The organism is Paraburkholderia sp. EB58 (assembly GCF_050436665.1).
GTDB lineage: Bacteria > Pseudomonadota > Gammaproteobacteria > Burkholderiales > Burkholderiaceae > Paraburkholderia.
Window position 1 is genome coordinate 1 of sequence record NZ_JBNDMQ010000036.1, and the last position, 57273, is coordinate 57273.

Annotated in this window: 55 protein-coding genes and 7 pseudogenes (1 of these 62 only partly in view); 28 read left to right on the forward strand and 34 right to left on the reverse strand. The window is 59.1% G+C overall.

Going from position 1 to position 57273, the window contains the following annotated elements:
• Together P3T40_RS35600 and P3T40_RS35605 are read right to left on the reverse strand one after the other, a co-directional pair.
• The coding region (locus P3T40_RS35600) for a helix-turn-helix domain-containing protein (protein ID WP_429272471.1) at nt 1–110 on the reverse strand (110 nt) is incomplete at its 3' end.
• A gap of 191 nt (nt 111–301) precedes the next feature.
• Entirely contained in the window at nt 302–1606 is a 1305-nt protein-coding gene (locus tag P3T40_RS35605) for a LysR family transcriptional regulator (RefSeq protein WP_429272396.1), read from the reverse strand.
• 355 nt (nt 1607–1961) lie between these two features.
• Here P3T40_RS35605 and P3T40_RS35610 point away from each other — a divergent pair, with 355 nt between their 5' ends.
• Both P3T40_RS35610 and P3T40_RS35615 read left to right on the forward strand, forming a co-directional pair.
• Nucleotides 1962–2507, forward strand: a complete 546-nt coding sequence (locus P3T40_RS35610) for a hypothetical protein (protein ID WP_429272472.1) — start codon at nt 1962–1964, stop codon at nt 2505–2507.
• Nucleotides 2508–2558: 51 nt separating this feature from the next.
• On the forward strand, nt 2559–3680 hold the full coding sequence (locus P3T40_RS35615) for a porin (RefSeq protein WP_429272397.1): 1122 nt from the start codon (nt 2559–2561) through the stop codon (nt 3678–3680).
• Nucleotides 3681–3803: 123 nt separating this feature from the next.
• On the opposite strand, the gene P3T40_RS35620 is transcribed toward P3T40_RS35615, so the two are convergent.
• From P3T40_RS35620 to P3T40_RS35640, 5 genes are all read right to left on the reverse strand, one after another.
• Entirely contained in the window at nt 3804–4493 is a 690-nt protein-coding gene (locus tag P3T40_RS35620) for a substrate-binding domain-containing protein (protein ID WP_429272398.1), read from the reverse strand.
• Nucleotides 4494–4526: 33 nt separating this feature from the next.
• Complete coding sequence (ligK, locus tag P3T40_RS35625) at nt 4527–5210, reverse strand: 4-carboxy-4-hydroxy-2-oxoadipate aldolase/oxaloacetate decarboxylase (RefSeq protein WP_429272399.1); 684 nt, start codon at nt 5208–5210, stop codon at nt 4527–4529.
• Between the two features lie 2 nt (nt 5211–5212).
• Nucleotides 5213–6238, reverse strand: a complete 1026-nt coding sequence (locus tag P3T40_RS35630; protein WP_429272400.1) for an amidohydrolase family protein — start codon at nt 6236–6238, stop codon at nt 5213–5215.
• Between the two features lie 75 nt (nt 6239–6313).
• Entirely contained in the window at nt 6314–7663 is a 1350-nt protein-coding gene (locus tag P3T40_RS35635) for an MFS transporter (RefSeq protein WP_429272401.1), read from the reverse strand.
• 79 nt (nt 7664–7742) lie between these two features.
• On the reverse strand, nt 7743–9044 hold the full coding sequence (locus P3T40_RS35640; protein ID WP_429272402.1) for a gallate dioxygenase: 1302 nt from the start codon (nt 9042–9044) through the stop codon (nt 7743–7745).
• 685 nt (nt 9045–9729) lie between these two features.
• On the opposite strand from P3T40_RS35640, the gene P3T40_RS35645 reads away from it, so the two are divergent.
• Nucleotides 9730–9891, forward strand: coding sequence for a gamma-glutamylcyclotransferase (locus tag P3T40_RS35645; RefSeq protein WP_429272403.1), 162 nt, complete (start codon nt 9730–9732; stop codon nt 9889–9891).
• On the opposite strand, the gene P3T40_RS35650 is transcribed toward P3T40_RS35645, so the two are convergent.
• Genes P3T40_RS35650 through P3T40_RS35660 form a run of 3 tightly spaced genes read right to left on the reverse strand, consistent with a single transcriptional unit; the run spans nt 9846 to nt 10613 of the window.
• Nucleotides 9846–10112, reverse strand: coding sequence for a hypothetical protein (locus P3T40_RS35650; protein ID WP_429272477.1), 267 nt, complete (start codon nt 10110–10112; stop codon nt 9846–9848). The two genes, P3T40_RS35645 and P3T40_RS35650, sit on opposite strands and share 46 nt — an antisense overlap.
• Nucleotides 10105–10263, reverse strand: coding sequence for a hypothetical protein (locus P3T40_RS35655; protein ID WP_429272404.1), 159 nt, complete (start codon nt 10261–10263; stop codon nt 10105–10107). The genes P3T40_RS35650 and P3T40_RS35655 overlap by 8 nt, the downstream gene beginning before the upstream one ends.
• On the reverse strand, nt 10260–10613 hold the full coding sequence (locus tag P3T40_RS35660) for a hypothetical protein (RefSeq protein WP_429272405.1): 354 nt from the start codon (nt 10611–10613) through the stop codon (nt 10260–10262). Before P3T40_RS35660 ends, P3T40_RS35655 begins: the two co-directional genes overlap by 4 nt.
• Before the next feature lie 102 nt (nt 10614–10715).
• On the opposite strand from P3T40_RS35660, the gene P3T40_RS35665 reads away from it, so the two are divergent.
• Together P3T40_RS35665 and P3T40_RS35670 are read left to right on the forward strand one after the other, a co-directional pair.
• The gene (locus tag P3T40_RS35665; RefSeq protein WP_429272406.1) at nt 10716–11543 is read left to right on the forward strand and encodes a hypothetical protein; all 828 of its coding nucleotides are present in this window, start codon (nt 10716–10718) and stop codon (nt 11541–11543) included.
• A 1198-nt stretch (nt 11544–12741) separates the two neighbouring features.
• Nucleotides 12742–13929, forward strand: a pseudogene (locus tag P3T40_RS35670) (tyrosine-type recombinase/integrase).
• Nucleotides 13930–14098: 169 nt separating this feature from the next.
• On the opposite strand, the gene P3T40_RS35675 reads toward P3T40_RS35670, so the two are convergent.
• The 17 genes and pseudogenes from P3T40_RS35675 to P3T40_RS35755 all read right to left on the reverse strand — a co-directional run bounded on the left by P3T40_RS35675 (nt 14099) and on the right by P3T40_RS35755 (nt 25537).
• Nucleotides 14099–14371, reverse strand: coding sequence for a hypothetical protein (locus P3T40_RS35675; protein ID WP_429272478.1), 273 nt, complete (start codon nt 14369–14371; stop codon nt 14099–14101).
• Between the two features lie 19 nt (nt 14372–14390).
• A pseudogene (locus tag P3T40_RS35680) lies at nt 14391–14474 on the reverse strand (helix-turn-helix domain-containing protein); the annotation flags it as partial.
• Nucleotides 14475–14533: 59 nt separating this feature from the next.
• Nucleotides 14534–14791: pseudogene (locus tag P3T40_RS35685) on the reverse strand (hypothetical protein); the annotation flags it as partial.
• Nucleotides 14792–14795: 4 nt separating this feature from the next.
• Nucleotides 14796–14984, reverse strand: coding sequence for a hypothetical protein (locus tag P3T40_RS35690; protein WP_429272407.1), 189 nt, complete (start codon nt 14982–14984; stop codon nt 14796–14798).
• Nucleotides 14985–15096: 112 nt separating this feature from the next.
• Nucleotides 15097–15402: a DoxX family membrane protein gene (locus tag P3T40_RS35695; RefSeq protein WP_429272408.1), complete on the reverse strand. Its 306-nt coding sequence runs from the start codon at nt 15400–15402 to the stop codon at nt 15097–15099.
• A gap of 258 nt (nt 15403–15660) precedes the next feature.
• The gene (locus P3T40_RS35700) at nt 15661–16281 is read right to left on the reverse strand and encodes a LysR substrate-binding domain-containing protein (protein WP_429272409.1); all 621 of its coding nucleotides are present in this window, start codon (nt 16279–16281) and stop codon (nt 15661–15663) included.
• A 47-nt stretch (nt 16282–16328) separates the two neighbouring features.
• Nucleotides 16329–17267, reverse strand: a complete 939-nt coding sequence (locus P3T40_RS35705; protein WP_429272410.1) for a LysR substrate-binding domain-containing protein — start codon at nt 17265–17267, stop codon at nt 16329–16331.
• A gap of 424 nt (nt 17268–17691) precedes the next feature.
• Nucleotides 17692–17997: a carboxymuconolactone decarboxylase family protein gene (locus P3T40_RS35710; RefSeq protein ID WP_429272411.1), complete on the reverse strand. Its 306-nt coding sequence runs from the start codon at nt 17995–17997 to the stop codon at nt 17692–17694.
• A gap of 666 nt (nt 17998–18663) precedes the next feature.
• A complete protein-coding gene (locus P3T40_RS35715) occupies nt 18664–19098 on the reverse strand; it encodes a hypothetical protein (protein ID WP_429272412.1) in 435 nt (144 codons plus the stop codon).
• A gap of 767 nt (nt 19099–19865) precedes the next feature.
• Nucleotides 19866–20225, reverse strand: coding sequence for a hypothetical protein (locus tag P3T40_RS35720; RefSeq protein WP_429272413.1), 360 nt, complete (start codon nt 20223–20225; stop codon nt 19866–19868).
• A 23-nt stretch (nt 20226–20248) separates the two neighbouring features.
• Nucleotides 20249–20371 (reverse strand): hypothetical protein, encoded by a 123-nt coding sequence (locus tag P3T40_RS35725; RefSeq protein WP_429272414.1) that lies wholly within the window; start codon nt 20369–20371, stop codon nt 20249–20251.
• A gap of 14 nt (nt 20372–20385) precedes the next feature.
• A complete protein-coding gene (locus P3T40_RS35730; protein ID WP_429272415.1) occupies nt 20386–20703 on the reverse strand; it encodes a DUF1275 family protein in 318 nt (105 codons plus the stop codon).
• A gap of 264 nt (nt 20704–20967) precedes the next feature.
• Nucleotides 20968–21888, reverse strand: a complete 921-nt coding sequence (locus P3T40_RS35735; RefSeq protein WP_429272416.1) for a glyoxalase — start codon at nt 21886–21888, stop codon at nt 20968–20970.
• A gap of 55 nt (nt 21889–21943) precedes the next feature.
• Entirely contained in the window at nt 21944–22387 is a 444-nt protein-coding gene (locus P3T40_RS35740) for a DoxX family protein (RefSeq protein WP_429272417.1), read from the reverse strand.
• A gap of 1 nt (nt 22388) precedes the next feature.
• Nucleotides 22389–24281 (reverse strand): amidohydrolase, encoded by a 1893-nt coding sequence (locus P3T40_RS35745; RefSeq protein ID WP_429272418.1) that lies wholly within the window; start codon nt 24279–24281, stop codon nt 22389–22391.
• A complete protein-coding gene (locus P3T40_RS35750; RefSeq protein ID WP_429272419.1) occupies nt 24278–24565 on the reverse strand; it encodes a DUF1427 family protein in 288 nt (95 codons plus the stop codon). The genes P3T40_RS35745 and P3T40_RS35750 overlap by 4 nt, the downstream gene beginning before the upstream one ends.
• Nucleotides 24566–24883: 318 nt before the next feature.
• Nucleotides 24884–25537 carry a hydrolase gene (locus P3T40_RS35755; RefSeq protein ID WP_429272420.1) on the reverse strand — a complete coding sequence of 218 codons (654 nt, stop codon included), beginning with the start codon at nt 25535–25537 and terminating at the stop codon, nt 24884–24886.
• Nucleotides 25538–26478: 941 nt separating this feature from the next.
• Between P3T40_RS35755 and P3T40_RS35760 the strand changes: the two are divergent.
• From P3T40_RS35760 to P3T40_RS35815, 12 genes and pseudogenes are all read left to right on the forward strand, one after another.
• Nucleotides 26479–26628: pseudogene (locus P3T40_RS35760) on the forward strand (histidine kinase dimerization/phospho-acceptor domain-containing protein); the annotation flags it as partial.
• A 305-nt stretch (nt 26629–26933) separates the two neighbouring features.
• Nucleotides 26934–27269 (forward strand): ATP-binding protein, encoded by a 336-nt coding sequence (locus P3T40_RS35765; RefSeq protein WP_429272473.1) that lies wholly within the window; start codon nt 26934–26936, stop codon nt 27267–27269.
• A complete protein-coding gene (locus P3T40_RS35770) occupies nt 27266–28015 on the forward strand; it encodes an SDR family NAD(P)-dependent oxidoreductase (protein WP_429272421.1) in 750 nt (249 codons plus the stop codon). Before P3T40_RS35765 ends, P3T40_RS35770 begins: the two co-directional genes overlap by 4 nt.
• 1094 nt (nt 28016–29109) lie before the next feature.
• Complete coding sequence (locus P3T40_RS35775) at nt 29110–30027, forward strand: haloalkane dehalogenase (protein ID WP_429272422.1); 918 nt, start codon at nt 29110–29112, stop codon at nt 30025–30027.
• A 28-nt stretch (nt 30028–30055) separates the two neighbouring features.
• Entirely contained in the window at nt 30056–33073 is a 3018-nt protein-coding gene (locus P3T40_RS35780; RefSeq protein WP_429272423.1) for an FAD-binding and (Fe-S)-binding domain-containing protein, read from the forward strand.
• 46 nt (nt 33074–33119) lie between these two features.
• Nucleotides 33120–34061, forward strand: a complete 942-nt coding sequence (locus P3T40_RS35785; protein WP_429272474.1) for a dihydrodipicolinate synthase family protein — start codon at nt 33120–33122, stop codon at nt 34059–34061.
• A gap of 273 nt (nt 34062–34334) precedes the next feature.
• Nucleotides 34335–35474 carry an MFS transporter gene (locus tag P3T40_RS35790; RefSeq protein ID WP_429272475.1) on the forward strand — a complete coding sequence of 380 codons (1140 nt, stop codon included), beginning with the start codon at nt 34335–34337 and terminating at the stop codon, nt 35472–35474.
• A gap of 119 nt (nt 35475–35593) precedes the next feature.
• Entirely contained in the window at nt 35594–36838 is a 1245-nt protein-coding gene (locus tag P3T40_RS35795) for an FAD binding domain-containing protein (RefSeq protein ID WP_429272424.1), read from the forward strand.
• A 60-nt stretch (nt 36839–36898) separates the two neighbouring features.
• On the forward strand, nt 36899–38164 hold the full coding sequence (locus P3T40_RS35800; protein WP_429272425.1) for an LVIVD repeat-containing protein: 1266 nt from the start codon (nt 36899–36901) through the stop codon (nt 38162–38164).
• On the forward strand, nt 38155–39144 hold the full coding sequence (locus tag P3T40_RS35805; RefSeq protein ID WP_429272426.1) for a Gfo/Idh/MocA family protein: 990 nt from the start codon (nt 38155–38157) through the stop codon (nt 39142–39144). The genes P3T40_RS35800 and P3T40_RS35805 overlap by 10 nt, the downstream gene beginning before the upstream one ends.
• A gap of 61 nt (nt 39145–39205) precedes the next feature.
• Nucleotides 39206–40225: a porin gene (locus P3T40_RS35810; RefSeq protein ID WP_429272427.1), complete on the forward strand. Its 1020-nt coding sequence runs from the start codon at nt 39206–39208 to the stop codon at nt 40223–40225.
• A gap of 276 nt (nt 40226–40501) precedes the next feature.
• Nucleotides 40502–41185: a gamma-glutamylcyclotransferase gene (locus P3T40_RS35815; RefSeq protein WP_429272428.1), complete on the forward strand. Its 684-nt coding sequence runs from the start codon at nt 40502–40504 to the stop codon at nt 41183–41185.
• A 60-nt stretch (nt 41186–41245) separates the two neighbouring features.
• Here P3T40_RS35815 and P3T40_RS35820 read toward each other — a convergent pair whose 3' ends face one another.
• Nucleotides 41246–41509, reverse strand: a complete 264-nt coding sequence (locus P3T40_RS35820) for a hypothetical protein (RefSeq protein ID WP_429272479.1) — start codon at nt 41507–41509, stop codon at nt 41246–41248.
• On the opposite strand from P3T40_RS35820, the pseudogene P3T40_RS35825 reads away from it, so the two are divergent.
• Together P3T40_RS35825 and P3T40_RS35830 are read left to right on the forward strand one after the other, a co-directional pair.
• A pseudogene (locus P3T40_RS35825) lies at nt 41490–41925 on the forward strand (LLM class flavin-dependent oxidoreductase); the annotation flags it as partial. The gene P3T40_RS35820 and the pseudogene P3T40_RS35825 overlap by 20 nt on opposite strands.
• 120 nt (nt 41926–42045) lie before the next feature.
• Entirely contained in the window at nt 42046–43056 is a 1011-nt protein-coding gene (locus P3T40_RS35830) for a LysR family transcriptional regulator (RefSeq protein WP_429272429.1), read from the forward strand.
• A 130-nt stretch (nt 43057–43186) separates the two neighbouring features.
• On the opposite strand, the pseudogene gcvH reads toward P3T40_RS35830, so the two are convergent.
• Nucleotides 43187–43568 (reverse strand): annotated as a pseudogene (gene gcvH / locus P3T40_RS35835) (glycine cleavage system protein GcvH).
• Nucleotides 43569–43811: 243 nt separating this feature from the next.
• On the opposite strand from gcvH, the gene P3T40_RS35840 reads away from it, so the two are divergent.
• Nucleotides 43812–44402, forward strand: coding sequence for a substrate binding domain-containing protein (locus tag P3T40_RS35840; RefSeq protein WP_429272430.1), 591 nt, complete (start codon nt 43812–43814; stop codon nt 44400–44402).
• 187 nt (nt 44403–44589) lie between these two features.
• Here P3T40_RS35840 and P3T40_RS35845 read toward each other — a convergent pair whose 3' ends face one another.
• Nucleotides 44590–45405 (reverse strand): alpha/beta fold hydrolase, encoded by an 816-nt coding sequence (locus tag P3T40_RS35845; protein WP_429272431.1) that lies wholly within the window; start codon nt 45403–45405, stop codon nt 44590–44592.
• Nucleotides 45406–45532: 127 nt separating this feature from the next.
• Nucleotides 45533–46075, reverse strand: a complete 543-nt coding sequence (locus P3T40_RS35850) for a 2,4'-dihydroxyacetophenone dioxygenase family protein (RefSeq protein WP_429272432.1) — start codon at nt 46073–46075, stop codon at nt 45533–45535.
• A gap of 255 nt (nt 46076–46330) precedes the next feature.
• Here P3T40_RS35850 and P3T40_RS35855 point away from each other — a divergent pair, with 255 nt between their 5' ends.
• From P3T40_RS35855 to P3T40_RS35890, 8 genes and pseudogenes are all read left to right on the forward strand, one after another.
• Nucleotides 46331–46969, forward strand: coding sequence for a glutathione S-transferase family protein (locus P3T40_RS35855; protein WP_429272433.1), 639 nt, complete (start codon nt 46331–46333; stop codon nt 46967–46969).
• A 168-nt stretch (nt 46970–47137) separates the two neighbouring features.
• Nucleotides 47138–48103 carry a D-2-hydroxyacid dehydrogenase family protein gene (locus P3T40_RS35860; RefSeq protein WP_429272434.1) on the forward strand — a complete coding sequence of 322 codons (966 nt, stop codon included), beginning with the start codon at nt 47138–47140 and terminating at the stop codon, nt 48101–48103.
• Between the two features lie 297 nt (nt 48104–48400).
• Nucleotides 48401–49949, forward strand: a pseudogene (locus tag P3T40_RS35865) (FAD-dependent oxidoreductase); the annotation flags it as partial.
• A gap of 56 nt (nt 49950–50005) precedes the next feature.
• Nucleotides 50006–50923, forward strand: coding sequence for a LysR family transcriptional regulator (locus P3T40_RS35870; RefSeq protein ID WP_429272435.1), 918 nt, complete (start codon nt 50006–50008; stop codon nt 50921–50923).
• 523 nt (nt 50924–51446) lie between these two features.
• Complete coding sequence (locus P3T40_RS35875; RefSeq protein WP_429272476.1) at nt 51447–51686, forward strand: DUF3331 domain-containing protein; 240 nt, start codon at nt 51447–51449, stop codon at nt 51684–51686.
• Nucleotides 51687–51831: 145 nt separating this feature from the next.
• A complete protein-coding gene (locus P3T40_RS35880; protein ID WP_429272436.1) occupies nt 51832–52683 on the forward strand; it encodes a hypothetical protein in 852 nt (283 codons plus the stop codon).
• Between the two features lie 48 nt (nt 52684–52731).
• Nucleotides 52732–53400: a hypothetical protein gene (locus P3T40_RS35885; protein ID WP_429272437.1), complete on the forward strand. Its 669-nt coding sequence runs from the start codon at nt 52732–52734 to the stop codon at nt 53398–53400.
• A gap of 80 nt (nt 53401–53480) precedes the next feature.
• Nucleotides 53481–54014, forward strand: coding sequence for a hypothetical protein (locus P3T40_RS35890; protein ID WP_429272438.1), 534 nt, complete (start codon nt 53481–53483; stop codon nt 54012–54014).
• Nucleotides 54015–54050: 36 nt separating this feature from the next.
• On the opposite strand, the gene P3T40_RS35895 is transcribed toward P3T40_RS35890, so the two are convergent.
• From P3T40_RS35895 to P3T40_RS35905, 3 genes are all read right to left on the reverse strand, one after another.
• Entirely contained in the window at nt 54051–54965 is a 915-nt protein-coding gene (locus P3T40_RS35895) for a LysR substrate-binding domain-containing protein (RefSeq protein ID WP_429272439.1), read from the reverse strand.
• Between the two features lie 241 nt (nt 54966–55206).
• Nucleotides 55207–56322 carry an alkene reductase gene (locus tag P3T40_RS35900; protein ID WP_429272440.1) on the reverse strand — a complete coding sequence of 372 codons (1116 nt, stop codon included), beginning with the start codon at nt 56320–56322 and terminating at the stop codon, nt 55207–55209.
• 509 nt (nt 56323–56831) lie between these two features.
• A protein-coding gene (locus P3T40_RS35905) for a TauD/TfdA dioxygenase family protein (RefSeq protein ID WP_429272441.1) crosses the window boundary here: on the reverse strand, nt 56832–57273 show its 3' portion. 341 nt of this gene lie beyond the right edge of the window; the window shows 442 of its 783 coding nt (coding positions 342–783); its start codon lies off the right edge, out of view; it ends in the stop codon at nt 56832–56834.

The following is a 57273-nucleotide window of genomic DNA, read 5'->3' on the forward strand; positions in this document are numbered from 1 at the left end:
GGCCGTCCGAGTGTTCGGGCCATGGCCCGAACACTCGAACCCTGCTGCTTCATGCTTGCAATCGTCATGCGTTCTTCAGGCTGCAATTGTTGGTAGGTTCTTTTTTGCATGTGCGCACCTTACACGAGGAAGGTGTTGCACTTCAAATTTGATCGCGCCCCGGCTCTGATGGTCCACTTTTCGGTGATAAGCTGGGAAAATTAACGACGTGTTGACACGCATCACGGCCTCTGCGCGAGCGGGAACCCGCGCCGCACCACCTCCTCAATTACCGGCCTTTCTGCAGGTCGAAATCGAAGACCTAGCTAATTCGCTCGTCGCTGAAGTGGCGTAAGACACTTGGCCCCGCAAGCTCTGCTACCGCGAGGCGGATTGCATCGATTGACGCACGCGCCGCTGGAGAGGGCGTCCCTTCTGCTCGCGTCGTCAAACCGATGTCGCGCCCCGTGTTATGGAACCGAACATCCAGCACGACGAGTTGACCCGACTCGCACTCGTAATGCAATTGTTGCGCCGACACCGCAGCCACCATGTCGGTACGTAGCAGCAGTCCGCGAATCACCGCGAGATCCGCCGTTTCGACCGTTGGCATGGGCGACTTGAGTTTGGCCCGCCGAAACTGGGAATCGAAAAGAGCGCGTGCCGGTGCGTTGTTGCGCGGCAAAATCCACTGAGCGTGGCGCAGATCCGCGATTGTGAGCCCTCGCGCGTTGGCAAGCGGGTGGTCGCGGCGAGCTAGCGCGACCATGTCTTCGGTCATCAACCGCTCATTCTGCAGGCCGCTCCCGGGCTCGTTGTCACGCAAGGCCCCGAGGATGAAATCGATATCGCCGGCACGCAACCTCGCAACGAGCGTTTCGTAGGCACTCTCGTCAGTCACCACACGCACGCCGGGATGCCGCGTAGTGAGGCGCGCAATCGCGTTGGGAAGGATGAGCGTCCGGCCGAGCGGCAGCGCGCCCACCGTCACCGCGCCCTGGATATTGCCGTGCAGCTCGGCGATATCGTCCGGGACATGACGCAACTCGTTCAATGCTCGTCCTACATGCAGCAGGAAGGTTTCGCCCTCGGTGGTCAGCAGAATGCCGCGCGGGCTTCGATGGAACAGGCGCAAACCCGACCCGCTCTCAAGCACCCGGATCGCGCTGCTCACCGCTGGCTGGCTAATTCCGAACGCGTTTGCCGCGGTTGGCATGTGACGATGGCGCGCCAGCGCGACGAATATCTGCAGCCGCCGTGTGTTCAGGAGATAGGGCGGCAACGTACCTTCCGCAGGAGTACGACGGCGCGCCTGCCTCGCGGCGCTCCATAGAGCCAGCGCCTCGATCTCGGCAAAGATGCGTTCACAGCGTTTGAGTACCGCGCGCCCTGTTGGTGTGGGCAACATGCCGGACGGTTTGCGCTCGAACAGCAGTTCGCCGAGAGCCGTCTCGAGTTCCTTCACCGATCGCGTCACGGCGGACTGCGCACGAAAGAGCTCGGCAGCAGCACGTGTCGCACTACCGGTGTCAGCAACCAGCTTGAACGCACGCAGATGCGCCAGGTTGAGAAGTTCGTTATTGCTCACGGTGACCTGCCCTAGATTGCGAGTTCGTTCTTTTGCCATCTGATCTGTTTATGACCTGAAGATCGTACCGTCTTCGAGCCACGCATCCGCCGAAGCTTCGGCATGCCAACGGAACCTTACACCGTGCGGATTCCAGCAGGATACTCTGCCCGACAGCAAACGCAAAACCGCCTTGAATCGGCACCTTTTTGCGCATCGTGACTGGTTAACCCCAACTTTCGACTAGCTCCCTGTTTTCTATATCCTGGTTCCCGAACCGATCCGGTTCCTTGATCGTCCGGCGCCGGTGACGTATCGAATACAGCATGAGCCTTGCCAAAGACGTTAAGTCCGCGAAAAAGGCTTGGCCATGCGCGCGCTGCGTTTTTATATGAATGACTTGAGGAGACTAAACATGGGTGGCAACTTCAGCGTGAGCGGTAACGACGTCAACAACAGTTCCACGTCGGACGCTTCAGACAAGTCAGATCTAAAGGCAACGCTTCGCGCCGGCGCGGTTGGCGGTGTGACCGGCGCGGTATGTATCTGGATTTACGAGGCGTTGATCTGGGTTGGAGTGCAACACCTGATGCCGCTGGCGGGCATTCCGCGCAATGCCACCGGGCTGGTTTTCGGCAAAGCCTTTCAGGAGGCGCTCGGCATATGGGCCTATTTGCTGGGCACCGCCATTCACTTTATGTTCGCGATTGGCTGGGGGGTCCTGTTTGCGGCGATCTGGCCGTATTTCCGCCGGCGCGGGTATGAAGCGACTTTCATCGCCCTGTTTTACGCGATCATTGCCTGGGTCGCGATGCATGTGGCGATCATGATCGCCGGAGACAATCCCCCCAACTACTACGATCCCGCCGTGATCATTGGCGGCTTCATGTCCCACTTCTGCTTCACCATCCCTCTCGCCCTGACCGTGAAGAGAATGCTCGCATCGAAGCCAGGCGTGTGATCCAGCAAGGCTTGATCTGAAGCTTTAAATAAAAATAACATGAGGCATAAAATGAATCTAAAACGAATAGCAGTACTTATTGTTGTCGCATTGGAACTGAGGCTGGCCGGTCAAGCGCATGCACAGTCGTCCGTCACGTGGTACGGCATACTGGACGAATTCGTGGGCTACCAGTCGACGAAGGTCGCTGGCAAGAGTACGACTCTGGTTGCCCTCGGAAACAATGGGGAACTCACCAGCCGCTGGGGGATACGTGGGTCAGAAGACCTTGGCGGCGGATACCACGCGATCTTCGACCTGGAGAGCGGTTTCGATCCGGGTACGGGCGCCGTACAGAACGCCTACCGGTTCTTCGACAGGCAGGCGTGGGTCGGTGTCGCAGCGCCTCACGGTGAAGTGAGGCTCGGCCGTCAAAACACGCCCATGTTCGCCTGGAGCGGCAATCTGGACGCGTTCAGCGCCGCAACCTACGGCTCCGGCTATAACAACTTTGCCAACTGGCTGGGCCGCGTCGATAACGATATTGCGTACATCTCCCCTAAACTCTACGGCACCCAGGTCGAACTTCACTATTCGGTTGGAGGGCAAGTGGGGACCCAGGCTGGAAATGCGGTCTACCAGGCCGGTGTTCAGTCAAACATTGGACCGGCTTATCTCGCGTTGGCTTATCTGAACGCAGCCAACCCCACGAATAGCGCCCGTGTTCAGGAAATCATGGCGGGCGCCAATTACGACTATGGTTGGGGAAGGCTCTATTTCGGCTTCTTCAGGGCCAATGACATCATCTCCGCGACGACCGGAAACGCCCTGGCTAATCCCGCCGGGAAATACAATCCGGCGACGGGGGTGGTTGGCAACGTAGCAGGCAATTACCACAACACCTACTCATTCTCCGCTGATTACCGCTTCAGCCCGTTCCTGAGCGTGGGTGCAGGATACGCGTTCATCACCGATAGTTCGTCGCTGAACAACACGGCGCGCGAGTTCAGCGCCATTGTCAACTACGATCTCTCAAAGGCGACACGACTTTACGCCGTCGTGTCGAGGCTGAACAACTCCAACACGGCACAGTACAAGATGACGGGCGCCAGCATCACAACCGGCGCGTTCCTGACACCTGATACCGGCCAGAGCGAAGCTGGCACACAGATTGGCATTCGCCACCTGGTCTGAACAAACGTACGCGGCCCGGATAACGAAGATCGTTATCCGGGCGGCAAGATGCTTAGTGTGAGTGTACGACTGTTGCCGTGCAGACGAACTACGGCTTCGAAACTCTCGGCGCAAGGGTGCCGGTCACGCCGGCTCCATCCCATGATCGAACTTGGCACGCGCAGCTGTAGGCGAGGCCAGAAAGGCAAGCAACGCCTTCGCGGTTTCACGCCGCTCGGACACCGCACATACCGCAGCCGAGAAGATCGTAACGATCTGGATTTCAGCCGGCAAAGGACCAATGACATCGATGCCCGGCAAATGCATCAACTCGCTCAGCTGCTGAAACCCTAGCTCGACCTCGCCGCGCGCGATCAGCGTGCCAACCGGCACGCCGGCTGGCGCCTGCACGATGCGCGGCGCGATGGTTTCAGCGATCCTCCACCGCTCGAACAAGCGAATCAGGTGCGTACCGCTGGGCCCCGTCGAATAGCCGATGCTACGCGCAGCCAGGATGGCCTCGCGCAGCGCCGCTTCAGTGCCGATCTCCGGACGCGGCGCTCCGGCGGCGACCGCTATCGCCACCCCGGAACGCGCCAGGTCGACCCGGCTGCCCGGCACGATGCGGCCGTCTGCCATGAGCCCGTCAATCGCGTCGGATCCGAGCACGACGATATCGAAGCGCTCTCCTTCCTGCACGCGCCGAACCGCCGCGATACCGCCGACCGACTCGATGGTTACGTGCTGCCCCACACGCCGCTCGTATTCCTCGACCAACCTGGCTAGCAGCGTACGCGTTGCCATCGAAGAGATGCCGGTTACCGGTTGACTCATGGTTTCTTTCACGGCCATGGTGACTGCCCTTCTTCAATCGATATAGCGCAATCCAGCTTGCCGCAACGGTTCGCGCATGCTGTACATATCGAGGCCAAGCACGCCTGAAGCGAGCTTTGCCCGCTTCTCGCCCTCGAAAGCCTCGCGCGCAGAGGCCTTGTCCAGAACCTTCTGTGCTTGGGCAGCGGGCACTGCGACCACGCCGTCGTCGTCTGCTACGATGACGTCGCCCGGATTCACCAAGGCCCCGGCACAAACCACCGGGATGTTCACGGAACCTAGCGTCGCCTTGACTGTGCCTTTGGCGGAAACGGCTTTGCTCCACGCAGGAAACTTCATCTCTGTCAGCACCTGCACATCGCGCACACCGCCATCGATAATCAGCCCTCGAGCACCGCGGGCCTGGAAGCTCGTCGCGAGCAGGTCGCCGAAGTAGCCATCGGTGCAGTCCGTCGTCACGGCAGCCACGACGATGTCGCCTGGCCGGATCTGCTCCGCTGCAACATGCAGCATCCAGTTATCTCCCGGCTGCAGCAGGACCGTCACGACCGTGCCGCCAGTCCGCGCGCCGACATAGATCGGGCGCATATAGGGCTTCATCAGACCGGTACGGCCCATGGCCTCATGCACGGTCGCCGTTCCGAGCTCACCGAGCTTGGTGGCAACGTCGCCGTCCGCACGTTGAATGTTGCGATACACCACGCCTAGTTCATACATGATTAGCGCTCCTTTCTTTTAAGCGCTGCATCGAGCCGCGGATACACGCGCCGCGCGTTACCCTCGTAGATCTTGTACCGGTCATCGGCATCGATGTGCGCGGCCTCGACATAGCGCTTCGTGTCGTCGAAATAGTGACCCGTCTCCGGATCGATGCCACGCACGGCGCCGATCATTTCGCTGGCAAACAGGATGTTGTCTATGGGAATCACTCGGGTGAGCAGATCGATCCCCGGCTGATGGTAGACACAGGTGTCGAAGAAAACGTTGTTCAGCATATGATCCTTCAGCAACGGCTTCTTCATCTCCTGAGCGAGCCCGCGGAAACGGCCCCAATGATACGGCACTGCGCCGCCACCGTGAGGAATCACAAAGCGCAGCGTGGGGAAATCATGGAACAGGTCCGACGTGAGGCACTGCATGAAGGCAGTCGTATCAGCGTTCAGATAGTGCGCGCCGGTGGTATGGAAGCACGCGTTACAGCTGGTGCTCACATGGATCATGGCAGGGATGTCGTACTCCACCATCTTTTCGTAGATCGGATACCAGTATCGGTCCGACAGTGGCGGGCTGGCCCAGTGACCGCCCGACGGATCCGGATTGAGATTGATCGCAACGTTGCCGTACTGCTCGACGCACTTGACCAGTTCGGGGATGCACGTAGCGGTGTCCACACCGGGGCTTTGCGGCAACATGGCCGCCGGAATGAAATGATCTGGAAAAAGCTGGCTCACGCGATAACACAGCTCGTTGCAGATCGCCGCCCACGTACTGGAGACCCCGAAGTCACCGATGTGATGCGCCATGAAGCTCGCGCGCGGACTGAAGATGGTCAGGTCGAGACCACGCTCCCGCATTAGCCGCAACTGGTTGCCTTCAATCGATTCGCGCAACTCGTCGTCGCTGATCTGCAGTTCGGACACCTTCGGCATCTCGGACGGATTTTTGATGCCCGCCATCTGGCGGTTGCGCCATGCCTCCAACGCCTTCGGCGCGGTGGTGTAATGGCCATGAATGTCGATAATCATCGTCGCTCCAAAAAAATGGGTTCGATTCCTGGCGCAGGGCTACGCGTTCCGCGCGTGCCGTCCACGCCGAGCTTACTAATGTGCTGTCGTCGGCTGCGCAGCCACCTCGCCGACGCGCGTGCGCTGGGCCAGTAGGATGGCGATCGCCGCCAGCGTTGCAGGAATCGCCAGCATCGCCAGAATCGCGCCGAATTGCCATCCGAGCCCGAGCAGCGCTCCGCCGATCGCAGATCCAAAGATGCTGCCGAAGCGTCCCACGCCGAGCATCCAGCTGACGCCCGTTGCACGCGCAACCGTCGGATAGCGGCCGGGCGCAAACGCATTCAAGCCCGTCTGTGCGCCGCTCATGCAGAAGCCCGCGGCGAACACCAGCAAGGTGAGCGACGAAGACAACGCACCGATCCATCCGAGCGCCAGCACGCACAGCGCGCCACCCACGTAAGCAGCACTGATCACCGGTGCCGGCCGGACCTTATCCATGAACCAACCGACGAGAATCGCGCCAACCGTCCCGCCGATCTGGAACATGGCTGTCACGTTGGCTGCCGTGCTGACCGTTAGTCCGGCGTCCTTCATCAGCGTAGGCAGCCAGCCGGTCAGCAGATAGATGACGAGCAGGCCCATGAAATAGGTGACCCAGAGCGCCCCGGTCATGAGGCCATAGCCATGCGAGAACAGCACGCCGAGCGGCTTGCGCGTCGGCAACGGCGGTTCGTTGGAGACAAACGTCTCGTCACCGGCAAACCGCGCGCCGCATACCCGGCCGAGGACAGCGCCAATCCGCGCGGACGGTGCACCGCGCACCGCCAGCAGACGGGCCGATTCCGGCAGCAACCAGACTTGCAGTGGGATCAACACCAACGGCAGCGTGCCACCGAAAATCAGCACCGAGCGCCAGCCATGCTCAGGGATCAGCCAACCGGCGGCAAAACCGATCAGCGCCGAACCCAGGTTGAAACCGGTGAACATAATGGTGATCAGCAACGAGCGCTTGCGCTGAGGGGCGTACTCCGAGAGCAAGGTCGTCGTGTTAGGCATCGCGGCGCCGAGGCCGATGCCTGCCAGCAGTCGCAACAAGGCCATGGTCACCGGCGAGTGAGTGAACGCCGTCATGATCGTGAAAATGCCGAACAGGAAAATGGACGTAATCAATACCCACTTGCGCCCGATGCGATCCGACGCAGGCCCCGCGGCCAAGGCACCGATCACGAGGCCAATCGGCGCCGCGCTCATCACCAGACCGAATGCGGGACGCGAGATGCCCCAGTCGTGAATGATCGAGGGAGCAACAAAACCCATGATGGCCACGTCCATGCCGTCGGTCGTCACGACGAGAAAGCACAGCGCCACCAGTAGCCACTGGTACGGCGAGATTGCTCGCGCGTCGATAAAGACCTTGATATCAATCGTCTTTCCGTTTGCCATCTGTATGCTCCTGTCTCCATGTCCCGACTTATGGCGTGACCACCACCGTAGTTCAAAGGTCCGACGAACCGTCCGCCTCTCAGATCTTCTTTTTCTGTGCACTATCCCAATCAAGCTTTCCTGCCGTTTTGCCCGCCACCGAATACAGCGCGCCGGGCGCATTGCGGGTGCGCTGGAAGGCTTCCAGCGTTTCCCCGCGCATCGCGGCGTAGATGTGCAAATTCGATATTCCGGTCACCGCACCGAGCTTTTCCAGCATGAAGAAGATCACGCCGTAATGCAGCAGGCCACGCCAGTCGCGCCGACGAATGAGGTCACGCTCCTCCTCGCTCAAACCTGCGGTCTCGAAGCTCGCCTCGGGATCGCGCATGAAGGCTGCGCGATGCTCGGGTTCCACCATCCGGTGCAGAAAATCGTTGATCCGGTAAGCCCGTACCGCGGCTTCGATCGTGAACGGGTACGTGCCCTCAAGCCTTTCGATGCCGGCTGTTTGGCTCTCGATGTGGCGCCGGTGACGTTCCACGGACGCGGGGTTAGTATCGCTGTCTTCGCCTTCGTAGATGGCGGTCGCGATGCCTGCCATCGACGGCAGGTAGTAGCTGCGATGCTTGCAGGTGACATTGGCGGACAGCGCGCCGCGCATCGTGAGCCACATGACCACTTCCGCTCCTTCGAAACCACCCAGTTCCGCATATTCTGCAACGGTCATGTCAGCCAGTTGCTCCGGATCGTGCTCGAACAGATCGAGGAAGCGCTGGTCCCATTCGGTATTGTTGAACCCGGCGCGCTCGCCATGTACCTGATGCGACAGACCGCCGGTCGCGAGGATCGCGACTTTAATATCCTCAGGATAACTTTCGATTGCTCGCCTTAGCGCTTTGCCAAGTTTGTAGAAGCGGCGCGCGCTCGGAATGGGCATCTGCAAAACACCCATCTGCAGCGGCACCAGTTTCACGGGCCATTCAGGCTTGTGCGGGCAAAGCATGGACAAGGGCGAAAAGCAGCCGTGATCGAGTGCCTTGTTCTGGAAGAAGGACATGTCGAACTCATCGGCCATAAGCGAGCTGCCGATGTGCGCAGCCAACTCCGGATGCCCTTTGATAGCCGGCAGATCGCGCGCCCCGCCGCCCTCGTCCGCGACTTGCCACTCCGGCCCGACGCCGAGCGCGAATGCGGAATAGTGATCGAAGAAAAACGACGTGACATGGTCGTTGTAGATGGCCAGGATGACGTCGGGTTTTTTCTCGGCGAGCCAGTCTGCGACCGGTGCAAAATTTTCGAAGATCGGCGCCCAAACGGGGTCGTCCCGCTTGTTCTTGTCGAAAGCAAATCCGATGGTGGGCGTGTGCGAGGCGGCGATGCCTCCAATGATCCGTGCCATACCTGAACTCCTTCAAAAACTCATTTGAACCGGCACTCCAGCGTCTACGCCTGCGCTGGCACGAAGTGCGGACGGTAATAGCGATTCGCGCCACCACCTGATTGCCTGTAAGGTAACCAGGTGGTCCACGACTAAAAAGGGCGGGTTAACGAGATGTAATGACCAAAACGCAGGGGTTTTTGGCGCCCTATGGATCGGCGGGCGAACGGGCAAATTCGCTCGAGAGCCCATCCATCAAGGCGATGAAGGATCGTCTTGGAGTTCGGGAAAGACGCATGCACCGACTTGCGGCATTCGCCATACCGATAAACAGATTAGATGGCTTGATAATGAAGTCGCAATCGGACCCGTTGCGCGGGCGGATTGTCGCTTCCCTATCGCCAAAGCGTCTCCCAAACAGGCATTTATCCGAAAAGGCACTGCGATCATACTGTCGCCAGGCCTGAGGAGTTTGGCGCGATAGGCTTTTCTGCCCGGGTCGCCCCGGGCCAGGGCGTTTTAGAACCTTCACATGGCGACGGCAATGCTGACACGACGGGCGATCGACTCGGGCGAATACCTCAACCACTTTGAATCGCTGCCCAACCTTTGGACGAAGGACCGCATCGAGAGCTCACTCGCAGAGACCAAGAGGTCCCGGCCAACGTAAGCGGACGACTTCCGGACCTCCAGCTACGGCTCACTGATGTGGAATCCGATGGTGCATTTCGACCGAAAGCAGGTCGGCACCGTGCACGGCTGGCATCGCAGCTTCTGTCTTTACATGGATAGGCGCGACACGGGACGGGCTCCGATTCGCATTCAAAACGGGCGATCAGTGACCCATAGTCGCTTCACATCCATCTGACGCGCGAAAAACTCCAAGACCGGCAGTCCGAGCGTAACGGGCTCGGGAAACTTGAACAGATCCACCCAAACTGTTCCGCGAGCCGGGCCGTTCACGTTGCGATCGGCCGACTTCATGTGAATGATCCGCTCCCGCATCTGCTCGAGGCGATGGAAATCGTCCCAACACTTTTTTCCCTTCGGCGCCTGGATGTTCAGTGCAGCAGGCAGTATCTCACTCATCTTTTTTCGAAAGCGTTAGTCGACGCTCGACGTCAGCCTTAACCAACCGCTCTTCCGGATCCTTGTACATCTGCACGTGGACGTAGGTGTCCGGGATCGTCTCGTTCGCGAACGCTTCGACTGCCGTATACGCTCCAACCACGCTCGTCATGAAGCATTCGATATAGTGAAATGCATCTGCATCGACAAAGCAAACGTGACATGTTTGCGTAGCCCTTTCCGGATGCCGCTGCCATCCAGGACGGCGCGAGCCTCGACATAGTTCCGATGTGAAATGCTCAAGAACAAAGCCGTCGCGTTCGGAATGTTGAGCGTCAACTGACGTCCATCGTGCACCGGGAACTGTCCGGCCAGCTTTATCAGCGACCCTTTCGCATAGGTCACCTCCGGGCTCCACGGAGGCGTGAATTCCTCCGCAAGTTCTGCCGTTGTCTGAAGCCGCCAGTCCTTCCACAGGGCCAGGTCGATCAGAGCCCCGGACACTTCGTCACGATCAGTCATCGTCTCCCCGTTTCCGCGTTGATACCTTGCTTTCAATGGTGCTTCCGAACCATCATAATGCAACACGATTGAAAAAATGCGGTGTCACGCGAGGGGCGATCGATGGGACAGGCGGCCGAACGAAAAAAGCGCTTCTTTGAACAGCATCCCCGATGCTGCTTTTGCGGCGGCGAAGCAGCAGCAACCACGCAGGATCACTGGCCGCCTCGAAGCTTTTTTGTTGGTCGAATCTGGCCCGAGGATCACGTCTTCCCAGCCTGCGGGCCTTGCAATAGCGCGAGCCGAGTTCACGAGATGCTGTTTGCGATGATCTGCCGCGTCCGCTTCAGCCCCACGCAGGTGGGCGTTAGCGAGGAGGAAGCGCAGAGAGAATGGGAAAGGAATGCTCGAGGCGTTGCACAGGTTCTGCCCGAAAAATACCGTTCAATGCTGCTGTCCGTCACAGAGAAGAGGAGCAGAGCTCGTCCGCTCGGCTTACAGCCAGGCCTCGGCGAGACGTACCGTGATGTTCCCATCATGTCGATCGATCATCCCGAGTTTTATGAGGCCTCTAAGACCGTCGCGCGAAAACTTTTCTGCGCGCTCTACTATCTGCGGACGGGTCGCCCGTTAACGTCACGCGGCGGGATCGTCTTTTTGTGGACATCAAACGCGCATGGGATGGATCAACTTCTGAGCACCGAGAATCTGCGCCCAATACTCGCCCATTTCCCGCCTATTCAGCGCGGCCGCGGCATGCTGAACGACCAGTTTGCATGTGCCTACACCGTGATCGACGCTTATCCACCGTCGGCGCTCTTCGCCGTCCAGCTCAACGATGCCGTCGCAATGATCGGTGCGGTATTCGGCGATATTTCAAGAGTGGGCGTTTTCGACCAAATCCCCGACATCGAGAACCACCAAGTCTTTCCGTATCGTTGGGCAAAATAGCTGAGACTGCGCAATCAAGACGCATAAAACTGCGCGACAAAAACGCCCCATCCGGCATAGCCGGCGATCGTCAAACTTGGTGGGTTAAGTTCATACTCGCTGTCGGGACCGTTGAAGAGCCGCGGCCGGCTCGGCGCGGATGGATGTCCGCTGGATTTTAGAATCGGCCGCAGGGATCACGACGGGTCCGAAAAGCAGCTAAGGGTCGCGAGTGTTAGTTAGCTGATGCAGGAAGCTGCCATCCGGCTGCATCATGAATCAACGAATTCGCACTCCCGACTAACGCTGCATATGTACAGATGATCGAAGACTAGGAGCGGCCTCAGACCCGCCCGCACTGACGCGGTGTTTTTGCTAGATCAAACAATGCGTGGTCCATGCGCCGCCCGGTGTGATAACGTTTTCCTCGATCTTTGTGTGACATCCCTCGCAATCCGGATAGCATTGTCAAAGCTGGCATCCGTGGCAACATGCCTGTTCTCGACGCTCACGAGCCAGCGGTCACCGCTGCAGCACCAGCGAATTCTCTTCTCTTCAACGAGTGGAGCGAACCAACGCCAAATGGAGGCATCCTCAGCGTTTGCGGCCACGGCCGCCTAACTTGGCCCATGTCACTCAGGCGTCGAACAAACCTCAAGATGAAGGCGCGCTCGTCTTTGACAATCGGATGGCCGGTTACGGGACAGAGCCGCCCCCTGAATGTCCGACCGGCGATGCATGTGAGCGGTGAGTTCTAGTCGGTCTCTGTCCATTGACGATGAGCGGCACGCGATCCAGAAAAGGCTGATGTTCGACTGGAGCGAGGTTGAGATTAGCCTTCGTCGGTAGCGGTACCTTAGTCAGATTTTGCATCGTTTGGACAGATGTCAACACGACACCGCGCAAGACTAAAACAAAATACGGGTGATCGCGGTCAGTCGTTCAACCGACCTTGGCGTGACCTACCAATGTCGGCCCGTCGGAGCCGTTGAGACTGTGCCTTCGGAACATTCGCAGGACATGTTTTGCCCTCGCCGATCCGAAATCGGTCTCTATGTTGACTGCGCCATTCGGCGCACTTTCAAGTTTGATCGTGTTCCCTGGATTGGTCAGAATTTTTCAACATCATGGCCATAATGTTGAAAATAGTAGGCCGACACCCGTCTCCCGTTAAGTCTCACCTGCCCGATGCCTCCATCCCCCCGCTCCGACCACGGCCATCGCGCCGGCACCGCTCGATGCGCTGGCGATTCCTGCGACTCTGGACGGACGGGACGGCATGAACCGCACCACTGGCCGCCAGGCGCAGATCGCTGCAACGAATGATCTCAATGCCATCCGCGCGTGGCTCGCCCGCTTCACCGGTACGAAAACCACCTTCGAGAACTACCGCAAGGAAGCTGAACGGCCGCTGCTCTGGTCGATCGTCGAACTGGGTAAGCCGCTCTCCTCGCTCACCCACGAGGACCTGCTGGTCTACCAGCACTTCCTTGCCGATCCGCAGCCATCAGTCCTCTGGGTCGCAGGGGGCGGGCGGAAACATCCACGAACCGACGCCCGCTGGCGCCCGTTCTACGGCCCGCTGTCCCCCGCCAGCCAGCGTCAGGCGATGGTGATCCTGAACGTGATGTTCGCTTGGCTGGTGCAGGCCGGCTATCTCGCCGGTAACCCGCTGTCCCTGTCGCGCCAGCGCACACGCGAGGCGCCACCGCGAATTACCCGCTATCTCGAGCGGGAACTGTGGCAGGAGGTCAAGAGCTACATCGGATCGATGCCGCGCGAGACGGCGCGCGAACGCTTTCACTACAATCGTGTGCGCTGGCTCTTTACCCTGCTCTATCTCGACGGCTTGCGCATCAGTGAAGTCAGCGCCAACACGATGGGACAGTTCTTCAGCCGGCGCGACGCCGCCGGGCGCGATCGCTGGTGGCTCGAGGCAACCGGCAAGGGTGACCGTGAGCGACTGGTGCCGGCGACTGCCGAGATGATGGCGGAGCTCAGCCGCTACCGCCGCACGCATGAGCTATCTGCCCTGCCCGTCCCCGGCGAATCTACGCCCCTGGTGCTGCCCATCGGAGTGGCACGAAAGCCATTGACGCGCGCTGCGCTCCATAAGATTGTGAAGAAGGTTTTCGAGGGCGCTGCGAGCAGCTTGCGTGCGAGCGGCAATTCGAATGAAGAGCGGGTGAATCGCCTTGAGCAGGCATCTGCCCACTGGCTCCGGCATAGCGCGGGTTCCCACATGGCCGACCAGCAGGTGGATCTGCGGCTGGTCCGCGACAATCTGGGCCATGCCTCCCTCACGACGACGAGCCAGTAGCTGCACGTCGACGATGATCGCCTTCACCGCGAAACTGAGGAAAGGTATCGGATCAAATGGTACGTTGGCACCGCGTATGAGGACTAGACGGCGCGTAATCCGGAGGTTAGTCAAAGGTCGGGCCGGGCGCTTTGCCGCGATCAATCGCGTTGTCACGACGCCCGTCTGGCAGCCGGGCGAATTTCAAGTCATTCGTCAATTGCGAAGTCTGGGCAGCCACGACAGCTCACACCTGCACTGCGTGGCATGCACCTGCTCAATATCGGCGGCGTTGATCAGTCTCGTCTCGGCGGCTGCCCATCGCGTTCTTCGCAGACAGGGCCAACTTGCAAAGGTGACCGTGATCGTTTCCAACATTCGTCAGTTCGCGCAACGGATCAGGTGATGCTTCGCATCTTTCCGATTGACCGTTTGGAGTGACGCCGCGCTCTGCCTCGATATTCTCGAGTGCCTTTTGCGCCGCCAAAACGGTCTTGTAGACGGCGACGCAGCTCGCGGATAGCTGCTTGTTCCAGGTCAGCGACAACACGACTCAACGTCGACTTGCCTACGCGGATTTCCCTCGCGGCTTCGTTGAAGCTTCCGTGCGTGACTACGCACGCGAAGTACACAAACTGCTTTGCCTCGATCATGGTCGAGCGACCGCCCGTCTGTCGTGTTATGGTATCTCGCTTACTCCGGTCCCATGCAACGCGAACGCTTCGAAGTCGCGCACGATCGCGCCTACCAGTTCACGGTCGATCGCGTCCTCCTTGAAGGACAGCGTGACATTCAGGTAGCGCTCGGCGTCCGCGTCGATCGACTGGATAAGGTCCTTCGTCAGATCGAGATCCCCGGCCAAGATCGCGCGCTCGTCCATCTCGTCGCGTTCCATCTCGCGACCCTGCTTCTGGCCCTTCTACAGATATTCCTTGATCCCGTCGTGATCGCCGCGTACGCGTATGAGCATCGCCCTACCCCTGCGCCCCGCGCTCCGCCCGTTCGATTCGGAAAAGCAGAGAACTGTGCATGATCGACGGCACCAGATGGCCAACGGCATCGACGGACGCCCGAGCGCTGTCGCAGTCTGTCTGCGTCAGCGTGTGCGCACCGTCGTGGCCGCCATCGAAGTACAGCTTCGTCTCAAGTTCAATCACCGCCATGATAGCTTCCTGTTTCAGATCCATTCCCATCGATGTCAGTCGACCTTGTTCGGTGTTGCCATGAGGTACTGCCCGATCAGTTGCTTTTGCGTGAGCAACTGCGTGCGCCCAGTCAGACAAGCCAATTGGAAACCACGCAGAAGGAGCCGCCCAGTTCGACGATAATCGCCAGCGTCGCCCACAGCGCCTCTGGATGCAGACCGACATGCTCCTGCTCCAGAATGGCGTCATGGAAATGCACGAGCTTGTCGGTGCCCCGATCAGATACGCAGACGCGAGGACGAGCCGCGCCAGCGGCAGCACCCACGACCGTGCCAGCAACGCGGCCGTCCACTTTCGCATTCTCACGATATGCATGAAACAGACGGTGCATGAACGCATGCCGGCGGATGAACTCGACGGTGGTCCACCTATTCATCAAGACGCTCGTACGTTGAGGAGAAGTTTGGATGACATCATCGGTATTGGCCAATTCGAAATACTTGCAAGGCCGATTACTGGCGCTAATCGATCCGACACGTGAAGCGAACCGCGTACCTACCGCGAGATGTCCACGGCTGGACGTTCAGAGCCCGCCCGCGACACGCTTCTTCGGTAACCATTTCAACGAAATCGAAAATCAGCGAATCGCGCTCTTTCAATCGCAGGAACAATTGAACCGACATCGGCTCCATCATTATTGATGAACCGATATTTGATTGTCTGCGGTAATGATGTGAACAGGTTCATCGCACCGGTCACTACTCCCAGTCCCTGTTCGGTCAACGTAGTTCCGACCTGCGACCGCAAGATTTCGTAGACGAAATTTGGCCTGAGGCCGGCGCTTTGGAAATGCGCTACGATCGGGTTGTAGAGCGGAGCATTTGCCGCGCGCCGAGGTGATCAGACGCTCATGCACAAGGTCGACAAGGTTAAGGCAGTCGATATTCGCGAGTCGGTGGTCGCTGCGCACCGACAACGCACGGCTCGATTCGAGCGGTGACTCCATTAGAATCTCCACATCGTTGAGCAAGCTGCCTGCTGGCAAACCAAGACCCAGATCGATACTGTTTCTTTTTGGCGTGACGATTTGCTGCGCCGTGTTCGTCTCGTGGCGCTCAACCGTGATGTCCGGATATAGCGCCTGAAACCGAATCAACGCGAGCGGGATGAACGGCAGATTGGCATCTTCAATGCGGCCAACCGAGATCTTGAAACTCTCATAGCCTGCCCCGTCCCGAGCAATCCGTAGCGCCTGCTCTACTTGCTGGAAGTTGGCATCGACGCTGTCGTGTAGTGTCTCGCCTGCCTGACTCAACGTGACTCCACGCCGATCACGGTTGAGCGGGCGCACCTAAGCGCTGCCTATCGACCAGATGTGCAAGGCGCGGTAGCGCGGGTTTGCGCGCAACGCGCTTCTTCAGCCGCCAGATCGAGAAAGTCGAGTATCAGCGAATTGCGTTCGTTTGTGCGCGACAGCATCTGGACCGTTACGGGCTCGAGGCCGTTGATCTGCCGGTAGTGCAAAGTTTTTGGAAGCGACGAGAACAGGTATGTGGTGCCGATCATTGCGCCGAGCCCTTGTTCGATCAGCCTGACGCCAACTTGTACCTGCGTCGTTTCGTAGATGAAGTTCGGCGTGAAGCCAGCTTGCTTGCAGTGAGTAACGATCGAGTCATAAAGCGGCGGATTGACCGCACGTGCCGAGCCGATCAGTCGCTCCTGCGCAAGATCGCAAAGGTTCAGACAGTCGACGTTTGCCAGCCGGTGATCGCTGCGCATCAACAAGACCCAGTGTGCTTCGAGCAGCGGCTGAACCAGTACGTCGTCGTTGTCTGGCGCAGCGTCGACCAATGCGCCGAAACCGATATCGATATGTTTCTTGGTCAGCGCGGTGATCTGCTGCGCGGGGTTCATCTCGTGGCGCTCTATCGTGATGTCCGGATAGAGTGCCTGCAGCCGAATGAGCGCAGGCGGAATAAATGGCAGATTCGCGTACTCGACCAGACCGATCGAGATCCTGGATTCTCTACAGCCCGCGGCATCCTGCGCCTCACGCAACGCGCGCTCGACCTGAGCAAAGATGGCGTCGGCGCTGTTCCGGAGAGCCTCACCCGACGCGGTCAGCGTTACGCCGCGCCGGTCGCGGTTCAGTAACTGTGCGCCCACCAATTCTTCCAGTTTCGCAATCTGCTGGCTAAGCGCAGATTGCGTTATCGACGCGAGGTCGGCCGCCCGGCCGAAATGGAGTTCCCGCGCAAGAATCGAGAAGTAGCGCAGTTGACGCAATTCAATCGCTTTCATTTGGCTCTCGAGTCGAAGGTCCGTTGTCAGTCCGGCAGATCGCTGCCGTCCGGTGCTTGCGAGTATTGGCTAGGTCGCCACGCCGCCCCCGGCTACCGAACGTAGAAAACGAACGAGGCGCGCCTCTCGCACTCTCAGCCTCGGCGACACAGATTCAGTCGGGCCAAACTCTTGCAAAAAGCACAACCAGAAGCCCTCCACATGTTTTTCAGCCTGAAATCCGGCGTACGGTCTCCGGCCTTGATTTTGTGCCGCCCACCTGACCGCTCGCGATCGGTTCGGCACTCGCGCGCACCATGACCGGATGGATTGCCGGCGCTGCGTTGTCGGGGGATGCTTGCCCGCCTTGAAGTCGGCACTCAAGGCGTCGAGTGTCCCCGCGTCGACATGACACTTCTCCATCGGTTCCTGAGGGCTGGATGAATCACGCGGCAGAGGGCGTACCAGGCGCGTGCTCGGGCTTCGTCCACTCGTTGCCCTCCATGAAAGCGTCGTACGGCGTATGGACGATGTGATTCGTGTAGTTGCTCATGACCTTGGTTGCGACACCGAGAATCACTTCGAGCATGTTGTGGCTTGTATAGCCGGCCGCACGGAAGGCTTCCACTTCCGCGTCCGGAACGAATCCGCGTTCGCGCACGACAATCGTCGCGAAGCGATGCAACGCCTCCAGCTTCGCGTCCGACAACGCCCCGCCGGCGCGAAGCGCGGCGATCACTGCCGGGTCCATCTTGCTTCTTTGCGAGCGTGCTGTGGACCGCCATGCAGTAGTGGCAGTTGTTCTCAAAGTTCGACGTCAGATAGACGACCTGCTGCACGTGAGGCGTGAGTGTGCTTTTCGCAAAGAGATCCCATAGCGCCGTATAGCCGACGAGCAGTTCCGGTGATTCGGCCATGTGCGCGTGGAGGGTCGGTACAAAGCCGAAGGTACGCTTCACTTCTTCAAGGGTGGGCTTCGACGCTACCGGTGCGGTGGCGATCGTGTAGGCTTGGAAGGAATTCATGATCTGCTCCGTTGGTTGACGGTGAGCAGATGATGAAGCGCAAGGCGCTCGAGAAGAAGATGGGCGCTATCGATAACAGTCATTCCCCGCAGGAATGAACCGCGCTGTCAACGCCGCAGATATTCACCGTTCCCTTGATGCGACCGTTGCAGCAGCGCTTCGCGATGTCGGCTTAATCGTCCAGAGCAGCCGTTCGACGCAATCAGCCCGGTTCGACCGCTACGGGTTGCTGGATAGGGGTAGGAAACGGTGATCGCCGTCGCCTCCCTCTGAACCCGGTGCGCAGTTTGCTCGCAACAAAACAGGTCAAGCTTCGCGCGAGCGCCCTGAGACAAAACAATGAGGCTTAGCCCGGCAGAGCTCACAGTGGCTGTCGGCGGCCGAAGAATGAGCTACTGCTGACAGACGACTGCGGTCATGACCATCGGTATCACTTCCTTCACAGTCGCAGGACTTCCCATTTCCCGGATGCGCTCATTGACCGCATCCTGCCATGCCATCACGACTACACCGTATACCGGCTGTGGCGCTTCGCCTCTGCCCTTCTGGATGAACATGTTATCGTTTGGAGAGAATCCGAACACCGCCTGCACTCCAAAGCCGAGCGCAGTGAGATCGCGCTTTGATTGTGGCCGATACACGTTGACTGAGCTTTCCGACACCTCCGTGGGCTTCGATCCGATTTCCTTCGCTGCGACAAACTGCGCAATGAATTCGTGCGGACCCGAGTGACAGTCGAGGCTCGCGTCAAGCTCGTGCGCACAAACTAACCTGGACACGAGCGCGAGACCAATTGCTCCGAGTCGAATCATTCGAAAGGCGTTCATCTGTGCGTTCTCGCTGAACGGCGGCAGTGTGCGGTGACGCAAGCCAGATGTTTCGAACCTGGGTTCTCTTGATCGAGACGGTGGAGGGTGGTTGGGGACTCTCCGGGTACGTGAGCGGCGGGAACGCTCCGGGCACGTCCGAGTCCGGTTCTGCCGTAAGTGAGCTGGGCCTGTCGTTGGAAAAGCAAACTTCGTTTCATGACCACGTCCTCCATGCATCGAAATTTCGATACTCGAAGCGATCAAGCCGACTCGCGACAAATCGTTCGAACCCGACTTCAACATTGATCGTCACATGCGTTATCGATCTTTGGTTTTCAGATATCTTCACTTCAAACTCCTTCGAGATCTCGTTCGGTTACTGCACGAAAACAAATTCGCTGGCCAGGATTACCACCTCCGGATCACGAAGGATGGCGAAATGCTCGATACCAGCGACCCTCTCAAGTCTTGCGTGTCGAGCCAAGTCGACGTAGCCTGGTCTGCGCTCGAATGACGCGACCCTTCGCCGGCAAAAAAAACGGGGCACCACGGCCCCTGATGCTCAACCTGCCTTCAGTGCGCACCCGCGGCGGCGGCGCTTGAACCGCCAGCCTTGCCTTGCTTTGCTTGGTGATCCAGATGAGCGGGATAATGATGACCATGATGATTGCTGCTCCATAGAACACATCATTCAACCCAACATGGCTGCCTGCGTCTGTACCGTGTGATAAAACAACGCATACGATCCTCCTTTCCCCAGACCACGCTGTGAGTGGTAGATCCATCTACGAATCAAACATCGGGTTTGTCGGCCTGGACTGTTGCGTCAGGATCTCATGGTGGACAATCATTCGGTTATTCCATACAACGTTACCGAGCGACGTGCCGATACCGCTAAAGAACACTCGTCCTAACGTGGACAGGCGGCGGCTGGCACCTTTTCGGGCGGCTGGCCTGACAGGATGATCACCGCGAGCGGTGCAAAGAACAGCACCATCGGAATACCTTGCAGCAGGGTCTGCGCCGAGCGAGAGATAAGATTGTGGATCGCCGCCGAACGGGATGTACTTGAGGTCGTCGAAAGGCTTGCGCGGCACGCACGGATTGGCGAGCACCGACCAGTCTTCCTGCCAGCGGTCGAACATCACCTCGGATCGCGTTGCCGCACTCACGGTGCATGACGGGGCCCGGCTGCCGGGGCAGTATCGGCAAACGAACTGCTGCCCGCCGCGAGCGACAGCACGGCGGCGAACACCAACATACGCAGCGACAGGAACCAAACCTGATTCACTGGAGCTCCCGTCTTCACGGCCGTGCGGCCTCTGCTAAGTGCGACCGTACCGCGCACGCGAGCCATGCAAGTGCGGCGCCCGGCAGCAGCATCGCCCAGAATCCGTCTTGCCGGTACCCGGGCGCACTACCGGTCGCGCCCGCACCAAACGCGACGACAGCTGCCAGCATTTTCGCGAAACGCGTTCGCGCCACCTCACGAAATTCGTCGGACACAGGCGGCGACAGCATGTCGAAGACGTCGAGAATCACCTGAGTCACGTTGCCGGTCATCACCGTGTCCGGCACGCCAGGCCGCAGGATCATATGGCTGTGCGCATTCTGGACGCCCAACGCGGTTCCGCCGAGCTCAGTGTGTCGACATAACCGGCAATCGCGGCCAGAACAGTATCTTCGGATTTGATCAGAACCGCGCGGAAAATCCTAACATGGTCGCCTCGCTATCGTACCCGTCGCCTGCAATCCGTTTCCGGCGCCTCTGACGCTGGAATCATCCTGACCCGGAGGCGTCCCGGCGGCAACGTGGCGGGCAATCAAAGGAACCCGGCCGTCCCCGCCTTATTCCCGGGCGGGGACGGTCGGTACGTCGGGCCTGGCTCAGCGCGCGGCCGCATGAATCTCGGCGATGTAACCGCCCGGGAACTGCACGAGCGCGGCGTCGCGACCACCCGAGGTGAACGGCTGCACGAGTACGGTCGCGCCGGCCGCCTGCGCTTTCTTCAGCGTGTCGGCGAGATCCTTCACCTCGTAGCCGGTCAACTCGCGCCCGAACGGGTAAGGCAGATGGCCGTCGGTCACGAGCACGGCGATCTTGCCGAAGCCCGATTCGATCCGGACCCGACGATACGTGTCGGCCGGCCGGCCAATCTCGATGCCCGGCGCCTTGCGGTCATCGGACACGACCTTTCCGTGCGAGAACACGACGAAATCGTGGATGAGCGCGTTCGCGCGCTCCGGCGACACATACACGCGATTTTCCGGCACCGTCTCCAGCGGATCGTAGTGCGGCGCCTGCTTGTGCCAGTACAGTTGCATGTGCACACCACCCGGCCACGCGATCAGCGCATCACGCCCGATCGGATCCGGGAACGTGTCCACGTATACATCAGCACCATGCGCCTTCGCCGACTTCACCGCCGCATCCATGTCGGTCACGAGATAGCCAGTGCGCTCACTGCCGAACGGGTACGGAACCGGCGTCTTGAAGCCAAATACTGACAACGTGCCGGCCGGCGTGAACACGAGCTGCGACATCGTCTGGCTCGGCGTCGGCGTCACCTGGAAGACTCCCTGCTGCGACTTATGGCCGCCAAAGGTCGCGACGAAGCTGTCTGTGAACCTGTCGAAGTCCTCGGGCGCGACGTAGACGTGTGTCGTGTCGTACTGCGGCCCTACGGCCAACGACAGCGCCAACGCGTGCCTGGCTAGCATCGGAGGGGTGGCTAGCGCCAGCGACGAGGTCACGGCGAGCGTGCCCGCGACCAGCGCAGTTACAGCGAGGGAACGGAATTTACGCATGATGTTGAAAGTTCCTCTGTTATGCATGATGGTCAAAGTTCTTCTTTGGGTTCAGCTATTGCTTGCCACGGGACCGGTGTGCGCCGCTGGCCAGATACGTCACGGCAATAAAGGCGGCAATCAGCCCGAGGTGCTCAAAAAAACCGTTCAATGCGATGAAACGTGCATTGCCAGTCAGGCTCCAGAAATGATTGGCGACCAGCATGGCAACGGCGGTCAGTACGGACAGCCCGCCTGCGCCCAGCCAGACAAGCCGGTTGAAAGCCACGCAGAAGGAGCCGCTTAGTTCGACGACAATCGCCAGCGCCGCCCACAGAGCCCCTGGATGCAGGCCGAAACGCTCCTGCTCCAGAATGGCGTCATGGAAGTGCGCGAGCTTGTCGATGCCCCCGATCAGATACGCAGACACGAGGGCGAGCCGCGCCAGCGGCAACACCCACGACCGCGCCAGCAACGCGGCCACCCACGACGGATTTCCCTGTAGCGCGCCTGTCCTCACGTCAGACCGCCCAGCAGGAGCAGCCGAGCGCGCCCCAGAAGCCATGCAGGTCCGAGGTCGGCGCGTCGGCCGTCCACGCGCGGGCATGCGCGTGACCATGCACGCCGCATGCCGTAGCACAACCACACGACGCCGCTGCGACCTGCTGCAGCGCCGTTTCGCCGTTGCCGCTCGCGTTCTTCCACGCGGCGAAACCACCAAAGCGACGCACTGGCGACCAGTCCGGCATCGCGGGCGGCGGTGCGCTGTCGTCGAACGACGCGAATTCATCCGTGCCGTATACCACCTTCCCACCCACCACGGTCAGCAGCGACGTGATATCGGCAATCTCGTCCTCCGCGCACGCAAAGAAGTCGCGGTCTGGGACGATCAGGTCGGCAAACTGACCTGCCTCGATCCGGCCTTTCTTGCCCTCCTCGTTCGAGAACCAGGTCACATATTCGGTCCACATGCGCAGGGCTGTTTCGCGATCAAGGCAGTTCCGCTGCGGATACATCCGCAGACCACCCACCGTCTTGCCCGTCACTAGCCACGACAGCGCTACCCAGGGGTTGTACGACGCAACCCGTGTTGCGTCCGTACCGGCCGAAGTCCGGATTCCCTTCCCCAGCATCTTCGCAACCGGCGGCGTGGCCTCGGCTGCCTTTGCACCGTAACGCTTGACAAAGTACTCTCCCTGGTACGCCATCCGGTGCTGCACCGCGACGCCACCACCCAGCGCAGCGATTCGGTCCATCGACTTCTCGGAAATCGTCTCGGCGTGATCAAAGAACCAGTTGATGCCGGCAAGCGGCACGTCCCTGTTGACCTTCTCGAACACGTCGAGCGCGCGGCCTATCGTTTCGTCATAGGTCGCATGCATACGCCACGGCCAACGGTTCTCCGCCAGTACGCGCACGACTTCTTCCAGCTCTCCCTCCATCTGCGGGGGCATATCCGGACGCGCGACACGGAAGTCCTCGAAGTCCGCCGCCGAGAACACCAGCATCTCGCCTGCGCCGTTGTGGCGGAAGTAATCGTCACCCTGCTTGTACTTCGACGTCTTCGTCCAGTTCAGGAAGTCTTCCTTCTCCGCCTTCGGCTTCTGCGTGAACAGGTTGTATGCGAGACGGATCGTCAACTGGCCCTCGTCGGACAGTTTTTGGATAACCTCGTAATCTTCCGGATAGTTCTGGGAGCCGCCGCCCGCGTCGATCGCACCGGTCACGCCCAACCGGTTAAGTTCGCGCATGAAGTGGCGTGTCGAATTCACCTGATAGTCGAACGGCAGCTTCGGACCCTTCGCCAGCGTCGCGTACAGGATCGATGCATTCGGCTGCGCGAGCAGTAGGCCGGTTGGATTGCCGGCGCTGTCTCTCATGATCTGTCCTCCCGGGGGCTCCGGGGTGTCCTTCGTGTAGCCGACCACACGCAGAGCCGCCGCATTCAGTAGCGCGCGATCGTACAAATGCAGAATGAACACGGGTGTATCGGGCGCAACCGCGTTCAGTTCTTCGATCGTCGGCAAGCGTTTCTCGTCGAATTGATGCTCGGTGAATCCACCCACCACGCGCACCCATTGCGGCGCCGGAGTGACGGCAACCTGGTCGCGCAGCATGTCCATCGCGGTGGCAAGGGAGTGCACGCCATCCCAACGCAGTTCCATGTTGAAGTTCAGTCCGCCGCGAATGATGTGAGTGTGGTTGTCGATCAGCCCGGGCAATACTCTGCGGCCCTTCAGGTCGATCACCCGGGTTGATGTTCTTGCGAGCAGCAGGACCTCGACGTCGGTGCCCACCGCAGCAAACTTGCCATCCTTGATCGCAACAGCAGTTGCCGTGGGGTTCGAACGATCCAGCGTCGTAACCCGGCCGTTGTAGAGGATCAGGTCCGGCTGAGTAATGGTAAAGCTCATGAGTGTTCCTCCTCGTTGCCAACAAGCCCCCGGTCTGCCGGCAACACGGCATGACCCGACCGGGTGCTGGAAAGACGACCGGTTCCGCTCGCCTGATGTGCCGGGACCGGTGGTGTCGGATAACCCAACAACTGCCTCGCGGAAGGAATCGCCTGCTCGCCGATCAGCATGCCCAGCAGACCCAGCAGTGCGATAAGCGGAGGCGCGGGCGAACGCACATTGATCAGGCTATAGATAATGCCAACCAGGATGCCGGCGCCTAGCGATAACAGATAGAGTTTCATTGGTCCTGTCCTGACGTCGAAGTATCGGATTGAAGCGCGCCAGTCGCTCGAGTAAATTGCGCAAAGCGGCGAGATCGAATGGCTGAATCGTCAATCGAAGACCCTGGCAAACTACGACTATTCACAAGCGAAAACAAATAGGATAACGAATTTAATAACGCGGATCGGACAATTTGCCAAAACTATCGTTATCCTGAATATACATTGGTCGTCGTGTTGCCAATCGCTGTCACCGGCCAACCTGTACTGCGGGTGTCGCCACCCGCTCTACCGCCGGCGATAATCGACCAAGGCCGAGCGGGTATGACAAATTTTTTTTCAGTGTCCCTCGGAACCGCCGAACATCGTCTTTGCATAGATCAGGCCTAGTCCGTAACCGCCGCCATGCGCTACCGAAGTTTTGACTGTTTCATTGTAGGTTTCGGTCCGAGCCCAATCGCGTTGCAGTTCGAGCAAATACTGCAGCGACGTCATCGGGCGTGCGCCCTGTTGGACGAGTCGATCTATCGCGCGCTGATGCGCTTCGTCCGAAACATCACCGCACGCATCAGTGATCACGTACACCTCAAAGCCCTGATCAAGCGCCGAAAGCGCCGGCCCGACGATACAGACGCTGGTCCAGAGACCTGCCATCACGAGGCGTGATTTTCCGATTTCGTTTACGCGAGCCGTGATGCGAGGGTCTTCCCACGTATTCATAGAAGTCCGATCGATCACCTCATGGCCAGGAAATGTCGAGCTGATTTCTTCGAAAATCGGACCCGAGAAGGTCTTTTCTGCGACGGTAGTCAGAATCGTCGACACGCCAAACTCGCGGGCCGTCTTCGCGACCAATGCGACGTTGTTGCGCAGAAGAACCGGATCGATCGACTTCGTCGCGAATGCCATCTGCGACTGATGGTCGATCATGATCAACGTGTGATCGTTAGGGGACAAAAGGGTCTTTCCGGGCTTCGCTTGTGCTTGGATCATCTTCAATACTCCAGTCGGTTGGGAATGCGCGAAATGCATCGGTTGCGCGGTTTTTTGCGATCTCTAGCATGCACCCTCGTGAGGTCACATCCATTTCCGAATTCTCACGATACGCATGAAACAGACGGTGCATGAACGCATGCCGGCGGATGAACTCGACGGTGGTCCACCTATTCATCAAGCCGCTCATGCGTTGAGGAGAAGTTTGGATGACATCATCGGTATTGGCCAATTCGAAATACTTGCAAGGCCGATTACTGGCGCTAATCGATCCGACACGTGAAGCGAACCGCGTACCTATCGCGAGATGCGCCCGGCTGGAGGTTCGGAGCTTGTCAACGCGTTTGCGTACCGTTTCGTACCGTGTGGACGCAGTCGGGCGAGCGCGACGCGGGCAAAGGGGAGCGCCTGTTGGCGCGGTCCATTTCATACCCTTCTACGATACGACTCTGCGCCCGCTCGGATTTTCGGACAACAGCCACAGGACGGTTCTTGTCTACGGCTTTTTGAGATGCCTCTGGCGGCGCCGCCACTCGTCGATCGACGTTCACAGTGTCGTAGTTGGCCCGTCCAATCGTCCGGTCACAACCGGGTCGTCGTAATATAGAAAACCTCGACGCTTCTTCCTAATGAGGGGCGTCGCTGCTGCAACGCTTTACCAACCAAACTTGACCCAAATAGTCTCGCAGACGCTCACCACGCCCGCTCTTAACGAATGCAGCTCCGGGTGGTTTGGTATCACCGCCTGATCGGCGAAACCGAGGGGCCAACCCTCATCACGGATACAGCATGTACAGCGACCTCCTGTCGCTTTCCTTGTTGGCACGCCGACACGTATCCTGACGCGGGGGAGTGTTTGAACATGGGCAATCTTGAATCGAAATCGGTGCCGCTACTGCCACGGCTTTCGCTGGGCTAGGCGCCGAAGTGACGATCTCGTCATGAGCCGCGTGACTGCGCTCGGCGAGCTGAGCGCATCCATTGCACACGAAGTCAACCAGCCTCTGGCAGCTATCGCTACCAGCGGTGAGGCCTGTTTACGCTCGCCGCAACCGGACGAAGTGCGGGCCTGCGTGCAGAACATGGTGGCCAACGGCAAGCGCGCGGCTGAAATCGTCCGGCGTGTTCGCACGCTTACCAAGCGGGACACGCCTCAGAAAACGCGCCTCGGTCTCAACGAGGTCGTCACCGAAGTCGCGTCTCCGGTGCAGCATCAGGTCCTGACTCATCGGTTACGTTGGCGCGTCAAATTCACCTTCGGGTTGCCCTTGGTCGCCGATCGAATCGAGCTTCAGCAGGTGATCCTGACTCTCGTGATAAACGGCATCCAGGCAATCGATGAAGCCCATGACGAGCTACGCGAACTATTGATCGAGGCACGACAGTACGAGGACGGATGGGTGCCCGTCGCTGTACACAGGATTCCGGACCCGGCATCAAAGCGGAGAACGTCAGCCGCCTGTGCGACCCTTTCTTCACCACCAAGTCCGATGGCACGGGCATGGGACTCCCGATCTGCCGTTCCATCATCGAAGCCCACGGAGGACGGGTGTGGCGTCCAGTCACGCAGCGCGTGGCGCGGTCTTTCAGTGCAGCCTGCCCGCCCTCGGCGAGAGTGGCCTCACCGAGCCAATTCCCTCCAGGAATTATTGATATTTCGACGGGATATCTTCTGCCAGCCCATACCGCATGCAATCCTTTGCTCCATCGTTCACGGAGCAAACCATCATGAATAGATTGCTTGACAAGACTGCAGTTATTACTGGCGGAAACAGCGGCATCGGCCTGGCAACGGCCAGACGATTCGTCGACGAAGGCGCGCACGTCTTCATCGTCGGCCGACGACAGGCAGAGCTCGATCAGGCTACCGCCCAGATAGGCAAGAAAGTCACGGCCGTAAAGGCGGACGTCACCAAACTCGAGGATCTCGACCGCCTGTATTCAATCGTCCGGGAAAAGAGTGGACAGATTGACGTTCTGTTCGCCAATTCCGGATCGATCGAACACAAGACACTCGAACAGATTACGCCGGAACACTACGACAGGACGTTCGATGTCAACGTGCGAGGTTTGATTTTCACCGTGCAGAAAGCGCTTCCCCTGCTGCGCGAAGGTAGTAGCGTTATTCTCACCAGTTCGATCGCCGGTATATTGGGGCTTGAGGCACACGATACCTACAGCGCAGCCAAGGCAGCGGTCCGCTCCCTGGCCAGAACCTGGACGGTCGAGCTAAAGGGACGAGGTATTCGAGTCAACGCCATTAGTCCGGGGGCAATCGACACACCCATCATCGAAAGCCAGGTAACCACGCCGGCGGAGGCGGATGCGTTGCGTGCCAAATTTGCCTCAGTGACACCTCTGGGCCGTGTGGGGCGCCCCGAGGAAGTGGCGGCTGCCGTACTCTTCCTGGCGTCGGAAGACAGTAGCTACGTGACGGGCACAGAGCTATTCGTGGATGGCGGGTTCGCGCAGGTCTGACACATTCAGGACGCTTCAATAAAGCTGATCAGCCGACGGCCAGGGCACGGGCGACGGCTGACGGCTCTGACATTCCCTGAGAAGGATTAACGGGTGCATCCAGCACATCCACGGGCTTAACCGCCCCAGGATGGCGAACGGTCAAATGGTTCGACACCGAGCGGACATGAGGCACAGCCGCGGCAGTGGTTCCTGCGAGCGCGACCTGTGAGTTGTCGGGGTGCCGTTCCGAGAAGCGATACCGCGCCCCCTTTCGCGATTGCCCTGACATTGCTGACCGACAACCCCTTGATTCGCACCAACGCCCTTCTCACGGCGTAGGCCGTCTGACGGTTCTGTGCCCTCACAGTCGCCTTTGGCAAGGTCATCGCGGGAATACTGGCAGGCGCAGTACTAGTCTGTGCAAATGTGCTCCCCCGAAAAGGACTGCGAAGGCCGCCAGGATCGGCAACATCTTGTCAAACTTCATGTTCATGCCTCACGTTGGAAATAATCGAGGAATGGCGCTATCGAAAGCGGCCGCGCAGCGAACAGGGCAATCGAATCTTAGTGAACGCCTATTGCCCCAGCAACGATACATAGGTATCGAAACAACAATCTTTTGATAGGTCGAGGCAGGTAGTTCATTCCGACTGGACATAACAGGTATTCCCTGCGCACGCCTACCCGTCGGCTACACCAATGAATAGCATCAAAATGCGCAGGTTGAACTATCAAGCGACATCGCTCATTGCGCTGCAAGTCAGCAGCGGGCACGGCGGGCGGGTCACGCTCTCACGCCGAGGTCTTCATTCATAAACCTCATGCAAAGGCCGACCAAAATGCGTTTGAAGTCGCTCCTGCTCCCACGCAGACTACGGGTACGGTCAGTGCGAACCGGTTTGGAATGCCGAGTTCCCCGGTGCAGTGGCAGCACTTCATGGGGCATGAAGTACAGACCGCCCTGCGAGTACACATGCGTTTCGTGAAGGACATCATTGGTAGATCGCGAGCAGGAACTCGGGCTACCGACGCGCGCGACAAGTCGTTGCACCACGAAACATAGCTGACCTGCCAGACGCCAGGGTAGGTCTGCGTCGATAAGGAGACTTGAAATGCAAAAAGAAATATCTGCGGACTTCCCGTTCGATCTAAAGAGAGCTCGCGTGCGCGACGCTGAAATGGCCTATGTCGACGTCGGCGAAGGAGATCCGATCATCTTTCTGCACGGCAACCCCACATCGTCCTACACGTGGCGAAACGTCATTCCACACGTACAGCAGCTCGGACGATGCCTTGCGCCCGACCTGATTGGCATGGGTGAGTCAAGTCCGTCGCCGACCTACTCCTACACATTCGCAGACCATGCGAACTATCTCGATGCGTGGTTCGACCAGCTAAGCCTGCGCACAAAAGCCATCCTGGTGGTTCAGGACTGGGGGGCAGCGCTCGGGTTCGATCGTGCGGTTCGCTTCCCCCACTCGGTATCTGGCATCGTCTACATGGAAGCAATGGTTCGCCCGAGGCTGTGGACGGACATGCCGCCGGAGCGCCAGGCGATGTTCAAACGGCTGCGCGGCGAAGAAGGAGAAAGGATGTGTCTCGAGGACAACTTCTTCGTGGAGAAGATGTTGTTCGAATACGGCGTCATTCGCGAGCTGACCTCTCGCGAGAAGGAAGTCTATCTGAAGCCATTCCGAGAACCAGGCGTATCGCGTCTGCCGACGCTTGTGTGGCCCCGGCAAATCCCGTTTGACGGCGATCCGCCGGACACCTACGCACGAGTCAAACGATACAGCGACTGGCTCACACAAAGCGTCCATTTACCCAAGCTCTTCATCAATGCCGAGGAAGGACACGGAACCGCGGGCGCGGCGCGGGAATTTTGCCGTACATGGCCCAACCAGCGCGAGATCTCTCTGCGCGCGAAACATTATTTGCCCGAGGACTGCCCGCATGAAATTGGAGAGGCGGTGGCCCAGTTCGTGACGCGCATTCGTGATGCGGCCCGGTCCGCGCCCACGGCATCGTAACGTCGAAGTAAGGGCGAAACGTCTCATCATGTCGACAATTCAATCTGCGCAACCTCATGTGACTGGCTACGGCCAGTCGACCTCCGGGAGCAATGGGTCACGAGATCCATGGGCCAAGCTCCGTGACGAACTGCTTACCGCCCTGGGTGCGTCAGTACACTTCGGCGCGGGTCACCTGGCCGTCTACGCGTCCGACGCTTCCAACTACCGACAAGTGCCGTTGGCGGTGGTCATCCCAAGGTCGATCGACGAACTGATCAAAGGAATTGAGGTATGTCAGCGCTACAACGCACCTGTTCTGATGCGAGGTGCTGGAACGTCGATGAGCGGGCAAAGCGTCAACACGGCAGTCGTGTTCGACGTGTCCGCCCACTGTTCGAGCATTCTCGATCTGGATCCCTCCTCACGCACGGCGCTTCTGGAGCCCGGCGTGATCTGCGATCAGCTTCGCGACGCTGCCGAACAGCACGGACTCACCTTTGCACCGGATCCGTCGACGCATAGCCGGTGCACGCTAGGTGGGATGATCGCAAATAATTCCTGCGGTCCACACTCTGTGATGGCCGGGAAAACGCTTGAAAACATCGAAGAAATAGAAGTTCTGACGTACGACGGGGCACGCTTCTGGGTGGGACCAACCCGTGAGGACGAACTCGAGCGCATCATCGCAGAAGGCGGACGAAAGGGAGAAATCTACGCTGGCCTGCGGGCGCTTCGTGACAGGTATGCCCACCTCATCCGCAGCCGGTTTCCGGACATCAAGCGTCGCGTCTCGGGCTATAACCTGGATCAGTTGCTGCCTGAAAACGGCTTCAATGTCGCCCGTGCGCTTGTGGGAACCGAAGGCACCTGCGCGCTGACGCTTCGCGCCCGTGTCCGTCTGGTTCATAGTCCCGCGCATCGCGTTGTTCTAGCGCTGGGATTTCCCGACATCTATACGGCAGCCGACGCGGTACCAGAATTTCTGCAGTGCTCACCGCTGGCGATTGAAGGCCTCGACCGTCAAATTATCCGGGGACTCGAAGCACGAAACCTTGCAGCCGCCGAGATTGCGATGTTGCCCGAGGGCGATGCGTGGGTTCTCATGGAATTCGGTGGCGAAAGCCCGCAAGAGGCGGCTGGCAACGCGGACCGCGCAGCAGCGAGGATTCTGAATCGAACCCGCGGGCCCGTTCCGACCAGCAAACTCCTTGTGAGCCGCGAAGACCAACGGCGGATCTGGTCGATCCGCGAGAATGGCGCATCCAGTACACAACTGTCGATCAACCCGGGGGAGCCGGATCCCAAAGTCGGCTGGGAAGATGCGGCCGTGGATCCGCATCGACTCGGCGACTATCTGCGTGCTTTTCAGGCCCTGGTCGATCGTTACGGTTACAAGACCTCGCTGTTCGGGCATTTCGGCGATGGGTGTGTCCACGCCCGCATCACCTTCGACCTGAGTGATGCACAAGGGGTACTTGGCTACCGGCAGTTCGCGCGGGAAGCCGCGCAGCTCGTGGTCGATTACGGCGGCTCGTTGTCGGGCGAACACGGCGATGGCCAGGCAAAAGGCGAATTGCTTCCAATCATGTTCGGCGACGAGCTGATGGAGGCGATGCGTACCTTCAAGAAGATCTGGGACCCGCAGGGCCGCATGAATCCCGGAAAAGTTGTGGATGCGCGCGGTCTCGACGAAGACCTGCGTATGGGCCCGGCCTACAAGGTCGTGAACTTTTCGACCAGGCTTCAGTTCAGGAGCCAGGAAGGAAATGGCTTCCAGCGAGCGGTAGAGCGTTGTGTCGGGATGGGACGTTGTCGTGCCGAGAAGGGAAACACAATGTGCCCCAGCTATCGGGCGACGCACGACGAGCGCTTTTCGACTCGAGGTCGCTCCAGAGTCCTGTGGGAGATGTTGCAGGGAGATCTGATCGAAGACGGCTGGCAAAGCGAGCCGGTGAAAGAAGCATTGGATACCTGTCTCGCGTGTAAAGGATGCCGGAGCGACTGTCCGACTCATACGGACATGGCCTCGTACAAGGCCGAGTTTCTCTCGCACTATTACGAACGCCGCAGGCGTCCTCGTCAGGCGCTATCGATGGGCCGCATCGGAGACTGGGCACCTCTGGCCGCTCGCTTGCCGGGTCTCGCGAATGCACTGACGCAAACGCCAGTCATTTCGTCAGTTGCAAAGCGAATCGCCGGTGTTGCTGCGGGAAGGACGCTGCCGCGATTTGCGCCGCAAACGCATAGCAAAATTCACAGAAGTCGTCCCGCCAATCCTTTGCGATCGTTGAAGAAGGTGATCCTTTGGGTAGATACCTTCTGCGAGCACTTTCATCCGGAAATAGCCAATGACGCGGTCGACATCCTGGCGATCGCTGGCTTTGACGCGCAGTTGCCCTCGCGGCGCCTCTGTTGCGGCCGGCCGCTCTACGACTTTGGTTACCTCGACGCGGCCCGCGAGCGTTTGCAGACGATTCTCGATACCCTGTCTCCCGTGTTTGAAGGAGACGATGCCGCGATCGCGCTCGTCGGGCTGGAGCCCGGATGCATGTCGGTGTTCAAGGACGAACTGCTAAAAATGTTCCCGGATGATCCGCGGGCGAAGGTCCTCTCGGACAACGCCTTCCTGCTGGGCGACTTTCTCAACGTGAGCGGGTACCGACCGCCCCGTTTTGACGCCGAGGTCATCGTTCATGCGCACTGCCACCAGAAGTCCCTCTTCGGCGTGACGGGTGAAAAGGCCATTCTTGCCGCGATGGGCGTTAAGGCGACGTGGCTCGATAGCGGGTGCTGCGGGATGGCGGGTTCATTTGGCTTTGATCCAAAGCACGAGGAGATCTCTGCGAACGTGGGCGAGCTCGTGCTGTTGCCCGCTGTGCGGCAGGCCCCAAAACAGGCGTTCATTCTGACGAACGGCTTCAGTTGCCGGGAGCAAATCCACCAGAAGACCGGTCGCCAGGTCGTGCATTTCGCTGAGCTTCTAAAAATCGCGCATGAGCGTGCAAAAGCCCGGTCGGACGACGAACATGCTGTGGCCGCGGAAGCGTCAGCGGGAAGTGCATAGAACCGAGCCGGCAACCGATACGTACCGACCATTCAAGGAGTGCATTGTGACATCTGCCCTAACGCCTCATCTTCACCCGCCCATTCGCGGCGTACTCGCTCCCGTCGTGACTCCGTTCGGATACGACCTTGAAGTGGACACCCAGGCGTTCATTGAGCACTGCAGGTGGCTTGTGGACGCCGGCGCAGGTCTGGCCGTGTTTGGAACCAATTCAGAAGCCGCCTCGCTGTCGCTTTCCGAACGCATGTCCCTGCTCGACACATCGATCGACGCGGGACTGCCCGCTGGAAGAATGATGCCGGGTACCGGCACACCGTCGCTGAAGGAGACGGTTGAGCTAACCCGTCACGCCGTCAATATAGGGGCGGCCGGTGTACTCATGCTGCCACCTTACTATTTCAAGAATCCGTCGGAGAACGGCCTGTTCGACTACTTTTCCCGGGTCATCGACCTGGTTTCGGACTCGCGCCTACGGATCTATCTCTACCACATCCCTCAGTTCACCCAGGTTCCGATTACCCTGCCACTCATCGAACGTCTGATCAGGCGCTATCCGGGCATTGTTCGTGGCGCAAAGGATTCCTCAGGAGACTGGGCGAACACCGAGGCCATGATTCGCAGCTTCGGGGCGGATGGATTTGATGTGTTTCCCGCCAGTGAAGCGTTCCTGGCTCGATCGACGGAGATCGGCGGTGCCGGGTGTATCAGCGCAACGGCGAATATGAACCCGCGCGGCCTCGTCGAGCTATACACCGCGCTGATTTCGGGTGAACCAACGAATACGTTGTCCGCCGCATTGGCTATCCGCGAAATCTTTATGTCGGTGCCAATGATTCCCGCCATGAAATACGTGATGTCGAAAGTCACTAACACGCCCTCGTGGTCGGTCGTACGACCACCCCTGACTTCGCTCCCAGACGAGTTCGGCCTGGACCTGATGAAACGGCTAAGCGACGTTCGGTTTGTTATGCATGGCATGAATTCGTAGCGATCAGCCCTGCCCCACCACCGTGGGACAGGGGCCACCGATCCCTATTTCCGCTCCGTAATAACACGAAGCCTGCGGTGCGCCGTACAGAGGTAAGCCGGCGCGATGACAGGCAAAAAAACGAAGCCGTCGGGATCTGCACGAGGATTCAATGAGGAGACACGTATGAACAGTTTGGAGAGTTACGCAGCGCAGCCCCCCGCATTGGGTTCGGACAGAAAGTTGACGAAGACTTCCCTCGTTCTCGTCATGGTGTTGCTCGGCATTTCGTACATGTTTAACGCGATGGACCGTCAGGTGTTTCCCGCGCTGCTCGGCGGAATTCGGGAGACCTACGGCTTGACCCTGGCTCAATCAGGATTCGCCAGCACCGTATTTACCGTCAATGTCGCCATTTTCGGGGCGGTCAGCGGGTGGTTCCTTGCACGCTTCAAGCGCCGATCGATTCTCGTCGGCGGTCTGATCGGTTACTCGCTCTTTACGCTTGCCACGCCGTTCGCCCAGGGATTCATCAGCCTGTCGGTCTATCGTGCTTTCACAGGTGTTGGAGAAGCGCTGCAGATTGCAACGATCTTTTGCTGCATAGGGAGTTATTTCGGCCGGACCCGCGGCGCAGCGATGGGCATCATGCAGGCGTTTTTCGGCTTGGGGGCGTTGGTGGGTCCGATTGCGGGCACACGTCTGGGTGCGTCGTTTGGATCGTGGCAGATGCCGATGTATATCTTCGGCGCCGCCGGCATTCTCATTGCCGTCGCGGCCTTGCTCCTCATTCCAGCCGATTTTATCGAGGCCGTCGAGCCGGGTAGCGGTAGCACCGGCGCGTTTCGGACGACGCGTGAAGACGTTCCCCGACTGCTCAATCGAAACGTTATCCTGGGTTCAGTCTCGTTCGCGCTAGTCGGCCTGGCTTTTTTTTCGTACTCGGGACTCTACGCCACGTTCCTTCGCGAGCATTTGCGCTATTCGCCGATAGCAGCGGGCTCTGCGCTGGGGATGTACGGACTGGGTGCAATGGGCGCGGTCGCCGGCGGCTGGGCAGGCGACCGGCTCGGGAAAAAGGGCGTCTTTGCTGGTCTTGCAGTTCTCGCAGCCGTGAGTTTCGCCCTCTTCAATGGTGCTTCACGGCCGCTCACGCACGAGGTTCTCTCCTTCGTATTCGGTCTGATGGTCAGCGGTTTTTTCTATGCCCGCTTCGTCTCCATCATTCAGCGCAGTGCCCACCCCGCAAACATTGGATACGCCGTATCCGCAGCAATGGCCGGATTCTACATAAGCGGGCCGTTCGCAGGATTTCTGTTTGGGAAGCTCGCGGAAACTTGGGGGTGGTCTATCGCCGCCAACGTGATGGTGTTTGCGCCCCCGTGTGCCGCCATTGTGCTCATGAGCTTCTTTGATTTCACCCGGCTCCGTTGAGTACGGAGAAAACGGAGCTGGCCGTGCCCGGCTGCCTTAGCCACCAGGTTTCAATCGGACATTCCGGAAGAGCCGAAAGAACGCTGTTATCAAAACCGCTTTTGTTGTGAGGTAGAGCAATGAATCAATATCACAATCCGTCGCCCCGGCGACGCGCGCTGGTCATCGGCGCTTCCCTGGCTGGACTCTTTGCGACCGCATTGTTGCGCAAGGCGGGCTGGTCCGTCGAGGTTTTCGAGCGCTCCGACGTGGAACTGTTCGGACGGGGCGCGGGCATCACGGTGCAGCCGGAACTCCACGAGGCGCTCGTGGAAAGCGGTGCGGACGTTAGCCGGCTCGGTGTCGAGATCACCGACCGCATCGCGATCGACCAGCAGGATCGCGTCATCGAGCGGCTGACCTATCCCCAGATCGTGACATCGTGGGACAAGCTCCATCATTTGATGCGAACGATGATCCCGGGCGAGCATCACCATCTGGGTTGCAACCTGCAATCCGTCGAACAATCGTCGACAGGGGTAACGGCCCACTTCACCAACGGGCGTGTAGAGAAAGCCGATCTGCTCATCGCGGCGGACGGTTACCGCTCGACGGTGCGCGAAATATATATGCCGGAAATCCAGCCGATTTACGCCGGCTATGTGATCTGGCGCGGCGTCGCGGACGAGAGCGCCATGCCGGAGTCCGCAAAAGACACGATCTTCGACAAGTTCGCGTTCTTTTTGCCGCCGAACAACAAGATTATCGGGTACCCGATTCCTGGCCAGGATCACGCACTTGAGGCGGGGCGTCGGCGCTACAACTGGGTCTGGTACCGACCGGTCGACAAGGACACGCTCGAGACCATGCTGGTGGACGAAAGCGGCGCTTACTATCCGATTTCGATTTCGCCTCATAAGGTTCGCCAGGATCTGATCAACGAGATCAAGCGCGCAGCCAAAGACCACCTTCCGCCTTCGTTTAGTGACACGCTGACGGCCATTCCCCGCCCCTTCTTCACGCCGATCTACGACCACTTCTCTCCGAAGATGGTGTTCGGCCGGGTCGTGCTGATTGGCGACGCCGCTTCCGTTGGCAGACCGCACATTGGGATGGGCGTCGCCAAAGGCGCGTCGGACGCGCAGGCACTTGCCAATGTTTTGCGTGACGCGTCGGTGTCGCTCGACCAGGCACTGGCGACGTTCGAGAAGGACCGTCTGGACGTCGGTCTAAAGGCGGTGGAACGGGGTCGTGCGCTCGGTGAGTATCTGCTGTTGCCACACCACTCTGATAACACCCCACGCAACGCGCACTGGCAAGAGTTTCACAGTGTCCACGGCATTCTTAAGAACACGGCTTCGTCCGACTTCCTCAAACCGCTTTGATGGTTGGCCGCACTGAAATCCCGGCGACGCCGGACATGAAACGCAACTAGAGAGATTGAGATGTCTACTTCCGACCTTCCAGTCCCGGACTTTTCGAAGAACATGCGCATCATTGGTCATTCGGACCAGGGTGGCCGCCCTGACGGCGTACAGCTTATGGTCCATCGTGGCTATGCTTACGTCGGCCATATGTTCTCAAAAGGATTCAGCATCGTTGACGTACGGGATCCCACGAAACCGACGCCGGTCAACTATGTACCGGCCAAGCCTGACACCTGGAATATCCACCTGCAGACGCACGACGATCTGCTGCTCGTGATAAACGCCAAGGACATGTTCGCCGCGACCGAGTTTCAGGACGAGCGCGCGTACTATAGCGGCGCGCTCGGTCAGAAGGTAGGCACGGCCAGCAAGTCGAGCACTGGCCGTCATTGGCGCGCCGGACTAGCCGTTTACGACATCTCAAAGGGAGACGCTCCCCGCGAAATCGGCTTTATGCCGGTGGAAGGCGGCGGCATTCACCGCGTGTGGTACACGGGAGGCCGCTGGGCCTACGCATCGGCGCTGCTTGATGGATACACGGACTATATCTTCATCACCATCGATATGTCCGACCCACGCAACCCGAAGGAAGCCGGCAGATTCTGGTTGCCCGGCATGCATGTCGCCGGTGGAGAAGTGCCTTCCTGGGACGGCTCGAGACGGAACGGCCTGCACCATCCGATCGTTCACGGCGATACGGCGTATTGCGCCTGGCGGGATGCCGGGATGGTCATCCTGGACGTGGCGGATCGATCCGCGCCGAAATTGATCACACATCAGAACTGGTCACCCCCATTCGGCGGCGGCACGCACAACTGCTTACCACTCCCCGATCGTGATCTGCTGGTCGTACTCGACGAAGCCGTGCTTGATCATCAGGAAGATGGTGAGAAGTTTGTCTGGATGTTCGACGTCCGTGAGAAGCGCAATCCGGTGAGCATCTCGACATTTCCGACCCCGGCCGAGTCCGACTACAAATCGAAGGCCGGACACTTCGGGCCTCACAACTTGCACGAGAATCGTCCGGGGTCGTTTGTCAGCTCGAACATTATCTTCGCAACCTATCAGAACGCAGGTGTACGTGCGTTTGATGTGCGCGATCCATATCGACCAGTCGAGATCGCCGCGTGGGTGCCACCAGCGCCGACACGTCTGATGGACCGGCGTCCAGATCGTCCGCGCGTTATCCAGTCTGCCGACGTGTTCGTGGATTCCAACGGCATCGTCTATTCGACCGACTACAACGGCGGTCTCTACATTCTGGAGATCGAGTCGTGGCAATAAACGCAGCGATTGTCGGGCTCGGGTGGTGGGGAAAGCACCTGATGCGCCAAATGGCCGGGTCCGATGTGCTCCGGTTTGCTGCTGCGGTTGGTAGCCGAGACGCTCATCGGGCAGCGGCCGACGCGTATGGCGTGCCATTCACAACAGACTTCGAGAGCGTATTAAACGACGATGGCATTCAGATGGTGGTGCTGACTACACCCCATGCCTTGCACGCCCAACAGGTCATGAAGGCTGCCGCGCGGGGAAAGCACATCTTCTGCGAGAAGCCGCTGGCGCTCACCGTCGACGATGCGATCAAGTGTGCCGCGGCGTGCGAAAAGGCCGGCGTTCGACTCGGACTCGGGCATGAGCGTCGCTTTGAAACCGCGATGGTGGAGATCCGCGGGCTGATCAAGCGTGGCGAACTGGGGACGGTCCTGCACGCCGAAGGAAGTTTCAGCCATGACAAGCTGGCTAACGTGCCAACTGAGAACTGGCGATTTACTGGCACTGATCTGGCTCCGCTGCCGATGACCGCTACGGGCGTTCACCTGACGGATCTTATGCTCGATATGCTCGGTGACGTCTCCGAGGTGTACGCCGCGTCACCACGTCGTGAGGACGGCGCGGTGAGTAAGGCTCTCTCGCTGCATCTGCGCTTCTCCAGTGGAGTAACAGGGTACGTCAGTTCAATACTGGAAACGCCGTTTTACATGCGATTCGCCGTCTTCGGAACCGCTGGTTGGGCAGAGGTTCGAAACCTGGCGCATCCCGATGCCGGCGGTTCAAGCATCACGACTATCCGCACGACGAACGGTACCGAAAAAACCATCGTGCATGATTGGAACGATTCGGTGAGAGCGAATCTGGAAAGCTTCTGCCGCGCTGTGGCTGACGACGCACCGTATCAGATTTCTATCGACCAGATGATTCGGAACGTTGCAGTCACGGCGGCCGCCGCGGAATCGCTAAGGAGCGCTCGCCCGATTCAGTTGTAGAGCTGGTAACGACAACAAATATGTTGTCAATTTAAATATAAATACATTTGGAGACTCGTTGATGAACATGCCAGGTTATTTCAGGTATGCCGCAATGGCATTGGCGTTTTCTGCCCTCTCACCCCCCGCGGCTAACGCGCAGTCGTCGGTTGAGATGTACGGGGTAATTGACGCTGTAGTCGGTAGTTTCAAAGGCAGCGGGGATCCGGCCGCAACGGTCGGGCTGCTGAACGGGGGGCAGACAACCTCATTCTATGGAATGCGCGGGACTGAAGATCTCGGCGGTGGCTACAAGGCTGATTTCGAAATAGAGGGGTACGTTCTCGTCAATACCGGGCAGGCAGGCCGCTTTACCGGCGATACAACGTATTCCAGAAACGCCTACGTCGATCTCTCGAGTCCCTACGGAACCTTGCGTTTTGGGCGTATCGTCACCACGTTGTTCTATATTACGTCACGGACAAACCCGTTGCCGGGATCCTATCGCTTCAGCCCATTGCAAACTCAGACATGGATCGCCGATTACGGCCGCAATATATTGGGTGACACGGGTTGGGACAGCTCTATCCTCTACGAGTCTCCGTCGATTTACGGTTTCAAGTTTTCCGCAACGGAAACAGCGCCAGGCACTGGCGCACATAACCAGTCGGCGGCAGTGGAATATACCCATGGGCCGCTCTACCTGGCCGCCCTGGTTCAGCGAGTGAAATACGGACTCGGCATTACCCCGGCCGTTAATCGTCAGGATACCTATTTTTTTGGTGGATCATACAACCTCGACTTTGTGAAATTCTATGCGTCCTACGCCCACAACGCCGATTCCAACAACGGTGCAATTGACAACACCTATCAGGGTGGCGTGTCCATTCCATTCGGCAGCCTGGCGTTGAGCATGGCCTATTCGAGGACGAATACGCCAATAGGGGGAGGCACGCCTGAGCACTACCGCAATACCGCCGGCGTGACACTTGACTACGCCCTGTCCAAACAAACGGACGTATACGCAAGCTACCTTTACGACAAGCTAAGTACGGCTGGAACCGCTAACAGCTTCGGTGCCGGGATCCGGCATGCATTCTAGGAAAATATGCCTGATGGGAATAACCTCTATGCGTGCCCCATCCCTACACACCATCGACCGATTAGTCGACCATTCCAATGTGGCTTGCGCCTATCGCGGCAATCAACCAACCATCGCACGGAGCACTAGCGTAACAACGAGCGGGTACGTGGTCCCGCTTGTTCTATCGTCTTGAGCGTTTGGGTCGCTTTTGCGTTTCGCCCACTCCACTGACCCGCTGCCGCATCGGGTCACACCTGACTTTGACCCTTGTCGCCCCATCTGAATGAGTGCACCGTGACAGACCGAACGATGATCAGCTCGGGCCAATACCTCGAGTATTTCAAATCCATTCCAGAACACGTACGCTGGACTCCTGCCCAGATTGAGCAATCTATGCGCGACACCCTGGATGCCCGTACGGACACCGGTGACCTATGGATCTTCGGCTACGGGTCATTAATATGGAATCCTGTTTGTCAGTTCGAGACGCAACATAAAGCGATCCTGGAAGGATGGCATCGGAGTTTTTGCCTCAAAACGATTGCTGGACGCTCGAGCCCGCGCTTGCCCGGGAGGATGCTGTCATTGGAGCCTGGCGGAAGAACCGAAGGCGTCGCGCTGCGATTACCCGCCTACGCACTTGAAGACGAATTGCCGCTTTTATGGATCCGCGAAATGCCGACGGGGGCGTATCGACCGACCTGGAAGCCGATAGCGATGGAAGATGGCACCTGTCCCACGGCATTGATATTTGTTGCCGATCAGAATCACCCTCTCTATGAGCCCAACGCCTCTGTTGCTTCAGTAGCGGCGTTCGTCGCGTCCGCCTACGGCCCCCTCGGAACGAACGCCGAGTACCTTTTCAAACTCAAGGAATCGCTGGCCGCCTGGAAGCTTGCCGATAGCTACGTGGACAACCTGGTTGACGCTGTCGCCCGGTGTCAAGCCGAATTTGCAGAGCTCGGCTGCATCCGGTAACCCTGCTTGAGAATCGGTCTCGCGCGCGAGAACGCGGAATTCCCTGGCGGGCGCGTCGCATCACGCGACGTCGCGCTGATCCGAATCGTCGGCAATCCCGAGTTCGTTCAGCGAGTATTCGATGAACGCCCGAACCTTCAGCGCCAACGCACGCGCCGCTCGATAGAGCAGATGAATCGAACGCTCAGGCGTCGAGAAATCTTCGAGAACCCTGACGACCGCTACATGAACGGGCGATTGCCCGCCTACGAGTGGGCGTCCAGCGACGCGAATCCGCCGGTTCACGCATGCATGCGCAACATGGCCTGATGCCCCGAAATTCACGCTATTGCCTCGCGGTACCCGCGAAATTCCCATGCTCGCTGTGGGCTCCGGCGGACAAAGCGTTGACTGGATCGCACGCAACGCGATCGGCTGGATGACCTACCATCGTGACCCGGATGTGCAGCGGTCGCGCCATTCGATGTGGCTCGCCGCTGTCAATCGGCTCCCTACTCCTGCACTCCGGGCCTTCGATGTGGCGATGCAGCTCGAATTGACTGCACATGCCGAGACGCCGGCCACAGCGCTTCCACTTGGCTATTCGACCGGCCGGCATGCGGCTAGTGCGCTCGCTACAGGACAGGCGCGCGGCCGGTACGCAACACGTCAGTCCGAACCTCAGCTCCGAACGCCCGGTGCGTGACGTGCTCGAAGAAATCGCAGCACGTGTGTTACCTGAGTTTCACGAAAGCGCTTGAGGTCGACGATACCTCGGTGCGCGCCTATGCGTTGGTGGAATAAATGATATCTACGATTCGCCGGTAGCCAATATCCAGCCATGATCGTACAGTCGAATCCAGCAATCGAAGGACATTGTCATGGACAGACTAAACGCGATGCAGGTTTTCACGAAGGTCGTGGATCTGAATAGCTTCTCGAGAGCGGCGGAAGCGCTCGACCTGCCGAATGGGTCGGTCTCGACCACGGTTCAGGCACTTGAGTCCCACCTCAAGGTGCGCTTGCTCAACCGGACAACCCGACGCATCAGTCTGACGCCCGACGGTGCCGCCTATTACGAACGCTGCATCCGGATTCTCGCGGAGGTCGAAGCAGCCGAGAATTCACTGATCTCCACCGGCAACACGCCCACCGGCAAGCTGCGCGTTGACATGTCTGGCTCGCTGGGCCGGTCGATCGTGGTTCCCGCTCTTCCTGACTTTCAGGCGCGATATCCAGGCATCGAGCTCATGCTCGGCCTTGGAGATAAGGATGTGGATCTCGTTCGGGAAGGCGTCGATTGCGTCGTTCGAATCGGAGAACTGCCCGACTCTTCACTCGTCGCGCGCCGGCTCGGCTCGCTCGAAATGGTCACCGTTGCCAGCCCGAGCTACCTGCGCCAGCATGGTACGCCGTCCACTATTCGCGATCTCAATAGACATATTGCCGTCAACTACCTGTCGAGCAGAACCCGAAGTTTCATCAGTATGCATTTCGTGGTTGAGGGCAAGCGCACCGAGGTAAGGATGCGCTCCAGTCTCGCGACCAATGAAGCCGACGGGTACGTTGGTTGTGCGGCGATGGGGCTCGGGATCATTCAGATCCCTCTGTTTCTTGTCCATTCGCGTCTCGCACAAGGGGATCTCGTCGAGATTCTTCCGGATTCCCGCCCCGCACCGCTGCCCATCTCCGTGGTCTATCCCCACTATCGACACCTGTCGCCGCAAGTCCGTACTTTCGTCGAGTGGATTGCTGAACGCTTCGAACAAAGCCCGCTGTTAAATCGCCTCGACCCTGCATCTGCGCCTCGCATATCGACGGGCGATCGTGTCGAGCCGACTTCCGGCAAAGCGGAAATAGTAGACGCGGGCATCATGGAAGCGATCGTCTGACCCTTTTGATTTGAAGGCATCACTCGCATTCTTCAGCCTCTGCGACCCGGCGACCCGCACGAAGGCCTCAACAGCTGAAAGATCCACTCGTTCCTCCTACTGCAGGCGCGCGTAGCGCTCAATGAGGCACCTACTCTCCCACTGATTCGCTGTAGGCCCCGGCTGTCATCGGCCCTTCGACGTCACTTGGGTTTTTCGGCGCGAGCCTGAACAGCCATATTCCGTACGGATCGGTATTCACCTTGCCCGTCTCGTCAATCGCCTCCGCATTGGATGCGACAACCTGCCCCGACACCGGCGCATGAATCTCTGATGCCGCCTTGACCGACTCGACAGTCGCGACCGCCTCTCCTGGCGAGATTACCTTGCCCCGCCTCGGGCAGTTCGAAGCTCACGATATCGTCAATCGATTCCTGGGCATGTTCGGTAATTCCTACGGTCAGCGTTCCGTCGGATTCCACGCGAACCCATTCATGCGTTTCGGCGTACTTGAGGTTGTCGGGCAGGTTCATCGTAGCGTCTCCTGGCGGGTAAAACCGTTGAATGTCGGCTCATTCTATACAGCACCGGACAGACGCCAGGAATATTCATTTCTGTCGTGACTGACAGTCAACAAACGTCACGTCGGACACGCCCCGGATGCATCGAAACAAGATGGCTGGCCTGGAAATGGGATTGTCGATCTGCCGCTTGATCGTGGATCCGCGGGTTCGCGCGTCGAGCGACGCCGGACGCCGATACGCGTCGTGACGTTTATGCGATTGCACCTCATGCCCGCGCTCAATGGGTTTCTCGACACGTACCCGGATCTTGCACTTGATATAGTTCTGGACGATCGCAATGTCGACCTGCTCGAGGAGGGGCGTCGACGTCGGCTTGCGGATCGGAACGCACGACGCTTTAAATATGCCGGCACGCAAGCTCGGGGAGGCACCTCGGTAGTCGTCGGCTCCCCCGCCTACTTCGAGCGTGCCGGCATCCCTTGCACGCCGGACGAATTGAGCTGTCGTCAATTCATCAACTATAGCCAGCAAGGTGGTGGACGCGTCTGGACGTTTCGACGAGACGATACCGACTCGTCCGTTTCCCTTCATGGCCGGCTGTCGGTAAGTGCGCTTGAAGCGGTACGCGAAACAGTTCTTGCAGGTATGGGTATAGCGGTCGCGCCACGTTTGATGTTTTTTCTTGAACTGAAGAGTGGTCAGGTCTGGACCCTACTGCCGGACTGGCTCCTCCCCCATGCGAGCTATGGGCGGTCATTCCCGCAGGCCGGACGACAAGAAGAAAGACGTGTGCTTTCATCACCTTTGTACAGGAAACACTCGGACAGTCAAATGTTTCGGTAGCGGCGCCACAGCCATGCAGCAGCTATTTTTCGACGCCTATCCATGAGGCACTGCCATGAGGCTCCGACTCTGCCACGCCGCTCATGCGGGTTCCGGGTGCCAGCCGGCTACCCCTTTTTTGCCAATCGAATGAGTCAAAGAGCGAAAGAGCCGGCAAGCGATCTCTCTCCTTGCCGGCCGCGCTGCATCAGGCGAAGAACCCGGCCAGCGCACGAGCCACAGCCGCCGCGTCATTTTCCATTGGAATGTGTCCAGCCTTCGGAATCCGGACGAGTTGCGTGTTCGGAATCTCCTTGGCGAACTTCTCCGCGTACCCGACAAGCTGGAAGCTGTCGTCTTCGCCCCAAACGAGTAGCTTTGGCGTCTTTGACGCACGAAGGCGCGGCAACAGATCCATTGTATAACGGCTGTCCGCCGCGCCGGCAAGGGCCACCCAGGACCGTGCTACGCGCGGATCGGTCCACGGCTCGAGATACTCCTCCACTTCGCTTTCCGTTGCCGGGCGCGCCAATGCCGTGAGCACGGACTTGCGACGAGCGGCGAGGACGTCGCCCGTGGTCGTTGCAGCCGCGACCGCCGGGTCTCGGAACCGGGCAACGCCAGGCACGGGCCACGAATCGAACATGACTGCGTTGACGAGTGCGAATTTGCTGACCGCAATCTTCCCATCCACCAGAACCTGCTGTGCGATACCCCCGCCGATGTCGTGCCCGGCGAGCCCCACAGGCCCCTCAATACGCAGCGCAGCGAGAAACTGCGGCAGCCAACCCGCCAGGGCGGGGATCGAGGCATTTTCAACAGTCAGCTCGCCGCCGGAACGGCCAAATCCGGGGAAATCCACAGCGATGGGACGTAGGCCGGCGCCAACCAGTCCGTCGAGCACCGGTTGCCATACCCGGCTCCAATAAGTGCCGTGCAGCAGCAACAAAACAGGCCCAGTCTGGTCCCCTGCAGTAAGGTAGCTAACCGGTACGCCAGCTACGTCGACGGTTCGTCGTTCCATGGTGATTTTCCTCGATTGTCAGCGGCGGCGCCCAGGCGACTCGCTGCTGCCGGCCGCCGACCTGCTTTCGGTATGTCCTCGTCCGCGCCCCCGGAAGTCCCAAGGGCTCGCACGTCAATGAATTGTCCTAGCGAATAAACTGCTTGACGTAGTCAGCGCCCAGCCCAATTTCTTCGTAATGCTTGCGAGCTGCTTCGATTTTCGTGAATACGTCTTCATATCCCACCGCTACGCCTTGCGGATCGACGTACGTGTAGCCCCCGGTAACGTGGAACCACGTGATCATCTCTTCGACGTCCTCTGGCACGTACAGCGTATGGGTTTCGCCTGCCGGCTCGTGTGCATAGCCGCCCTGCTCCGCGACCCAGTCATGCTCCAGGTAGTACCATCGCCCCCTCAGAACGATCGCATGGACAGGCCCGGTGTGGCGGTGCCGCGAAAGCACGCCAGACTGCCGAACCCGGAGGAGATTGACGTAATAACCTTGGCTTGCGCTGAGAAGCAGTGGTTTGAACGACACAGTACCGGTCATGGGTACCCACAGGTTATCGTCCTCCAGCCATTTGTCGAGGATCCCCAGATGCACGAGGTCGTGTGACATGTCTACCGGTTGCGGCAGCTGATAGGGAATCGCCTGCTCATCAGGCGTTCTTGCGGTTGCGCTGGTCATGCTCGAAATCTCCAAAGAAATACAGTGCATCGGACACTGCGGTCAGGCTGACAAGCCGATGATGCGCGCGGCGTCACGCTAGCGGAAGATGCTGTGAGTACATAACACTCATTCCCGCCAGGCATACAGCGCTCGACGCCGCCGCGACGCCCTATTCCCCTCTGGAATTTTAGTTATGCATTAGCGAGGTCTACCCCCATCCCAGCGCTGCAAGCACGATCTGACGATCCGTTACTCTTACCTTCCTAAACAATCATGATCGAAGTCTTTGCATTTTCTACTCCCAACAGCGTTCGTGTTCCGGTTGCGCTGGAAGAGATGGGCATCGCATACGAACTGAAACCCGTCAACGTCCGCAAAGGCGAGCAGAAGGACGCGAGCTTCCTGTCGCTCAACGCAAACGGCAAGGTTCCGGTACTCGTTGACCCTGACGGCCCCGATGGAGATCGCTTCGTCTTGACCGAGTCGACCGCCATCCTGATCTATCTTGCGGAGAAGTCGGGAAAGCTGCTCCCGGCCAAGGGCAGCACTCGTGCCCGGGTGTTTGAACAGCTTTCGTTTCAAATCTCCGGAATTGGTCCTGCGTTTGGCCAGTTAGGCTATTTTCTCAAGCAGGCGCCCGAGCCCGTACCGTCGGCGGTCGCTCGCTTCAGCGCGGAAGCGCAACGCGTAATGAAGGTATTTGACGGTGTTTTGGCGCGTTCTGAGTTTGCGGCTGGAGATGAATTCACAATCGCCGACGTTTCTCACTTCGGTTGGTTGTGGAGACGGCAGTTTGCGGACATCGAATTGCAGGCGTTCCCTAACGTACTAAGATGGTATAACACCATGGCAGCGCGCCCAGCTGTGGAGAAGGCCGTTGCACGGGTCACCGCGCTGGTGCCTGCGGCGTAACAACCGAGCCGCCCTCTCTTTGTCATACACGTCAAGAATGACGTCATTGTCAAACACCCTTTCGGAGCGAGCTGAACAGGAGCGCTTCTGCAAAAGTGAAGCAGATCGCCTCCTACCCGATTGCGCCGCTTCGTTTCAAACTTGCGGGGCAAAACAAGAGTGAACAACATGAACACGAATTCCCATGTCAAAGTAGCCATCCTCGACGACTATCAAAACGTATCGCTTAGCATCGCAGACTGGTCACCGCTGGATGGACGTGCAAGCATCAGTGTATTCAACGATCACCTCGCCGATACCGACGCCGTAATCAATCGGTTGAAGCCATTCGACGTCGTATGTGTGATGCGCGAGCGCACGCCGTTACCGCGCGTGGTCCTCGAGAAACTACCGAACCTTAAGCTCATTGCTTCAACCGGCCTCGCGAATGCATCGATCGACGAGGACGCTGCCGCCGCTCTGGGTGTCGCCGTTCTTCACACGGGCTATTCGTCCACCCCGACAATCGAATTTACGTGGGCGCTGATCCTGTCGATGGCACGAAACATTCCGCAAGAGCATCAGTCTCTGCGTAGCGGCGGATGGCAGCGCTCAGTAGGCGAGGAACTGGCAGGTAAGACACTTGGCCTTTTGGGCCTGGGGCGGGTCGGATCCGCGGTCGGCCTGATCGGCCGGGCATTCGGCATGAAGGTCGTCGCATGGAGCCAAAATCTCACACCAGCGGTGGCCGCGGAACACGGCGTTCAGTGCGTCACGAAAGACGAGTTGTTTTCGACGTCCGATTTCCTGTCCATTCACGTCCGGCTCAGTCCTCGCACTCATCATCTCGTCGGTGCCGCCGAGTTCGCGAAGATGAAGCCGACGAGTCGGCTGATCAACACCTCCCGAGGTGCGATAGTCGACGGCGCGGCACTCCTCGAAGCACTCAGGACAAACCGGATTGCCGGCGCGGGGCTGGACGTATACGACGTCGAGCCGCTTGAAAACCCGCACCCGCTGCGCGAACTTTCCAATCTACTCGCCACGCCGCATATCGGCTATGTGTCCAAGGAGTTATACCGAACGTTCTACGGCGACACGGTCAAAAACATCGTTCACTGGTTGAACGAAGCCGGTCGAACAGCGCAGATATAGCTGTTATAGGTCGGAAGCGGATCAGGCGATCGTCACGCTTCGTTCAAGCTGCTCTACTGTCGAGTTCATCATGGTCGATGGCCTGCCGTCCGAGCTTGGCGCCTGGCCGCTCGTCCTGGCTTCGCACCCCTGGAAGAAAATCCAGGGGTAAGATGAGCATCTCTGGTTGGCCAAGACCCGCCGCGACGCGGACCACCATGACTAGCGACTCCGATTTGACCAGCGGTGCATCGCCTCGCAATGATGCTGTCGATTCGAGCGGACTCTCGGGTGACTCGAGAAACGCTACGTCACTGTTCCGCAGGCGACTATCTGTACCGCGTAGGAAGCGTGAGTCCCGGCATCCCTGTTCGTGTTCCTGTCGGGGACGGTTCGCGTCGTCGGCCGCGATGGCCTGGGGCGCGAGCGCGTGGTGCGCGCGAGCATGCAGCGCGGTGAATTCAGTTCCGACATCGGCCAGTTGTCCGGCAAGCCCGCTCTCGTCGACGCACGTGTAATCGAGGATGTCGAAGCGCTCGTGCTTCCTGCGGAAGGTCTGCGGGCATTGATGGTGGCCGAGGCTGAACTCGCTGAACGACTCACGCGTGCCCTGATCTTGCGGCGCGTAGCGCCCATCGAACGCGGCGATGGGCCCGTCCTCGTTGGCGCAAGTGACAATCCTCGCCTCGTGTCGCTGCGCAATTTCCTGCGACGAAACGGCCATCCGCATGTCGCACTTGATGCCTCGCAGGATGCGGAAGCCGTCGCGCTGATCGCACGGCTCGCGCCGAAGCCCGACGATTTTCCTCTGGTGATATGTCCCAACGGTGCCTTGCTGCGCAATCCCGATGAACTGCAACTGGCCTCGTGCCTCGGGTTGTTGCCTGAGTTCGACCCTGAGCATGTCTACGATCTGGTCATTGTCGGTGCCGGTCCTGCCGGGCTTGCAGCGGCCGTATATGCGGCATCCGAAGGCCTTTCCGTGGCCGCTCTGGATTGTCGTGCGCCAGGTGGCCAGGCCGGCACCAGCTCACGCATCGAAAACTATCTCGGGTTTCCCACCGGCATTTCGGGCCAGGCGCTGGCCGGGCGCGCCTTCCACCAGGCCCAGAAGTTCGGGGCCCATATCGGGATTCCGTGTGAAGTCAAAACGCTGCATTGCAGCAGGCATCCCCTCTCAGTCGAACTCGCCGACAACCGTCACATCATGACGCGCTTCGTCGTCATCGCCAGCGGCGCTGAATACCGACGGCCACCTTTCGAGGGACTAGAGCGATTCGAAGGCCGTGGGGCCTATTACTGGGCGTCGCCAATCGAGGCGAGGCTGTGCCGCAATGAGCCAGTACTGCTGGTTGGCGGCGGCAATTCGGCCGGCCAGGGTGCGGTATTTCTCGCCTCACACGCCGCGCATGTCCATCTGTTCATCCGCGCCGCCAGCCTCGACCAGAGCATGTCGCGATACCTGATCGAACGCGTCACCTCATTGCCAAACGTAACCCTTCATCCGCGCGTAGAAATTATCGCGCTCGAGGGCAGCGAGCGACTCGAACAGGTCCGCTATCGCTGCCGCATCCAGGATACCCAAGCAACGATTCAGTCAGGTCACCTTTTCCTGCTTACCGGTGCTGATCCCAATACGGACTGGCTTCGTTCATGCGGCGTTTCGCTAGACCGCAAGGGGTTTGTCCTGACTGGAACCGATATCGAAGATGGGGGCATCCGATCGCTTCCGCTGCAAACCAGCGTCGATGGCGTATTCGCAATCGGTGACGCTCGTGCCGGCTCGGTCAAACGGGTCGCCGCAGCCGTAGGCGAAGGTGCGGCCGTTGTGGCACAAATCCACCGGTTTCTCAGCGCTGAACGGTAAACTATGACGGCGGACGCAACGGGTGCGTCTAATATTGGCCCCGCCTGGAGGGTGCAGTGGACCGGCTAACAGCGATGGAAACCTTTGTATGCGTCGTGGAGTCGGGTTCCTTTTCGGCTGCTGCGCGAATTTTAAATGTAGGGCAGCCAGCCGTATCAAAGACCATCGCACTGCTCGAAGAACGACTCTCGGTGCGCCTGTTGCTGCGCTCGACGCGCGGTTTAATGCCAACTGAGGCGGGTCAGGCATTTTTCGCACGGGCAAAGCGCGCGATCGAAGAAGCAGAAGAAGCGGAGATTGCTGCCCGCGGTGCTGGCAGCAATCTCTCGGGACGCTTGCGCGTGTGCGCCGCCGTTACGTTTGCTCGGCTACACATCGTGCCTGCCATCGGACGGTTTCTCGAAGAACATCCTGATCTCAACGTCGACATGGTTCTGGACGACCGCAATGTCGATCTGCTCGAAGAAGGCATCGACATCGCATTGCGCATGGGACGACTCGAGGACTCGAGCATGACCGCACGCAAGATAGGTGAAGTCCCACGTCTTGTGGTGGGCACTCCCGCCTACTTCAAACGCGCCGGAATCCCCGCTTCCCCGGCGGACCTGTCTTCCCATCAAGCAATCGTATATAACCAGCGAGGTGGCGGCGGCACGTGGACTTTTCGACGCGAAAGCTCGGAAGTTGCCGTCGCCGTATCTGGACGCGTTGCCACCACCGCCGCCGAAGGAATCCGAGCGGCGGTTCTGGCCGATCTCGGTTTAGCCGTGGTATCCGAATGGATGTTTTCCCCGGAACTGAAAAGCGGCGAAGTCTGCTCGGTGCTCAACGACTGGCGGTTGCCACCCATTGAGCTTTGGGCCGTGTTCCCTAGCGGCCGCATGGTAAACGCCAAAACACGCGCATTCCTCAACTTCCTCACAGATATCCTGGACTTCCGCGCAGATCCCGTAGACACGGACGATCACCCATAAGGGTGCGCAACTTCACCGCGAACGCTCCGTTGGCAGCGACTAACCAGACGGTTTGTCAGCCTCGTCATCTATACGTTTGTATAAAACAATTACGCCAAGTAAGACGGAGCGTAACCGACCGTACAATGATGTTCCCACCGCGCAAAGACTAGTCTTCAGACAAGGCCTGCGACGCAGACATCCGTTCTCAGCGGGCCGTGACGCTCCGCCGTCTCCTTTCAAGATAAAGTCTCACTTCCGCCCGTAACCTGATTGATCAGGATAGCAAAATGGCGTTGAATACGACGGCCCCGCCGACCCCGGAAATGGTCAGTGATAGCCTCGCGCGTTCGATCCCCGATGCGATTGCGGTTCGGTCTCGGGACGCGTGGTCGCAAATTCTCGCCACACGGAGTGAATACTCTTCTGCCTCCATGGATTTGATGATGCCGTACATTTCCCCCGGTGCCCGCACGCAGCGTTCAAGCTGGCCAGTGGGCCGCCCCGAAGGTGCGCCAAGCTCAATTATCACCGTCATGAGAAGCTGTCCGACACCCTCGTATCACTTTCCTGGCACGATTCGACGCTATGCAATTATGAAGAACAGGTGTGGGCATGCGGCCACGCCCGCTCATCGGGACGGTGTGCATTGAGCGGCAAACCTATCCGCGGCGGCGATGCGATCTACCGCCCGCGGTCCCGCGGACGAGCCGTGCCGTCGAACGGCAGAGAGATTATTCTCGCCTCAGAACTCGCGAGACTTCAGTGCTTGATAGGCTGCTAGCCGGCTTGCGGTCAGCATCGGTCAGATCCGGTAGCAGCGCTATTCCCGCAGGGGATAACTAATATGCCGCAAAGCGCATGGCGCCGCACTCCCGACGTAGATAGACTGCTTCGAACCGCAACAGACCATCTTCCAGAATGCCAACATGCAAATCCTTGTCACCAGTGCGTCCGGCGCCAACGGCGACGGATATGGTTCGCTTCTTTCTTTTTCCCTCGACGGAACACCACAAGGTACGTTTAGCGCGGATCCTCGCATCACGGACCCCCGCGGCCTGAGCGTGAGCGCGAATCGACGACTTCTCTATGTGAATAGCGGCAGCGATCGAATCCTCGCACTGGACGCCACCGGAAATGTGGTACGGGACACCGGAGAGATTCCCGGGCTCAATGCGGGAGGCGGCAACCTTGCGCCCGATGACACATACCTGGTCGGAATGCGCAGCGCGCGGACAATCGTCGCGTTTGACGCCGATCTCGCCGGTGCACCGCAAAACGTCCTGCCTGCAGGAATCGTTCCGTTTCCCCGCGGTTTTGCGTCGGCCGAAGACGGAACCATCTATCTGGCCTCGGGCATCGGTCCAGAAGGTGAAGGGGAAAATAGCATTGCAGTATTCGACGCGGAGGGCACGTCGCTAGCGTCCCGATTCATCACGGACGAATCCGTGAGTCCATTAGATCTCGCGATCGCGCCCAACGGGAACATCGTCGTATCCAGCGAGTTTCCGTTTCGCGCGCACGACGCCGTGACGAGCATTCGTGAGTATGACCGCTCGACCGGCAGCCTGGTGCGTGTATTTACCCCTCCATCCGCGATCGGCTTCCATCAACCTCGAGGATTACGGTTCGGTCCCGACGGACATCTGTATTGCGTTGCACGCGACAACGTCATGGCATTCGACTTTGGCGATGGACGCTTCCTTGATTCCGTCGTGCATATGCCACGGCTCAATGGCCAGGCGATCGTCTTCTTTCCACTTACACTACTCGCGGATTAAATTCGCCAGTCGTTGCCACGACCGGCTCGACTTCAGATCGGTGCAACGATGTCTGAACTTTTCACCCGATTGCGCGCCGCCTGTGAACGGCCTGCCGCGCTCGTCGTCTGCCTTGTCACCTTCCTTGTCGCCGGCAGCGCACGAGCAACGGACGAGCTTCGAACCGCTGTCAGGCTGACCGGATCGTCCGCCACCCAACAGACCACCATAGACGATCGCCAGATCAGGGTAAAAGTCGATCATGCGATGCTTGCCGCCGACCATAGACAATCGCCAACAGCCGATGCCTTCTCTCGCACGTCAGTGTCGGCACGCGTTGCTCCGTTCGAACAGGCACGATCGCGTACCCCAAGTCCCAGCTTCGTGAAAGTGCTCGGCTTATACCTCGTTGCCGGTCTGATGGTGGGCGTTCTTCCCGCTTCGTTCCCGTTGGCCTTGATCCTGTCGGCTGTTGTCGTCAACAAAAGCGCTCCCACCACAGGGCGTCGCGTTTTTACGCTCGCGCTGTGCTATGCCGCGGGTACGGCCGTCGCCTATATAGCCCTCGGTCTAGTCGCGGAGTCCAACGAGCGTACTTCGGGCGTTCCTGGGCATCCGCCGTGGCTCATTCTTTTTGCCGTGATGCTCGTAACGTCGGCGATACGGTTATTGGCGGGTGACCTCGTGCACCTTCCTGCGCGATGGCAACGCACGCTAGTGAGCGCCCCCCTCAGATAAGCAAGGCAGGCGATTATCTGGTTGTCGCTGGAATCGGCACGCTGTCGGCGCTCGCCGTGGGTGCCCACACAACGACTCGTATGATATCCGAGCTCGCTTTCCGAGCACCCGCAGACGGCGGGATCACGGTGGTGGTGGCACTGTTGGTGATGAGCGTTGGGCTGGGGTTGCCTCTGCTCGCGATCGGAAGTGGTATCAGGACACTCCTGCGGCGAACCTGTGCGTGGAAAGATGGCGTAAAAGTCTTCTTCGCCATTGAGTTGCTTGCCACAGCCCTTCTGATTGTTTGGCCCTCACTGGACAGCACGCTACGGCTCGTCATGGGCTCATTGTGGCTACTCGTCGTCATCTCCGAGCTAGGCTTGTTCTCCTCCGGTGGCAGACCCGGAACAATCTGTCGCAAACCAGGCCGAGGCATTGCCGCCGCAGTGGCGATCTGGGCAACAGTATTGCTTGTCGGTCCCGTCACCCGTCGTGTGGACATCCAGCATCTGTTGCAACATCTGGAAACCGCGGCGCGAGTGCCAGCCAGGTCCATCAACAGTCGTCTCGCGAACGCTTCGACACCGGCCCCGACCGTTCCGCAATTCGCCCGCGTGAATCGTAAGACGTGAGCTTGAACCTCGACAGCATGACAGAAGGTGGACCGGTCAGTCCTCGACCGACGTCTCGCCGTCCATGGCCATCGACAGAATCCAGTTCTTGAATGTAAGCAATTGTGGCAAGGGCGCGGATTGTGACGGAAGCATCAGAAAGTAGCTCAACCCAGTCTTAAGGGGACGCTCAATGGCGAGCTGCACCGCACCGCTACGCAGTTCGTCCTGAACGAGGAAGCTGGGAACCAGGCCAACGCCGATACCGGACGATACCGCCTCGATAAGGTGAGAAGTTAATTCAAATTGTGGCCCGAGGTTCATCGCCTCAGAGTCGAGCCCCTGGGCTTCGAACCATCGCCCCCAGACATCCGGTCGCGCGGCAACGCGCAAGAGCAGATGCCGCGATATGTCTGCCGGCTCATTCACCGGCGTGGCGACCGCGAGTGCCGTGCTGATGATCGGCAGGAGCGTTTCGTCGCGCAGGCGATACGAAGCCACACGAGGCCATGCGCCATCGCCAACGCTGATCGCGGCGTCCATACCTTGTTCCGACAAATCGAACTGGCCGATTCTCGAATGAAGATTGATCAGGATACCGCCGTGTTTGATGTAGAAATCACTTAAGCGGGGAACCAGCCATTTGCTGGCGAACGTGGGAAGTGCAGCGAGATCGATGGTGCCGCGCCCTGTTGCCGAAGCAATCGCATGAAGCGATGCGCTCCTCACCCTCTGCAATGCAGCACTGATCTCCCGATGATAGGCAGAACCGATTGCTGTGGGCAGTAGTTTGCGATTGTTACGCCGAAACAACGGGACCCCTAGCAATTCCTCCAGTGCTTGAACCTGGCGGCTTACGGCGCTCTGAGTCAGCGCCAACTCGGCCGCTGCGCGGGTAAAACTCAAGTGCCGAGCGGTCGCGTCGAACGCTATGAGCAACGACATGGATGGTGTCAGGCGGCGTGGGTTCATCCTTGGTCCTCAAGCACTTGACTCGTATCACGGCGAGGGTCCGCATTCAGTCGAGCTTCCCTCGGCTTTGTGATATGAATGTTGGACGCGCACTATAGCGTTGAATAGACGACACTTCTCATAACAACTATTCCGACGAGGCATAACCGCTCGCAGCGCGCCGGCCTGCGTTTACTCGATGCACTCAAAGGGCGACGGAGTCAACAACCCCGCCGCCCTGCTCGCGTCCCGATGAATTCAATCAGGCCACGACATCTTCAGACACCGACGCGTAGTCGGTATAACCGCGGGCGTCACCACCGTAAAACGTCGTGCGATCGTATTGATTGAGCGGCGCACCGCTGCGCAGCCGTTCCGGCAAATCGGGATTAGAGATGAACATCCGACCGAAAGCAACAAGATCCGCGTGGCCGTCGACAATGATCTGCTCGGCATTCTCACGCGTGAAGCCCCCTGCGGCGATGATCGTGCCTTTGTAGATCCGGCGAATGTCCTTCGAGGAAACGTCGGAATCGCTCGTCTCCTTCTCCACGATGCCGCGAATGCGAGGTTCAATCACATGCAAGTAGGCGAGATCATACTGATTCAGTCGTCCTGCCACGTAACCGAACGTCGCATGCGGGTTGCTATCGGACATCGTGCCGTACGTACCGCTCGGCGAAAGACGGACGGCCACACGGCCCGGACCCCAGACGGAAACGACCGCGTCGAGCGTATCGAAGAGGAAGCGAGCGCGATTTTCGATCGGACCGCCGTACACGTCGTCGCGGTGGTTCGTCCCATCGAGCAGAAACTGTTCAAACAGGTAACCATTGGCGGCGTGAAGCTCAACGCCATCAAATCCGGCCTGCTTCGCAAGCACGGCACCGCGACGGAATTGCTCTACAATGCCCGGAATCTCATTCGTTTCGAGCGCGCGGGGAACGGGCAGTTCCGCCTCGGCAATCTGGCCGTTCTCGTCGCGAATGGCGGCATGTTCGAGCGAGCGCAATGCGGATGGCGCAACGGGCGTGACGCCGTCGGTATTGGCCGGATGCGCCTGACGTCCTGCATGCCACATTTGCAGGAATATACGAGCGCCCTTGGCATGGACTGCGTCGATCACCCGCTTCCAGCCCTTAACGTGTTCCTCAGTATAAATTCCGGGCGCCTCAACGTAAGCAATGCCGAGCCGGGCTACGGCCGTTGCGTCGGAAATGAGCAGCCCGCCGTCCGTCGCACGTTGTGTGTAATACTCGACCATGAGATCACCTGGGACGTTGCCCGGCTCAGTGCGCATTCTCGTGAGCGGCGCGAGCACAACGCGGTGTTGCAGTTCGAAATGTCCAACTTTGGTACGACTGAAAAGCTTGCTCATGATGTCATCCTCAAAGGAGTATTGGGTGACTGTATGGTGGCGGCAAACGCCACCATACAGTAGAGGCTACTGAGCAATAGTTATAATTCCTGAGCGGAATGGTGACTCGCGACCGGACACAATTCCGACAAGGACAGAACGAGCCAAAGAGCTGACGGCGAACTGTAGGGACGTCTCGAAGCCGGAGCGCGTCGCTGGACACTTGCTTCAAATTCCCATAGAACGGCGTGTTCACATTACCGGCATTGGCCTGTTTGAGTAACAGCAGACGTATGCAAATGTCCGCCAGCACGGCGAGTGCGGTTGCGACGGCGCCCGACGCGAACAGCAGCCTGAGATTACCGCCTGAGCCAGTGAATATGACGGGATACGCGTAGCCGGAGAGCGCCTGGGAGGAGCGAACACGCGATAGAGCGGCGGCCCCAAGATCGTGCCCACGCCATAAAGAATCGGGAACTGCTTGCTTCACGAATCACGCGGCGATTCGTCGACCCGTTCCATCACCGCTCTTACGCGTCGGCAAGCAGGTAGCCTTCTCCCCAATACACACCGTCTGCCCGGATCGTCGTTCGATCGAGTATACGATGCTGATCCCCGGGGATCGGCGTAGCACAATGGGCAACCCTAAAGTTGTCGGCGATGACGACATCGCCTTCGAGCCAGTGATGCACGTAAGAAGCACCTGCGCGAGAAAGGTGATCATTCAGATCGCGCCTCAATGCCATGAACTCTTCGTTCGTATAGCCAGCAATGCCGCTAGTAAGGCCGACATTGAAGTACAGCGACGGGTCGCGAGTGGCGGGATGGCGCATGACAAGCGCGTGTTCTACTCCGTTTCTATGGAGCGTAACGAGGTCATAGATTGAGGTCTTCCGGTCGTCTGGGAGGGTCCTGTACGCTTCCCGCAGATCTGTAAATAGCGTCTCGCCGCCATCGGCCGGTCGTGCAACC

Excerpts from the sequence above, each read along its gene's own strand:
- P3T40_RS35605 (WP_429272396.1), bottom strand. The coding sequence starts at position 1,606 with ATGGCAAAAGAACGAACTCGCAATCTAGGGCAGGTCACCGTGAGCAAT.
- P3T40_RS35610 (WP_429272472.1), top strand. The coding sequence starts at position 1,962 with ATGGGTGGCAACTTCAGCGTGAGCGGTAACGACGTCAACAACAGTTCC.
- P3T40_RS35615 (WP_429272397.1), top strand. The coding sequence starts at position 2,559 with ATGAATCTAAAACGAATAGCAGTACTTATTGTTGTCGCATTGGAACTG.
- P3T40_RS35620 (WP_429272398.1), bottom strand. The coding sequence starts at position 4,493 with ATGAGTCAACCGGTAACCGGCATCTCTTCGATGGCAACGCGTACGCTG.
- ligK (WP_429272399.1), bottom strand. The coding sequence starts at position 5,210 with ATGTATGAACTAGGCGTGGTGTATCGCAACATTCAACGTGCGGACGGC.
- P3T40_RS35630 (WP_429272400.1), bottom strand. The coding sequence starts at position 6,238 with ATGATTATCGACATTCATGGCCATTACACCACCGCGCCGAAGGCGTTG.
- P3T40_RS35635 (WP_429272401.1), bottom strand. The coding sequence starts at position 7,663 with ATGGCAAACGGAAAGACGATTGATATCAAGGTCTTTATCGACGCGCGA.
- P3T40_RS35640 (WP_429272402.1), bottom strand. The coding sequence starts at position 9,044 with ATGGCACGGATCATTGGAGGCATCGCCGCCTCGCACACGCCCACCATC.
- P3T40_RS35645 (WP_429272403.1), top strand. The coding sequence starts at position 9,730 with ATGTGGAATCCGATGGTGCATTTCGACCGAAAGCAGGTCGGCACCGTG.
- P3T40_RS35650 (WP_429272477.1), bottom strand. The coding sequence starts at position 10,112 with ATGAGTGAGATACTGCCTGCTGCACTGAACATCCAGGCGCCGAAGGGA.
- P3T40_RS35655 (WP_429272404.1), bottom strand. The coding sequence starts at position 10,263 with ATGACGAGCGTGGTTGGAGCGTATACGGCAGTCGAAGCGTTCGCGAAC.
- P3T40_RS35660 (WP_429272405.1), bottom strand. The coding sequence starts at position 10,613 with ATGACTGATCGTGACGAAGTGTCCGGGGCTCTGATCGACCTGGCCCTG.
- P3T40_RS35665 (WP_429272406.1), top strand. The coding sequence starts at position 10,716 with ATGGGACAGGCGGCCGAACGAAAAAAGCGCTTCTTTGAACAGCATCCC.
- P3T40_RS35690 (WP_429272407.1), bottom strand. The coding sequence starts at position 14,984 with ATGGCGGTGATTGAACTTGAGACGAAGCTGTACTTCGATGGCGGCCAC.
- P3T40_RS35695 (WP_429272408.1), bottom strand. The coding sequence starts at position 15,402 with ATGAATAGGTGGACCACCGTCGAGTTCATCCGCCGGCATGCGTTCATG.
- P3T40_RS35705 (WP_429272410.1), bottom strand. The coding sequence starts at position 17,267 with ATGAAAGCGATTGAATTGCGTCAACTGCGCTACTTCTCGATTCTTGCG.
- P3T40_RS35710 (WP_429272411.1), bottom strand. The coding sequence starts at position 17,997 with ATGGACCCGGCAGTGATCGCCGCGCTTCGCGCCGGCGGGGCGTTGTCG.
- P3T40_RS35715 (WP_429272412.1), bottom strand. The coding sequence starts at position 19,098 with ATGAACGCCTTTCGAATGATTCGACTCGGAGCAATTGGTCTCGCGCTC.
- P3T40_RS35720 (WP_429272413.1), bottom strand. The coding sequence starts at position 20,225 with ATGTTCGACCGCTGGCAGGAAGACTGGTCGGTGCTCGCCAATCCGTGC.
- P3T40_RS35735 (WP_429272416.1), bottom strand. The coding sequence starts at position 21,888 with ATGCGTAAATTCCGTTCCCTCGCTGTAACTGCGCTGGTCGCGGGCACG.
- P3T40_RS35745 (WP_429272418.1), bottom strand. The coding sequence starts at position 24,281 with ATGAGCTTTACCATTACTCAGCCGGACCTGATCCTCTACAACGGCCGG.
- P3T40_RS35750 (WP_429272419.1), bottom strand. The coding sequence starts at position 24,565 with ATGAAACTCTATCTGTTATCGCTAGGCGCCGGCATCCTGGTTGGCATT.
- P3T40_RS35755 (WP_429272420.1), bottom strand. The coding sequence starts at position 25,537 with ATGATCCAAGCACAAGCGAAGCCCGGAAAGACCCTTTTGTCCCCTAAC.
- P3T40_RS35765 (WP_429272473.1), top strand. The coding sequence starts at position 26,934 with ATGGGTGCCCGTCGCTGTACACAGGATTCCGGACCCGGCATCAAAGCG.
- P3T40_RS35770 (WP_429272421.1), top strand. The coding sequence starts at position 27,266 with ATGAATAGATTGCTTGACAAGACTGCAGTTATTACTGGCGGAAACAGC.
- P3T40_RS35775 (WP_429272422.1), top strand. The coding sequence starts at position 29,110 with ATGCAAAAAGAAATATCTGCGGACTTCCCGTTCGATCTAAAGAGAGCT.
- P3T40_RS35780 (WP_429272423.1), top strand. The coding sequence starts at position 30,056 with ATGTCGACAATTCAATCTGCGCAACCTCATGTGACTGGCTACGGCCAG.
- P3T40_RS35790 (WP_429272475.1), top strand. The coding sequence starts at position 34,335 with ATGTTTAACGCGATGGACCGTCAGGTGTTTCCCGCGCTGCTCGGCGGA.
- P3T40_RS35795 (WP_429272424.1), top strand. The coding sequence starts at position 35,594 with ATGAATCAATATCACAATCCGTCGCCCCGGCGACGCGCGCTGGTCATC.
- P3T40_RS35800 (WP_429272425.1), top strand. The coding sequence starts at position 36,899 with ATGTCTACTTCCGACCTTCCAGTCCCGGACTTTTCGAAGAACATGCGC.
- P3T40_RS35810 (WP_429272427.1), top strand. The coding sequence starts at position 39,206 with ATGAACATGCCAGGTTATTTCAGGTATGCCGCAATGGCATTGGCGTTT.
- P3T40_RS35830 (WP_429272429.1), top strand. The coding sequence starts at position 42,046 with ATGGACAGACTAAACGCGATGCAGGTTTTCACGAAGGTCGTGGATCTG.
- P3T40_RS35840 (WP_429272430.1), top strand. The coding sequence starts at position 43,812 with ATGCGATTGCACCTCATGCCCGCGCTCAATGGGTTTCTCGACACGTAC.
- P3T40_RS35845 (WP_429272431.1), bottom strand. The coding sequence starts at position 45,405 with ATGGAACGACGAACCGTCGACGTAGCTGGCGTACCGGTTAGCTACCTT.
- P3T40_RS35850 (WP_429272432.1), bottom strand. The coding sequence starts at position 46,075 with ATGACCAGCGCAACCGCAAGAACGCCTGATGAGCAGGCGATTCCCTAT.
- P3T40_RS35855 (WP_429272433.1), top strand. The coding sequence starts at position 46,331 with ATGATCGAAGTCTTTGCATTTTCTACTCCCAACAGCGTTCGTGTTCCG.
- P3T40_RS35860 (WP_429272434.1), top strand. The coding sequence starts at position 47,138 with ATGAACACGAATTCCCATGTCAAAGTAGCCATCCTCGACGACTATCAA.
- P3T40_RS35880 (WP_429272436.1), top strand. The coding sequence starts at position 51,832 with ATGCAAATCCTTGTCACCAGTGCGTCCGGCGCCAACGGCGACGGATAT.
- P3T40_RS35885 (WP_429272437.1), top strand. The coding sequence starts at position 52,732 with ATGTCTGAACTTTTCACCCGATTGCGCGCCGCCTGTGAACGGCCTGCC.
- P3T40_RS35890 (WP_429272438.1), top strand. The coding sequence starts at position 53,481 with ATGATATCCGAGCTCGCTTTCCGAGCACCCGCAGACGGCGGGATCACG.
- P3T40_RS35895 (WP_429272439.1), bottom strand. The coding sequence starts at position 54,965 with ATGAACCCACGCCGCCTGACACCATCCATGTCGTTGCTCATAGCGTTC.
- P3T40_RS35900 (WP_429272440.1), bottom strand. The coding sequence starts at position 56,322 with ATGAGCAAGCTTTTCAGTCGTACCAAAGTTGGACATTTCGAACTGCAA.